The organism is Ciceribacter sichuanensis, from assembly GCF_024055605.1.
Classification (GTDB): Bacteria; Pseudomonadota; Alphaproteobacteria; order Rhizobiales; family Rhizobiaceae; genus Allorhizobium; species Allorhizobium sichuanense.
The window spans coordinates 1-57,671 of sequence record NZ_JAMXLX010000006.1 but is presented as its reverse complement, the minus strand read 5'-3'; the positions used below and the strand labels follow the sequence as shown (position 1 = coordinate 57,671).

Annotated in this window: 47 protein-coding genes and 4 pseudogenes (1 of these 51 running past the window's edge); 34 read left to right on the top strand and 17 right to left on the bottom strand. The window is 60.8% G+C overall.

The window, feature by feature from the left end; all coding sequences use genetic code 11:
- The 5 genes from NBH21_RS17630 to NBH21_RS17610 form a co-directional block, all read left to right on the top strand.
- Positions 1–1,184 carry the 3' portion of an aldehyde dehydrogenase family protein gene (locus NBH21_RS17630; protein WP_250911893.1) on the top strand. 295 nt of this gene lie to the left of the window's left edge, so 1,184 of the gene's 1,479 nt are visible here — the last part of the coding sequence; its start codon lies beyond the left edge, outside the window; its stop codon occupies positions 1,182–1,184.
- 16 nt (positions 1,185–1,200) lie between these two features.
- Positions 1,201–2,889, top strand: coding sequence for a GMC family oxidoreductase (locus NBH21_RS17625; RefSeq protein ID WP_250911894.1), 1,689 nt, complete (start codon positions 1,201–1,203; stop codon positions 2,887–2,889).
- An 18-nt stretch (positions 2,890–2,907) separates the two neighbouring features.
- Complete coding sequence (locus NBH21_RS17620; RefSeq protein ID WP_250911895.1) at positions 2,908–3,690, top strand: HpcH/HpaI aldolase family protein; 783 nt, start codon at positions 2,908–2,910, stop codon at positions 3,688–3,690.
- A gap of 17 nt (positions 3,691–3,707) precedes the next feature.
- On the top strand, positions 3,708–4,991 hold the full coding sequence (locus NBH21_RS17615; RefSeq protein ID WP_250911896.1) for an NAD(P)/FAD-dependent oxidoreductase: 1,284 nt from the start codon (positions 3,708–3,710) through the stop codon (positions 4,989–4,991).
- Between the two features lie 280 nt (positions 4,992–5,271).
- Entirely contained in the window at positions 5,272–6,696 is a 1,425-nt protein-coding gene (locus tag NBH21_RS17610; protein WP_250911897.1) for an NAD(P)-dependent oxidoreductase, read from the top strand.
- A gap of 153 nt (positions 6,697–6,849) precedes the next feature.
- On the opposite strand, the gene NBH21_RS17605 is transcribed toward NBH21_RS17610, so the two are convergent.
- The 3 genes from NBH21_RS17605 to NBH21_RS17595 all read right to left on the bottom strand — a co-directional run bounded on the left by NBH21_RS17605 (position 6,850) and on the right by NBH21_RS17595 (position 9,348).
- Entirely contained in the window at positions 6,850–7,371 is a 522-nt protein-coding gene (locus tag NBH21_RS17605; protein ID WP_250911898.1) for a GNAT family N-acetyltransferase, read from the bottom strand.
- Positions 7,372–7,600: 229 nt separating this feature from the next.
- Positions 7,601–8,662: an ATP-binding protein gene (locus NBH21_RS17600; protein ID WP_250911899.1), complete on the bottom strand. Its 1,062-nt coding sequence runs from the start codon at positions 8,660–8,662 to the stop codon at positions 7,601–7,603.
- Positions 8,659–9,348, bottom strand: a complete 690-nt coding sequence (locus NBH21_RS17595) for a response regulator (RefSeq protein ID WP_250911900.1) — start codon at positions 9,346–9,348, stop codon at positions 8,659–8,661. Before NBH21_RS17595 ends, NBH21_RS17600 begins: the two co-directional genes overlap by 4 nt.
- 162 nt (positions 9,349–9,510) lie before the next feature.
- Here NBH21_RS17595 and NBH21_RS17590 point away from each other — a divergent pair, with 162 nt between their 5' ends.
- From NBH21_RS17590 to NBH21_RS17575, 4 genes are all read left to right on the top strand, one after another.
- Complete coding sequence (locus NBH21_RS17590) at positions 9,511–10,674, top strand: efflux RND transporter periplasmic adaptor subunit (protein ID WP_250911901.1); 1,164 nt, start codon at positions 9,511–9,513, stop codon at positions 10,672–10,674.
- Between the two features lie 10 nt (positions 10,675–10,684).
- Positions 10,685–13,819 (top strand): multidrug efflux RND transporter permease subunit, encoded by a 3,135-nt coding sequence (locus tag NBH21_RS17585; RefSeq protein ID WP_250911926.1) that lies wholly within the window; start codon positions 10,685–10,687, stop codon positions 13,817–13,819.
- Between the two features lie 126 nt (positions 13,820–13,945).
- Entirely contained in the window at positions 13,946–14,578 is a 633-nt protein-coding gene (locus tag NBH21_RS17580; RefSeq protein WP_250911902.1) for a tyrosine-type recombinase/integrase, read from the top strand.
- Between the two features lie 350 nt (positions 14,579–14,928).
- Complete coding sequence (locus NBH21_RS17575) at positions 14,929–16,482, top strand: EF-hand domain-containing protein (protein ID WP_250911903.1); 1,554 nt, start codon at positions 14,929–14,931, stop codon at positions 16,480–16,482.
- Between the two features lie 408 nt (positions 16,483–16,890).
- Here the strand turns inward: NBH21_RS17575 and NBH21_RS17570 are convergent, their stop codons facing one another.
- A complete protein-coding gene (locus NBH21_RS17570; protein ID WP_250911904.1) occupies positions 16,891–17,703 on the bottom strand; it encodes an AraC family transcriptional regulator in 813 nt (270 codons plus the stop codon).
- A 77-nt stretch (positions 17,704–17,780) separates the two neighbouring features.
- Here NBH21_RS17570 and NBH21_RS17565 point away from each other — a divergent pair, with 77 nt between their 5' ends.
- The 3 genes from NBH21_RS17565 to NBH21_RS17555 are packed head-to-tail and all read left to right on the top strand — an operon-like array spanning position 17,781 to position 20,981.
- The gene (locus NBH21_RS17565; RefSeq protein ID WP_250911905.1) at positions 17,781–19,895 is read left to right on the top strand and encodes an FUSC family protein; all 2,115 of its coding nucleotides are present in this window, start codon (positions 17,781–17,783) and stop codon (positions 19,893–19,895) included.
- Positions 19,885–20,097: a DUF1656 domain-containing protein gene (locus NBH21_RS17560; RefSeq protein WP_250911906.1), complete on the top strand. Its 213-nt coding sequence runs from the start codon at positions 19,885–19,887 to the stop codon at positions 20,095–20,097. The genes NBH21_RS17565 and NBH21_RS17560 overlap by 11 nt, the downstream gene beginning before the upstream one ends.
- Positions 20,094–20,981 (top strand): efflux RND transporter periplasmic adaptor subunit, encoded by an 888-nt coding sequence (locus tag NBH21_RS17555; protein WP_250911907.1) that lies wholly within the window; start codon positions 20,094–20,096, stop codon positions 20,979–20,981. The genes NBH21_RS17560 and NBH21_RS17555 overlap by 4 nt, the downstream gene beginning before the upstream one ends.
- A gap of 78 nt (positions 20,982–21,059) precedes the next feature.
- On the opposite strand, the gene NBH21_RS17550 is transcribed toward NBH21_RS17555, so the two are convergent.
- Complete coding sequence (locus NBH21_RS17550; RefSeq protein ID WP_250911908.1) at positions 21,060–22,229, bottom strand: MFS transporter; 1,170 nt, start codon at positions 22,227–22,229, stop codon at positions 21,060–21,062.
- A complete protein-coding gene (locus NBH21_RS17545) occupies positions 22,226–22,564 on the bottom strand; it encodes an antibiotic biosynthesis monooxygenase (RefSeq protein WP_250911909.1) in 339 nt (112 codons plus the stop codon). Before NBH21_RS17545 ends, NBH21_RS17550 begins: the two co-directional genes overlap by 4 nt.
- Positions 22,565–22,673: 109 nt before the next feature.
- Here NBH21_RS17545 and NBH21_RS17540 point away from each other — a divergent pair, with 109 nt between their 5' ends.
- Positions 22,674–23,561: a LysR family transcriptional regulator gene (locus tag NBH21_RS17540; RefSeq protein ID WP_250911910.1), complete on the top strand. Its 888-nt coding sequence runs from the start codon at positions 22,674–22,676 to the stop codon at positions 23,559–23,561.
- A gap of 304 nt (positions 23,562–23,865) precedes the next feature.
- On the opposite strand, the gene NBH21_RS17535 is transcribed toward NBH21_RS17540, so the two are convergent.
- On the bottom strand, positions 23,866–24,789 hold the full coding sequence (locus NBH21_RS17535) for a LysR family transcriptional regulator (protein ID WP_250911911.1): 924 nt from the start codon (positions 24,787–24,789) through the stop codon (positions 23,866–23,868).
- Between the two features lie 100 nt (positions 24,790–24,889).
- Here NBH21_RS17535 and NBH21_RS17530 point away from each other — a divergent pair, with 100 nt between their 5' ends.
- Both NBH21_RS17530 and NBH21_RS17525 read left to right on the top strand, forming a co-directional pair.
- Positions 24,890–25,933, top strand: a complete 1,044-nt coding sequence (locus NBH21_RS17530; RefSeq protein ID WP_250911912.1) for a zinc-dependent alcohol dehydrogenase family protein — start codon at positions 24,890–24,892, stop codon at positions 25,931–25,933.
- A gap of 205 nt (positions 25,934–26,138) precedes the next feature.
- A pseudogene (locus tag NBH21_RS17525) lies at positions 26,139–27,488 on the top strand (IS3 family transposase).
- Positions 27,489–27,539: 51 nt separating this feature from the next.
- Here NBH21_RS17525 and NBH21_RS17520 read toward each other — a convergent pair.
- The 8 genes from NBH21_RS17520 to NBH21_RS17485 all read right to left on the bottom strand — a co-directional run bounded on the left by NBH21_RS17520 (position 27,540) and on the right by NBH21_RS17485 (position 35,254).
- Entirely contained in the window at positions 27,540–27,899 is a 360-nt protein-coding gene (locus NBH21_RS17520) for a LysR substrate-binding domain-containing protein (protein WP_250911913.1), read from the bottom strand.
- A 72-nt stretch (positions 27,900–27,971) separates the two neighbouring features.
- A complete protein-coding gene (locus NBH21_RS17515) occupies positions 27,972–28,430 on the bottom strand; it encodes a type 2 periplasmic-binding domain-containing protein (RefSeq protein WP_250911914.1) in 459 nt (152 codons plus the stop codon).
- A 422-nt stretch (positions 28,431–28,852) separates the two neighbouring features.
- The gene (locus NBH21_RS17510) at positions 28,853–29,050 is read right to left on the bottom strand and encodes an SDR family oxidoreductase (RefSeq protein ID WP_250911915.1); all 198 of its coding nucleotides are present in this window, start codon (positions 29,048–29,050) and stop codon (positions 28,853–28,855) included.
- A 188-nt stretch (positions 29,051–29,238) separates the two neighbouring features.
- Positions 29,239–31,077, bottom strand: coding sequence for a mechanosensitive ion channel family protein (locus NBH21_RS17505; protein ID WP_252759580.1), 1,839 nt, complete (start codon positions 31,075–31,077; stop codon positions 29,239–29,241).
- A gap of 53 nt (positions 31,078–31,130) precedes the next feature.
- Positions 31,131–32,498, bottom strand: a complete 1,368-nt coding sequence (locus NBH21_RS17500; RefSeq protein ID WP_250912860.1) for a DUF1254 domain-containing protein — start codon at positions 32,496–32,498, stop codon at positions 31,131–31,133.
- A complete protein-coding gene (locus NBH21_RS17495; RefSeq protein ID WP_250912861.1) occupies positions 32,495–33,517 on the bottom strand; it encodes a DUF1214 domain-containing protein in 1,023 nt (340 codons plus the stop codon). The genes NBH21_RS17500 and NBH21_RS17495 overlap by 4 nt, the downstream gene beginning before the upstream one ends.
- A 51-nt stretch (positions 33,518–33,568) precedes the next feature.
- A complete protein-coding gene (locus NBH21_RS17490; protein WP_250912862.1) occupies positions 33,569–34,357 on the bottom strand; it encodes a hypothetical protein in 789 nt (262 codons plus the stop codon).
- A 48-nt stretch (positions 34,358–34,405) separates the two neighbouring features.
- Positions 34,406–35,254 carry a transporter gene (locus tag NBH21_RS17485; RefSeq protein ID WP_250912863.1) on the bottom strand — a complete coding sequence of 283 codons (849 nt, stop codon included), beginning with the start codon at positions 35,252–35,254 and terminating at the stop codon, positions 34,406–34,408.
- 552 nt (positions 35,255–35,806) lie between these two features.
- Between NBH21_RS17485 and NBH21_RS17480 the strand changes: the two genes are divergently transcribed.
- Positions 35,807–36,496: a Crp/Fnr family transcriptional regulator gene (locus NBH21_RS17480; protein ID WP_250912864.1), complete on the top strand. Its 690-nt coding sequence runs from the start codon at positions 35,807–35,809 to the stop codon at positions 36,494–36,496.
- 251 nt (positions 36,497–36,747) lie between these two features.
- Here NBH21_RS17480 and NBH21_RS17475 read toward each other — a convergent pair whose 3' ends face one another.
- Positions 36,748–37,650, bottom strand: a complete 903-nt coding sequence (locus NBH21_RS17475; protein WP_250912865.1) for a M20/M25/M40 family metallo-hydrolase — start codon at positions 37,648–37,650, stop codon at positions 36,748–36,750.
- 348 nt (positions 37,651–37,998) lie between these two features.
- On the opposite strand from NBH21_RS17475, the gene NBH21_RS17470 reads away from it, so the two are divergent.
- The 11 genes and pseudogenes from NBH21_RS17470 (at position 37,999) to NBH21_RS17420 (ending at position 49,201) form a co-directional block, all read left to right on the top strand.
- Positions 37,999–39,654 carry an ABC transporter substrate-binding protein gene (locus NBH21_RS17470; protein ID WP_425340441.1) on the top strand — a complete coding sequence of 552 codons (1,656 nt, stop codon included), beginning with the start codon at positions 37,999–38,001 and terminating at the stop codon, positions 39,652–39,654.
- 77 nt (positions 39,655–39,731) lie between these two features.
- Complete coding sequence (locus NBH21_RS17465; RefSeq protein ID WP_250912866.1) at positions 39,732–40,685, top strand: ABC transporter permease; 954 nt, start codon at positions 39,732–39,734, stop codon at positions 40,683–40,685.
- Between the two features lie 5 nt (positions 40,686–40,690).
- A complete protein-coding gene (locus tag NBH21_RS17460) occupies positions 40,691–41,581 on the top strand; it encodes an ABC transporter permease (protein WP_250912867.1) in 891 nt (296 codons plus the stop codon).
- Positions 41,578–42,639 carry an ABC transporter ATP-binding protein gene (locus NBH21_RS17455; protein ID WP_250912868.1) on the top strand — a complete coding sequence of 354 codons (1,062 nt, stop codon included), beginning with the start codon at positions 41,578–41,580 and terminating at the stop codon, positions 42,637–42,639. Before NBH21_RS17460 ends, NBH21_RS17455 begins: the two co-directional genes overlap by 4 nt.
- Positions 42,636–43,607 (top strand): ABC transporter ATP-binding protein, encoded by a 972-nt coding sequence (locus NBH21_RS17450; RefSeq protein WP_250912869.1) that lies wholly within the window; start codon positions 42,636–42,638, stop codon positions 43,605–43,607. The genes NBH21_RS17455 and NBH21_RS17450 overlap by 4 nt, the downstream gene beginning before the upstream one ends.
- Positions 43,608–43,678: 71 nt before the next feature.
- The gene (locus tag NBH21_RS17445; protein ID WP_250912870.1) at positions 43,679–44,356 is read left to right on the top strand and encodes an aspartate/glutamate racemase family protein; all 678 of its coding nucleotides are present in this window, start codon (positions 43,679–43,681) and stop codon (positions 44,354–44,356) included.
- A gap of 35 nt (positions 44,357–44,391) precedes the next feature.
- On the top strand, positions 44,392–45,276 hold the full coding sequence (locus NBH21_RS17440) for a MurR/RpiR family transcriptional regulator (protein ID WP_250912871.1): 885 nt from the start codon (positions 44,392–44,394) through the stop codon (positions 45,274–45,276).
- A 295-nt stretch (positions 45,277–45,571) separates the two neighbouring features.
- Positions 45,572–45,787: pseudogene (locus NBH21_RS26270) on the top strand (IS5/IS1182 family transposase); the annotation flags it as partial.
- Between the two features lie 127 nt (positions 45,788–45,914).
- The gene (locus NBH21_RS17430) at positions 45,915–47,183 is read left to right on the top strand and encodes an NAD(P)/FAD-dependent oxidoreductase (protein ID WP_250912872.1); all 1,269 of its coding nucleotides are present in this window, start codon (positions 45,915–45,917) and stop codon (positions 47,181–47,183) included.
- A gap of 430 nt (positions 47,184–47,613) precedes the next feature.
- Positions 47,614–48,121, top strand: a pseudogene (locus NBH21_RS17425) (IS6 family transposase); the annotation flags it as partial.
- Positions 48,122–48,412: 291 nt separating this feature from the next.
- A complete protein-coding gene (locus tag NBH21_RS17420; protein WP_250912873.1) occupies positions 48,413–49,201 on the top strand; it encodes an IclR family transcriptional regulator in 789 nt (262 codons plus the stop codon).
- A 187-nt stretch (positions 49,202–49,388) separates the two neighbouring features.
- Here NBH21_RS17420 and NBH21_RS17415 read toward each other — a convergent pair whose 3' ends face one another.
- Positions 49,389–50,786 carry an FAD-binding oxidoreductase gene (locus tag NBH21_RS17415; protein ID WP_250912874.1) on the bottom strand — a complete coding sequence of 466 codons (1,398 nt, stop codon included), beginning with the start codon at positions 50,784–50,786 and terminating at the stop codon, positions 49,389–49,391.
- A gap of 215 nt (positions 50,787–51,001) precedes the next feature.
- Between NBH21_RS17415 and NBH21_RS17410 the strand changes: the two genes are divergently transcribed.
- From NBH21_RS17410 to NBH21_RS17380, 7 genes and pseudogenes are all read left to right on the top strand, one after another.
- Positions 51,002–52,009, top strand: coding sequence for a TRAP transporter substrate-binding protein (locus NBH21_RS17410; RefSeq protein ID WP_250912875.1), 1,008 nt, complete (start codon positions 51,002–51,004; stop codon positions 52,007–52,009).
- Between the two features lie 125 nt (positions 52,010–52,134).
- On the top strand, positions 52,135–52,617 hold the full coding sequence (locus tag NBH21_RS17405) for a TRAP transporter small permease (protein WP_250912876.1): 483 nt from the start codon (positions 52,135–52,137) through the stop codon (positions 52,615–52,617).
- The gene (locus NBH21_RS17400; RefSeq protein ID WP_250912877.1) at positions 52,614–53,897 is read left to right on the top strand and encodes a TRAP transporter large permease; all 1,284 of its coding nucleotides are present in this window, start codon (positions 52,614–52,616) and stop codon (positions 53,895–53,897) included. Before NBH21_RS17405 ends, NBH21_RS17400 begins: the two co-directional genes overlap by 4 nt.
- A gap of 17 nt (positions 53,898–53,914) precedes the next feature.
- Positions 53,915–54,826 carry an acetaldehyde dehydrogenase (acetylating) gene (locus tag NBH21_RS17395; RefSeq protein WP_250912878.1) on the top strand — a complete coding sequence of 304 codons (912 nt, stop codon included), beginning with the start codon at positions 53,915–53,917 and terminating at the stop codon, positions 54,824–54,826.
- A 10-nt stretch (positions 54,827–54,836) separates the two neighbouring features.
- On the top strand, positions 54,837–55,862 hold the full coding sequence (gene dmpG, locus NBH21_RS17390) for a 4-hydroxy-2-oxovalerate aldolase (protein WP_250912879.1): 1,026 nt from the start codon (positions 54,837–54,839) through the stop codon (positions 55,860–55,862).
- A gap of 165 nt (positions 55,863–56,027) precedes the next feature.
- Positions 56,028–57,284: a putative Na+/H+ antiporter gene (locus NBH21_RS17385; RefSeq protein WP_250912880.1), complete on the top strand. Its 1,257-nt coding sequence runs from the start codon at positions 56,028–56,030 to the stop codon at positions 57,282–57,284.
- 78 nt (positions 57,285–57,362) lie between these two features.
- A pseudogene (locus NBH21_RS17380) lies at positions 57,363–57,671 on the top strand (DDE-type integrase/transposase/recombinase); the annotation flags it as partial.

Sequence of the window (57,671 nt, the reverse complement as noted above, 5' to 3'; positions counted from 1 at the left end):
CGCTCGGCTCCAGCCGCCTCGTTTCCATGACGGTCACGGGTGACGCCGTACGCACCGCCGGCGTGGTCCGCTACTTCGCCGAATATTGCGACAAGATCGAAGGCATCGTCACCGCGACGGAAGCCGACACGCTGAGCTTCGTCCGGCAGGAGCCCTACGGCATCGTCGGCGCGATCGTTCCGTGGAACTTCCCGATGATCACCGCCGCATGGAAGTTCGCTCCCGCGCTCGCCGCCGGCAACGCCATCGTGATGAAGACGTCGGAGCTGACGCCGCACAGCCTGCTGGCGCTGGCCGATCTCGCCGCCAAGGCGGGTGTTCCGGGCGGTCTTCTCAACGTCGTCAACGGCTACGGCCACACCACCGGCGCTGAAATCGTCCGTCATCCGGCCATCGGCATGGTCTCCTTCACCGGCTCGACCCAGACCGGTGCTGCGATCATGAGCCTTGCCGCGCAGTCCGGCATCAAACCGGTCACGCTGGAACTCGGCGGCAAGAGCCCGCAGCTCGTCTTCGCCGACGCCGGCGATCTCGACACCGTCGCCACCCGCGTCGCCAATGCCTTCATCGGCAATGCCGGCCAAGTCTGCACCGCCGGTTCGCGCCTCATCGTCGAGGACAAGATCGCCGATCAGCTGGTGGAAAAGCTCATCGCCCGCACCAAGGCGATCAAGGCCGGCCCGACCTGGGACGAAACCACCACGTTTGCCCCTGTGATCAACCGCAAGCAGGCCGACCGCATCGACGGCATGGTGCGCAGCTCGATCTCGCAGGGCGCCCGCGTCATCACCGGTGGCGGCATGCTGGAAACCCGCAACGAAGGCAACTTCTTCGCGCCGACCATCCTCGACAACGTTGCCGACGACAACATCGGCTTCACCGACGAGTTCTTCGGCCCGGTCCTGACGGTGCGTTCCTTCTCCGACATCGAGGAAGGCATCGCGCTTTCGGCCCATCCGACCTACGGCCTCTCGGCCAGCGTCCACACCATCGACGTGAAGAAGGCGCTGAAGGCGGCCGACGCCATCGAGGCAGGCATGGTTTGGGTCAACCAGCACGGCCGCAGCGCGGAATTCTCCTACACCGCCGGCGGCTTCAAGGGTTCCGGCTTCGGCAAGGACATGGGCCGCGCCGGCATCGAAGCCTACCTTCGCCAGAAGGCCGTCTGGGTCAATTACCTCTAGGATTGGGCGCCACGCCATGAAATACGATTTCATCATCGTCGGCGGCGGATCCGCCGGTGCCGCCCTTGCGGGCCGGCTGTCGGAAAACGGCCGCCGGCAGGTCGCCCTCTTCGAGGCCGGCCCGGACACGCCTCCGGACGACGTTCCGGATGTGATTTCCGACAGCTATCCCGGCCTGTCGTATTTCGACCCGCGGTTCCACTGGACGAAGCTGCGCGTCTATAACCGCTCTCCGCGCCTCAGCAACCAGCCGGTCAAGACGGCCAAGCTGGAACAGGCCAAGGTCATGGGCGGCGGCTCGGCCATCAACGGCCAGTTCGCCGTTCGCGGCCTGCCGCACGATTACGACGAATGGGCCTCGCTCGGCCTTCGCGGCTGGAGCTGGGACGACATGCTTCCCTTCTTCAAGAAGCTCGAGCGCGATCTCGATTTCGACGGCGAACTGCACGGCAAACACGGCCCGATGCCGATCCGCCGCGTCTTCCCGGAGGACTGGGCAGGCTTCACCCGTTCCGTGCTGAAGGTGGTCGAGAAGGACTACCCCTTGCGGCTCGACTATAATGGCAGCTTCGAGGACGGTTCCTTCCCCCTGCCGCTGACCAACGAGAACGACCACCGCGTCTCCACCGCGATGGGGTATCTCACCCGCGAGGTGCGGGCGCGCAAGAACCTCCATATCTTCGCCAACGCCTTCGTCGAGAACCTGCTTCATGAGGGCAACCGCTTCACCGGCGTCCGCGTCAACATTGATGGCCAGACCACCGATTACGAGGGGGGCGAGATCATCGTCTGCGCCGGCGCGCTGCATTCGCCGGCCATCCTCATGCGGGCGGGCATCGGCCCGGCCGATCAGCTGAAGCGGCTCGGCATCGATGTCGTGGCGGATCGCCGTGGCGTGGGTGAAAACCTCACCGACCATCCGCATCTGGCCGTCGGCGCTCACTTCAAGAAATCGGCGCGGCTTCGGCCGGGCCAGCGGCGGCACATCTTCCTCGGCGTGCGCTACACCTCCGGTTACGCGGATTGTCATCCCAGCGACATGCTGCTGATGCCGGTCAACCGCGCCGGCTGGCATCCGCTCGGCAAGGCGATGGGCGCGCTGAACGTCTGTGTCAACAAGTCCTACTCGCGCGGCAATGTCACGCTGAAGACGGCGTCCGCCATCGACGAGCCGATCGTCGATCTCAACCTCGCCTCCGACGAGCGCGACCTGATGCGTCTCGTCGACGGCTTCAAGCGCATCTACAACATCATGACCAGCCCCGAGGTGCAGCAGCACGTCAACACCTGGTTCCTCGCCGGCTACAGCGACGAGGCGAGGGCGCTCAGCATTCGCAAGCCGTCGAACTGGATCAAGACGGCATCGGCCGCCTACCTGTTCGACTATGCGCCGCTCTTCCGCGAGACGCTGCTGAAGCACAAGTTCGGCACGACCGAGCGGATGCACAGGATGATGCAGAACGAGGACCTCATCGTCGACTGGGTCAAGCAGTCGGTGTGGTCCGGCTGGCATGTCTCCGGCACCTGCAAGATGGGCACGAAGGGCGATCCGCTGTCTGTTCTCGACGAGAAGTGCCGCGTGCGCGGCGTCGAGGGACTGCGCGTCGTCGACGCCTCGATCATGCCGACCATGATTGCCGCCAACACCAACATCACGACGATCGCCATGGCCGAAAAGGCCGCCGATCTCATTCTCAACGACTGACCTTCGAAAGGAACTGACATGCGCAAGAGCAAAGTGAAGGAAATCTGGGCAAACGGCGGTGAAGTCGTCACCGGCTGGCTCGGCATTCCTTCGTCCATCTCCGCCGAACTGATGGCCCAGCAGGGTTGGGACGCCGTCACCATCGACCTGCAGCACGGCGCAACCGATTATGTCGACGCCGTTCCGATGCTCCAGGCGATCTCCACCACCGACGCCACCCCCTTCGTGCGCGTTCCGTGGAACGATCCGGCAATCATCGGCAAGGTGCTCGATGCCGGCGCTTACGGCGTCATTTGCCCGATGGTCAACACGGCGGAAGAAGCCGACGCCTTCGTCAGGGCCTGCCGCTACTTCCCCAAGGGCGGCCGCAGCGTCGGTCCGCTGCGCGCCTCGCTCTATGCCGGCTCTGATTACTTCCAGCACGCGAACGACACCGTCGTCACCATGGCGATGATCGAAAGCGAGCAGGCGGTGAAGAACCTCGACGAGATCCTGAAGACGCCGAACCTCGACGCCATCTTCGTCGGCCCGTCCGACCTTGCCGTCACCATGGGTGAGGCTCCCGGCTTCGATCCGCGCTACCCGGCCGTCTACGAGGCGATCGAATACATCGCCGCCAAGTGCAAGGAAGCCGGCGTCATTCCGGGCATCCATTGCGGTTCGGTCGCCTATGGCCGCGACATGCGCGCGATGGGCTACCGCTTCATGGCCTACCTGTCGGATTTCCGCATGCTGCAGATGGCCGTGTCGCGTTCGCTCGGAGCCTTCCGCAGCGGCACCGTCAGCGAGGTCACCCCGTAACAGCCGGACACAGTGCCATGACAATGCAACAATCTGGGCAAGCAAAAGGCTCCTCCAAGCCAAAGGTCACCGTCATCGGTTCGGGGATCATCGGGGTCTGCTCCGCAAACTACCTGCTCAAGGCGGGCTTTGCGGTGGACGTCGTCGATCCCGTGGTACCGGGATCTCCCGATCAGTGCTCCTACGGCAATGCCGGGGGCATCTGCCCGGGCTCCTGCATCCCGAATTCGATGCCGGGCGTTCTGAAGAACGTGCCGAAGTGGCTGATGGACCCGGAGGGACCGCTCTATGTGCGGCTCGCCTATCTGCCGCATGCATTGCCATGGCTGTTGCGCTTCCTCGCCGCGAGCCGCAAGCCTCGCGTCGAGGAGATCTCGGCGGCAATGCGCTCGCTGCACCGCTTCACCTTCGATTGCTATGAGCCGCTGATCAAGGAAGCCGGCTGCGAGGAACTCCTGCAGAAGCGCGGACAGCTCTTCGTCTATGAAAACGATGACGCCGGCTCCTCCAGCGCCTACTCGATCGGCCTGCGCCGCCATCACGGCGTGCGCGTCGAGGTGCTGAACGCCGACGAGATCCGCCAGCTCGAACCGGCGCTCGCGCCGATCTTCAAGAGCGCGGTCTACCTGCCCGAACAGGGCCAGTGCCCCAATCCCGGTCGCCTGGTCGCAAGCCTTGCCGAGCTTGCCACCCGCAACGGCGCGCGCTTCATCCGTGGCCGTGTTGCCCGCTTCGAGCAGGGTCCCTCCGGCCCGACAGCGCTGATGATGGAAGACGGCTCGCGCCTGCCGGTCGAAACCGTCGTGCTTGCCGCCGGCGCATGGTCGGCCCGGCTTGCCGCCGATCTCGGCGACCGCATTCCCTTCGAGACCGAGCGCGGCTATCACGTCATGGTCAAGGGCGCCGATACCGGCCTCAGGATCCAGACGATCTCCAACGACCGCAAGTTCGTGGCCTCGCCCATGGAAGAGGGCCTGCGGATTGCCGGCAATGTCGAGTTTTCCGGCCTCGAAGCCCCGCCAAACATGCACCGCGCCGACGCGCTGCTGAAGCAGGCGCGGCCGATGTTCCGCAATCTGCCGGAAGGCGAGGTCTCCCGCTGGATGGGCCATCGCCCCGGCACGCCGGACAGCATTCCCGTCATCGACCGGGCACGCAAGGCCCGCAACGTCATCTACGCCTTCGGGCATGGTCATCAGGGCTTGATCGCCGGCGCCGTGACCGGCAAGCTCGTCTCGGAGATGGCGCGGGGCGAAACCCCGTCCGTCGACCTGACGCCCTTCCGCGTCAACCGTTTCTGACCTGAAGGCACAAAGACAACGGGCGGCGAGCGACCGTCCGCCCTGAAGCATTTCCAGCCGAAGCGATCACGCTTCGGCGTCGGACAATGCGGTAAAAACAAAAAGATAGAGCATTCTTGGCGATCCCGTGTTCGCCGGAAATGCTCTAAAGCATGTCGCGCAAAAGTGTGCCGCGGTTTTGCGGCAACGACATGCGATAAAACAAAGACTTAAAGCGTACGGAGCGAATCTGAAAGATCGCGACACGCTTTAGAAGAAGAAAACCGGAGGATTCCCCCCAATGCCTACCAAGACCACGAACGGCGCCAACATCCTGATCTGCGATCTGGTGGGCCTGAAACTGCTGGCCGACGGCAAGCCGGATCACAGCGAGATCGCGCGTTACGTGACAGAAAAGGGCGGTGTCTTCCATGAAGGCAAGATGAGCCCTCCGGCCGCCGTCACCGATGGCCGCCTGCATTTCCATTACCTGCCCGACCTCAGCACCCGCGAAGAGCTTCTCGCGGTCGCCGGAAACGGCCAGTATGAAGCGGTGATCGCGGCCGCCACCTTCCTGCCGGCGGAAACCGTGTTTCCGCTCGGCGGTGTCAGGATCGGCGCCGGCACCGGCAATATGGGCTCGGTCTCCTGGGGCGGCGGCAGCGGCGCGGGCGGAACGGCCCCGCTGATGAACACACCCGGCACCAACAGCCGCGCCACCGCACAGATGGTGCTGAAGGCGCTGCTGAAGGTCGTGCCCGACCTGCCGGTGGACGAACTGCATGCGCTCGTCGCCGCAGGCAATTTCGATACCGGCCGCCAGCTTCGCGACTATCCGACCGAAAAGCTGGAAGGCAAGCGCCTCGCGGTGATCGGCTATGGCAATATCGGCCGCGAAGTGGCCAAGCTCGGCCATGCCTTCGGCATGGATGTCGTGGTCCACGCCCGCGCCCGCCACCGGCAATGGATCGAGGCGGAAGGTTTCATCTATGCCGAAGACCCGATTCAGGCGGCCCGCGGCGCGGATGCGCTGAGCGTCCATGTCGGCCTCGGCCAGCCCGTTGCGGAAACCGGCGGCTGGAGCAATTCCGGCCTGATCGGCGACGCCGTGCTCTCGGAACTGAATGACGGCGCGGTCCTCATCAACTACGACCGCGGCGAGCTGGTCGACGTGACCGCACTCGGCCGCGCTCTCGCCTCGGGCAAGGTGCGCCATGCGGCCATCGATGCCGACCTCTTCCGCAATCTCGAGACCGGCGCGCTTTCCGGGCCGATGCTGCCCTATCTGGCACTCATCGAAACCCATGGCGACCGGCTGGAGCTTCTGCCCCATGCGGCCGCCGACACCGATCACCCCTCCCGCGTCGCGGGCGCGAAGCAGGCGGTCGACCAGATCTTTGTCGCCATCGTCGAAAAGCGTGTCATCAACCTCAAGGGCACGCTTCCCGAGGGCTATACCGACGCCGGCCCGCAGGTGCCCACCGGCATCGGCGGCCTCTCGGCCAGCGGCCTTGCCCGCTTCGCCGGCAACGAAACCGCGCTGAAATCCCTCGAAACCGCCGCCCGCGAAATCGCCGACCTCTCGGCATCACTCGCCAAAGCCCGCGCCGAAGGCCGCCTCGACGAAGCCGCAACCGCCACCCTCGAAGACCTGCTGCGCAACACCAACACCCTCGCCACCCTCATCCGCGAGAATGGATTGCAGGGACCGCCGGCGAGGGCTTGAGGGGTGGGCGCGGGAGGAGGAGGCTGGGCAGGTCGGAGCGGACGCAGAGGTTCGATCTCCTGAGAGCGGCGCGCCTCTATGTCGGCCAATTTCCCGGCATTCGGGGCTTCCCGTAAGCAGCCGTTCGCCAGCAAGGGTAAGATCTCCTCCATCTTATCGCATCACCTTCTCGAACAGAAATCCTTCGTCGTCCGGCAGATCACTCGGAGCCGGTTGTTGCAAGTCAGGGTATTTGGCGTGGTGAAATGCGATGATCTTGAAGCCGCATTTGTTGACGTAGAAGTGGATGTTCCTCTTCTCGAAATAGGGCGTGTGGGTTTGCCAGGTGATCGTTTGCGGGTAGCGCGCTTCAATTGCAAGCCAGGCTTTATGACCCAGACCCTGCCCATGCTCGCCGACCTTCAGGAAAAACAGGTCCAGCGTGTTGTGATGCGTCTCTGCGTCGATAGTCACTACCGCGCCGCCGATCTTCTTGCCGTCTGACAGAATGCGCAGCGCTACAGCTCCAGGCGCGTTGATAGAGTTGTCGAGGTCCTTGTTGGAAGGAATGGGCCCATCGGGCAAGGCTCCGTATTCATCGATGACGGAGACAGAAAACGCCTCCTGTAGTTCCCTCTTGAAGTCCAGGAGATCATCCGGATCTGCAATGGTCAGGCTGACAGTTTGATTGGTCATAACGTCTCTCCAACGGACAATCGAACGCGGGACCGGATTTGGCGCCTAAAGGCGCGCTTTCCGTCATTCCAAGCACAGCGTCTTGATTGGGCCTGGGATGAATTCGCCACGATAGAAGCTAGCAAGCCCGGTTTGCGGGTTTGTGGAGGGCATGTGGAGACTGTGTGGAGGCGAACGGCTGATTGAACCAGCCGCAGACGTCCGTGGTTTATCTAAAGTCAACTGCGGGTCAGGAGACTGCCTTGCCGAGGAGGATCTCGAACATCGCGCCGCCTTTGTCGGACGGAGCATAGCGAACTCTACCGCCGTGAGCCTCAACAATCGCACGAACTACGGACAGACCCAGACCATTCCCGCCCTTTTCCAGCGATCCGGACTCTCCTCCTCTTCGGAAGGGTTCGAAAGCGGAAGCGGCGATATCGGGGGCAAGGCCCGGGCCTTCGTCGGTGACACGCAGGATCACCTGATCCCTCTCCACGCCAAGGCTGATTTCGATAAGGCCTCGATGCGCGTATCGACGCGCATTGGTGACGAGCGCGAGCAGGGCCTGCCGTATCCGCATCGCATCCACTCGGACCACCACATCGCAAAGGTCAAGCTTCAGCTCGAAGCCGTCCTGTTGCAGTTCCTCATCCAGCACCGCCGCAAGTCGCAGGATCTCGTCCTTGAGCCGAACCGACTGCAGGCGAAGGTCAAGGTGACCACTGTCAGCGAGAGTCACCGTTCGCAGGTCTTCCACCAGTCTTGCCAGTGAGTCGACCTGCAGGACCAGGGCATGAAGCGACTTTTCATCGGGCTCGAAGACCCCATCGATCATGCCCTGCAGGCGCCCCTTGAGAATGGTCAAGGGTGTGCGCAATTCATGGGCGATCGTCGCATTCCAGAGCGTCATGTCAGCGGCCATATCCTGCAAACGCTGCGCCATGGCGTTGAAGTCTTCGACAAGAAGCGCCGTCTCCCCCAGAGAATGGTCGCCGGGGATGGCGCGGGCCGAAAGATCGCCGTCCTTGATCTGCCTGGCGCTTATCGCCAACGATTCCAACGGTTCGAGGATGCGGCGCGCCAATCGGATCGATGCGATCGCCGCAACGATCAGCGCGATCAAGATAAGAATGGTCAAAATGATGAAATCGAAGCCCGTCAGCCAATTGTCGGTGTCTTCGGGCCAGGGGGAAAAATAGAAGAGGACGGCGAAGGCGAGGTAGGTGCCAAAGAAGACCAGCAGGCCGGCCACCACGGTGACCGAGGCCATCCCGAGCAATATCTGCCGACTAAGACCTTTCACGATCATGGATGTGCCCCAAGGCGGTAGCCGACGCCCCGAGTGCTGATCAACAAGCTTTCGCCTCCAGCTTGTTCAAGCTTTTTGCGCAGCTTGCTCAGATGGCTGTCGATCGTTCGATCCAGGGCATCGGAACCGGGCAGGCAGGCGTCAACGAGTTCAGCACGCGAGAACACCTTGGTAGGTGTCCGGGCGAGATGGGCCAGAAGCCTGAATTCCGTCAGCGTGAGGGGAACTGCGACTGGACCGCCCTCCTTCTCGATCTTGACCTGATAACCGTCGAGATCGATGGTCAGGTTTCCCACGCGGATCACTGCGCCCGCCTGGCTGAGGCCCGCGCGACGCAACACCGCCTTGGCCCGCGCGACGACTTCGATTGGATTGAACGGCTTGACGATATAGTCATCCGCGCCGATGCGTAGGCCCTGCAGGCGATCGACGTCTTCATCAAGCGCGGTAATCATGATGACGGGTGTGCGGCCTCGTCTCTGGATCTCGGCGAGAAGCTCCCAGCCATCCAGGCGCGGCATGGTGATATCAGCCAGGACGATGTCGGGTTTCAACGACCGGTGCAGATCGAGCGCTACCTGTCCGTCGCGCGCATGCACCGTACGAAATCCTTCGCGGGTAAAATAGGCCTCAAGGATGCCGGCGATCTCCGCATCGTCCTCAGCTATCAAAACAAGTTCTGCCATGATTATCGCACTCCTTGCGATTTGCATGACACCGAACCATCCGTCGGTCGAGTGGCCATGCATCGCCTCCATACGATCGCAACAAAACCTCCACAATTCGCCAATGGAAAGCTTCTAGAGCATCGCCATCGACTAATCCCTCATGAGACGACGGTGACCTTGATGCGAAACATCGCGCGGTTTTGGATTTTCTGCATTCTATGCGTGCCGTTATTATCTCTACTTGCTTGCAGTGAGCAGCAGGATGCTGATGCGAATTCAGCGGTCGAACCGCAGGCAGTTCGCGTGAGTGTAATGACGGTCCGGCCGCAAGCCGTCACGATCTATGACGAGTTACCTGGACGGGTCAGTGCCTTGCGCACGGCCGAGATCCGGCCGCAGGTCAGCGGCATCATTCAAAAGAAGCTCTTCCAAGAGGGCTCGTTCGTAAACGCTGATGCGCCGCTCTTCCAGATCGATCCAGAACCCTTTGTGGCCGATGTTGACGCGGCTTCCGCCGTGCTAGCGCGTGCCGAAGCCGAATTCGTCAATGCCAAGGTGAAGTTCGAGCGCGCTGAGCTTCTCTCGGCACAGAAGATCACCAGTGACGAGGCTTTCAACAATGCGACCGCGACACTTGCTCAGGCTAAGGCGAGCGTGGCCGAGGCCACGGCCAATCTGGCACGACGAAAACTCGAATTGTCGAATGCTACGATCCGCAGCCCGATCAGTGGGACGATCGGTCAATCCTTCATGACAGAAGGTGGCCTCGCCTCCTCTTCCGGGAGCGCGCCGCTTGCTGTGATCCAGCAGATCGACCAGGTCTATGTGGATGTCCGTCAATCCTCGATGAGCCTTGAAAGCCTCCGCGAGACGGCATTGGGTTCCGACGCCAACGACCCGGAAAAACTGCCGGTCAAGATCAGGACCATCACGGACAAGCCCTACGCCCATACGGGCACCATCGTGTTCTCCGACATCTCCGTCGATAACGCTACAGGGAGTCTGGGGATCCGCATCCTCGTCCCGAACCCCGAAAACCAGTTGCTGCCGGGCATGTTCGTGCGTGCGCTTGTGCCGCGTAAGGTCTATTCCTCAGCACTGCTTGTGCCTCAAGAGGCCGTGATGCGCGACCCGACTGGAAAGCCGCAACTCGTCATCGTCACCGCCAACAAGACGGGCGAAAAACGCCCGGTCGAACTGGGGCCGCTTATCAATCGCCACTACCTCGTAAAGCGCGGTCTCGCGGCTGGTGAATCCGTTGTCGTGCAGGGGCAGGAGAGGGTTCAAACTGGCCAGATTCTGGAGATCACACCGGTCCAACCCGCCCCCGATACGCAGAGCTGAGACACCCACCATGCCGCAATTTTTCATCGAACGGCCCGTCTTCGCATGGGTCATCGCGATCATGATCGTACTCGCCGGTCTGATCACCATCCCGCAACTGCCCGTGTCGCGCTACCCGGCGATTGCTCCACCGAGCGTGTCGATTTTCGCGAGCTATCCGGGCGCGACCCCGCAGGTGATCAACGACAGTGTCACGAGCCTGATTGAACGTGAGATCTCCGGCGCAAAGAATGTGCTTTACTTCGACTCGTCCGCCGACTCCTCTGGGTCGACGACCGTCACCGTCACCTTCAAGCCGGGCACGGACCCCGAACTGGCACAGGTGGACGTTCAGAACAGGCTGAAGGCTGTCGAAACGCGCTTGCCGGAGGCAGTACGCCGGGCTGGGCTGTCGGTGGAGTCGGCCTCGTCAGGCTTCCTGATGATCGTCTCCTTGAAGTCGAAAGACGGCGCCATCGACGCATTGGCGCTCGATGATTATCTCGTGCGCAACATCGCTCCTGAACTCAAGCGGGTATCAGGTGTCGGCCGCGTCCAGTCCTTCGGGTCCGAGGCTGCCATGCGGATCTGGGTCGACCCCACGCGCCTGCTTGCGCACTCCATTTCGATGGCCGAGGTCACACAGGCAATCCAGTCACAGAACCTTCAGGTGACGCCTGGGCGGCTTGGAGATGCGCCGACTGTTCCAGGGCAAAAGGTCAGCGTACCGCTCAATGTCAGAGGCCAACTCCAGACCGTTGACGAATTCTCGGACATCATCCTTCGCTCTAATTCAGACGGCTCTCGCCTGACACTGGGTGAGGTCGCGCGCATCGAGATTGGGTCCCAGTCGTCGGGCTTTGCCATTCTCGACGGCGGCAAGCCTGCCACCGCAGCCGCCATCCAGGTGACCCCCGGGACAAATGCGGTCAGCACCTCTAGCGGTGTTCGTGCGCGGCTGGCAGAGCTTTCGCTAACCATGCCGGCGGGAATCGAGTATGCGATCTCTTACGATACGGCACCCTTCGTGAAGGTCTCTATCCAGAAAGTGGCGCAGACACTGGCCGAGGCAATGGTACTCGTCTTTCTGATCATGCTGCTCTTTCTGCAAAATATCCGATACACGCTCATTCCGGCCATCGTCGCACCGATCGCACTGCTTGGCACCTTCGCCGTCATGCTGGCTTTAGGGTATTCCATCAATGTGCTGACGATGTTCGGCATGGTCCTTGCGATCGGCATTATCGTGGACGACGCGATCGTGGTCGTCGAGAACGTCGAGCGCCTGATGGCAACGGAAGGTCTGTCGCCGCGTGATGCGACGCGCAAGGCCATGGGCGAGATCACGGGCGCGGTGATCGGGATCACGCTTGTGCTAACGGCTGTCCTTCTTCCAATGGGAATGGCCTCCGGCTCGGTTGGTGCAATCTATCGTCAGTTCACGGTGTCGATGGGCGTGTCGATCGTTTTCTCTGCGTTTCTGGCTCTCAGCCTCACCCCCGCTCTATGCGCGAGCTTGTTGAAGCCGATCGACCACGCGCACCATCAGCGGAAAGGTCTTTTCGGCTGGTTCAACCGGGGATTTGATAGCTTGAGCGAGGGCTACTCGGACTGGGTCACACGGCTCGTGCAGCAGACCGGTCGGACAATGTTTGTCTATGTCGCGATTGTGGGCGCAGTCGCCTATGGTTACGGCACGCTGGCCACAGCATTCGTGCCGGAGGAGGACCAGGGTTCGTTCATGACCTCCATCACGCTGCCGGCAGAGGCAACGGCTGAACGCACCCGCGACGTCGTCGACCTCTTCGAGAAGCATGTCCAGACGCGACCGGATATCGTCAACAACCTGACGATCATGGGCTTCGGTTTCTCGGGCTCGGGCACCAATACCGCGATGGCCTTCACCAGCCTGAGGGATTGGGACAAGCGCTCAGGCAGCGTTGACGATGAGGTAAATGCGGCGACAGTCGCTATGGCTGCCGCGCCGGAGGGCGAGGTTTTCAGCATGAAGCCGCCAGCCATTGATGAGCTCGGTACAACCTCGGGATTTGCGCTGAGGCTTCAAGACCGCGCCAACCACGGGGAGAAAGCCCTTGCTGCGGCTGCAGCCCAACTCACGCAGCTTGCATCTGAGAACAAGCTGCTGAGCGACGTGCGCGTGGACGGGCTGCCAAACGGCCCGAGCGTTACCCTTGTGGTCGATCGCCAGAAGGCCAGTGCACTGGGGGTCGCCTACACGACGATCAGTGACACGCTCAGTGGTTCCGTTGGTTCGACCTATGTGAACGATTTTCCCCGCAACGGCCGCCTCCAACAGGTCCTCGTCCAGGCCGAACCGAAAAGCCGCATGCAGGTTGATGATATCCTCAACCTGCATGTCCGCAGTGATGCCGGCAAGATGGTTCAGCTTTCCGAAATCGTGACTGCAGAATGGTCCACCATTCCGCTGCAGGTGACACGCTACAACGGATATCCGTCCCTCAGCCTGTCGGGTTCCGCAGCAAAGGGTGTTTCGAGCGGTAGAGCCATGGATGAAATGGAGCAACTGGCACTGACGCTTCCCAAGGGCTTTACCGTCGAATGGACGGGGCAGTCACTGCAGGAGCGGCAATCGGGGGCTCAGGCGCCGATGCTGATGGCCTTCTCGTTCCTGATTGTCTTTTTGGTGCTCGCAGCGCTGTACGAAAGCTGGACCATTCCGCTCTCAGTCATGCTGGTGGTCCCGCTCGGGATCATCGGGGCGGTGATCGCTGTTCATCTGCGTGGCCTGGAAAACGATGTCTTCTTCAAGGTCGGCTTGATCACCCTGATCGGCCTTTCCGCCAAGAATGCGGTGTTGATTGTCGAGTTCGCGCGCAATCGCAAGAAGGACGGACTAGGACTTGTCGAAGCCGTCGTCGACGCAGCACGCTTGCGTCTCCGGCCGATCGTCATGACCTCACTCGCCTTTACGCTGGGCGTCGTGCCGCTGGTCATTGCATCAGGTGCAAGCTCGGAGACACAGAACGCGATTGGAACCGGCCTCTTTGGCGGAATGATCTCGGGAACCGTTCTTGCAGTACTATTTGTCCCGGTCTTTTATGTGGTCGTCACGCGATTTACGCGCCGGCGTGAAAGTCCAAGCTCGCTTCTCGGCAACGACTATCCCGCAGGACTGATGCAGTAATTCCCTACGAGGTTGTCCGCTTCTTTCGTCCACGAGACAGAAGCGGACAGTCCGCTCCCGGCCCCGTCATCTAACTGTAAGGTGCGCGTTCTCCCTGTGGCCAATGGTGGCCATAGGAGAACTGAAATGGGTATCTCGCAATATGATCCTAGCGCAATGGGTCGACCGGCTTGGAACGCGGGTAAACAAGTTGGCGTCAAGAAGCCCCTGAAGCAACGCCAGATCTGGGCAGTCCGCTTCTTCCTCGACCGTGAAGGAAGGATGCGAGATCGGGCGCTTTTCGATCTTGCCATCGACAGCAAACTCCGCGGCTGCGATCTGGTAAAGTTGAAAATCGGGACACTCGTCACGGGCAACGATATTCGAACTCGGGCGATGGTCGTCCAGCAGAAGACTGGACGACCCGTGCAGTTCGAAACTACGACCGAGGTCAGAGCTAGTCTGCTTGCCTGGCTTCAACGAAGGGGAGGAACAATCGATGACTATGTCTTTCCCAGTCGCGTCGACCACGCTGATCATCTCAGCACTCGGCAATACGCCCGGCTGGTCGATGAGTGGGTGACGGCGATCGGGCTTCGCCGGGAGGATTACGGTACGCATTCCCTGCGGCGAACGAAGGCTGCCATGATCGACAAGGCCACCGGCAACCTTCGAGCGATCCAGATCCTGCTTGGCCATACCAAGATCGAGAACACAGTCAGATATCTCGGCGTCGACATTGAGGACGCACTAGAACTAGCCGAGCGGACTGAAATCTGAATGCGGACGGCCCCGCACGTCGTGGGGCCGCTGCTTTCCCCGGAGAGCCTTCACAAGGTTTCAATCTGCTTTGCGCCTCCATTTCGGTCGTAGAGGCATGAATCGGCCGAACCCCGGTAGGAGACATCAGAACATGGGACACGACGCAATTTCAGCGCCAACTGCGACCAATGTGACTGCGCCGAATTGACTACTTCGAGCCGATTTGCATCGTCGCGGCAACGTCCAAGAAGCCGACCAGGCCTGTTTCGCGCTGAACCTTTCCCGTCGAATCTGGCCAGATTTAGCTATCTCCTGTGCAATCTCTTTACTTGTTGCAACTACTGATGGTGGCCGAAAGGGAGAGGTTCATGAGTCAGTCCTTCGTCGTCTCGATCGCTGCGCTGGCCATAGCATCGACATGCTATGGCCATGCGCTCGCTGAAAGTAGCCCGGGCGGTCCTGCTAGTCTTCTTTTCGTAGGGACGCCAAAGTACCTGGAGGCGTACCTGTTTCAGCTGATGCAGCCCTTCCGGATCGCGGCCGGCGAAGACCAGATCCTTACGCAAGAGGACATTGATGAGGCAGACCGCACCGCCCAAGCACAGCAGCGAAGCCAAGTCATGAATATGTTCTTCGCCGCTGATCTGAACGGCGATCTCAACGTGACGGTCGCTGAGTGGCAGAAGGCCCGGGCGGCAGCACCCGGCAATGGCCTTCGCGACCTTTTCGAGAAATGGGATGCCAACAATGACGACGTCGTGACGGTCGAGGACGTCTATAGCTTCGCGAAGACATCCTCGCGCCCCTCATCGCTGCAGAGAAAACTGGATCTCTCGACTTTCATGGCATTGGAGGCCGCACAGGACGGAAAACTCACCGCCTCTGAACTTGAGCAGGCGGGTCGCGCGACCTTTAGGCAGTATGACGTGGACAACGACGGCATGCTGGCCCCCTCTGAACTTAAGCGTTTCTCCGAAGATCAGCGCAAACACCAGCAGGGCCAAGTACGACAAGTGGGCGCGGCAGCGTGCGGTCTTCCGAAAGCCAGGACCGACGAAAAAGTCCTGTTCGTGTCAGGCTACGAAGCGGCAGCCCTATCAACGGTAACCGTGGCGGGGCAGGACAAAGAAACGAACACGGCGGAGCTCAATATCGAGCCGGGAAAAGATCCCCTTTTTATCATCGCCACATCCTACACGCCCATGATCTGGCGCGTGACCGGTGCGGCGGAGCGAGTGTCGCGTTTCGTAACCGGCGCGGGAAGCGCAGGCGTCGTCGGATTGGGCAAGGATCGCGTTACATTTGCTGATCTGTACAGATGTCTTCCGGGCTGGATAAAGCCCGAGCAGGCCAGCGCGGGCATACTCGACGCCATCAATATGTTGACCGGTAGCTCGGCACCAGGCGTGTTCTCTTCGTACACCCTATCGAAGGTCACGCTCCCCTCAGAAGCCCGCCCACCAGCAATGCTTCAGAAACACGCTGTCCCTCCCTCCGTGCAATTCTCATGGGGTCCGCTGCGTCCTACAGAAAATGGGGCAGTCGCTTCGTTGAAAAGGTTTAGCCCCGGCGGGATAGTATCCGTCGATGCCGGGTCGGTCGTATCGAGCGCCGGCGCGGCACCCTACGAGGTGCTCCCCCAGGAAGCGGGACTGGCGCAGTTGATGCAGGACGGCAAGCTCGAGTTCGACCCCAAGCTTGGCTACATCATCCGACGGGCGATTCCGCGCTTCCCGGCGGGGCTGGCGGGAGCGCATGCGGTGGTGTTTGTATTAGCGGACGGCGTGCCCAGACCTGTGGGGAGGCCCGGCCATTCGGCGGTGCTCACCCTGGAGCAGGCGAAAAGCAAGCTGGTGAGAAGAGGAGGCGTTCAGCTCAGTCCTGGCGTTCCGGAGGAGCGGATCAAACGGTTGCATCCCTGAAGGCGCGGACATTCCGCTCTCGGCCCCTGTGCTGCCGGACGGCAAAGCGCCTTCATTTCGGTCATTCAAATTCGAACTGGGAACTCCCAAAAGCAGACGCAGATCATACAGTTATCTTAATAGCCAGGAGAAAGTTCGAATCCTGTCGGGTGCGCCAAATTTGCCATTTCCAAGACGTCAACACCGAAAATTGCCACCCATTGCCGCTAGACTATGTCCGCGAGAGGAGCGTCAAATAGCCGAGAGGCGAAAAGCGTAATAACGGCGGTGATCGGCGGTGAAAAGTTCGAATCGTTTGCGGCCGAGCGACGTATTTTGGCCGAAGGGAAAGTGCGCATATTCGTCGGCTTTGCGCCCATCATCGGCCATCGGGGAGCATCGACCGACAATACAAAAATCAGTTACTCTTTAAGCGCCGGTTTCGGAGCTGTGAGCAGCCCTGCGTTGCGTGAAATACTGTGCCGGCGTGCTGCCCAACGCCTTCTTGAACATCGTGATGAACGCATTGACCGACTCGTATCCCAGTTCGGCGGCAACATTTTGCACCGTCTCGCCGCTGGCCAGTTCACGAAGCGCGACGACAAGGTGGAGTTGCTGCCGCCAGCGCCCGAACGTCAGTCCCGTCTCGCGGATCAACAGTCGCGCCAGCGACCGCTCGCTCATTGCGACCCGCTTCGCCCAATCGCTCAGTGTACTGCGGTCCGAAGGCTCGATCGTCAGAGCATCAGCCATCGCCCGGATCTTCGGATGGGTGGAGATCGGCAGGTTGAACCGCTCATGCGGCATCTGCGCAAGTTCGTCGAGGATCACCCGCGCGATCCGGGCGGCATGGCTGTCGGCCAGATAGTCCGCGCGCTCGCGGGCAAGCCGGTCGACCATCTCGCGGATCATCGGGGAGACCGAGAGGGTGCAGCTGTTCTGTGGCAGCTTCGCAGACCCCGGCTCGACGAACAGATAGTTGAGCCGTGCATTGGCAGTTGCGCGCGCGCTATGGGGCATACCGCCTGGAATCCACACACCGCAATTGGGGGGCACGATCCAGATTTCGTTGCCCGCAGTGCAGGTGACGGCTCCGTGTAGAGCGAGGATCAACTGCCCCTTGCGATGTACGTGCAGAGGCACTTCCGCCTCGTGTTCCGCGAAATCAAGCTTGTGGGCGACCGCAGGCAGAAGGGTGAGGTCGGGATCGAAAACGGAAACAGCAGATCGCAATAGAGACATGAGAATGTCCGATTTTAGGTATTTTATGTCAAAATACTGAATTTATTTGCTTTTGCAAATCGATCACAACACGCGGCATGAACACCGCGCAGCCCATAAACACCCCCTCAAGCAAGACCGTTGCAGCCATGTTTAAAGCTGGAACGAGCTTCCTTCGCACGCCGGCCCTGAAGGCGGATGCGGATGCGATCCTGTTTTCGGCGAAGAGTTTCGCCGCGGCGATGCTGGCCTACTACATTTCGCTGCGGATCGGGCTTCCCAAGCCGTTCTGGGCCATCGTCACCGTCTACATCGTCTCGCAGACCTCCGCCGGAGCGTCATTAAGTCGTGGCGTGTATCGTTTTGCAGGGACGCTTCTCGGCGCGACCGCGACGGTCGCGATCGTCCCGAACTTCGTGAACGATCCGATGGTGTGCAGCGTCGTGCTTGCGGGCTGGATCGGCCTGTGCCTGTTTTTCTCGCTGCTCGATCGCACGCCGCGCGCCTATGCCTTCGTTCTCGCCGGCTATACCGCGAGCCTGATCGGGTTCCCGAGCGTGCTCGATCCGGGCGCGGTTTTCGAGACTGCGTCAGTGCGCGTCCAGGAAATCTCGATTGGAATTCTGTGCGCGGTCCTGATCCATCGTTACGTCCTGCCGAAACGCATGACCGGCCAATTCACCGGCAAGCTGTGGGCCACGCTGCGGGACGCCCGTCGGCTGGCGAGCGACGCGCTCAATGGAACATCAGGACAAAACCGTCGCGACCGCCACCAGCTCGCAGCGGACCTGCTTGCCATCCAGGGGCTTGCGACGCATCTGCCCTATGATCCAGCCCCCACGCCACGACGCCAGACGCTGCAACTCATTCATGACCGGCTCGCACGCTTGCTCCCGCTCGCGGCCGAGATCGAAGACCGGATTGAGGCCTTTGGCACAGGCGACGACGATGCGCCCGACGAACTGATCGCATTGGTCGGCGACGTCGGGGCCTGGATCGCAAATGTCGTGACGGAGAAACGGGAGGTTGGCGCAGCCCAACTGATCGCGCGCGCGCAATCAGTCCAGAAGCGCTTTGGCTCAGACGCCGCGACGCCCGGCGACAGGCTTGCCGCCAATCTCGCCGGTCACCTGGCCGAGATGATTGGTCTGCTTCAGGACTGCGACAGACTGGGGCGGAACATCGCGGCGACCGGGCGATTGCGAGATGCCGCGTCGCTTCATGGGCCGAAGTGGGCGAGGGGCTACGTCTATCACCGCGATCCGTGGATGGCGGCTCGCACCACGGTCGGCGCTGTCGTCGGCATCCTCATCGGCTGCGCCTTCTGGATCTGGCCGGTCTGGCCGGAGGGCGGAATGGCCGTCTCCATTCTCGGCGTGTGCTGCACCCTATTCGGCAATTTTGATGCGCCCGTGCCATTTGTCGTCAAATATATCGTCGGTTCGATCTACGGGGTGGCGATCAGCCTCATCTACAGCTTCGTCATCCTGCCTCAGGTCACGGACTTTTGGGTTCTTGTCGCCGTGCTCGCCCCGGCGTTCCTGTTCGCTGGCTCTCTCCAGGCGCGCCTGCCAACGACTTTCATGGCGCTCGGTATCACGCTGACCATTCCGATCCTCTCGGGTCTGGGCACCCATTACACCGGCGACTTCGCTGCCTCCCTCAACAGTGTGATCGCGCTCTTTGCGGCGGTGGGATTCGGGGCGGTGAGCATGTCCCTGTTCCAGACCGTGCCGGTCGATGCGGCGATCAACCGCTTGCTTCGGTTGAGCCGCCGGGACGTTGGCCGGCGCGCGCTCGGCGCTGCGCCCAACGAAGCGCGCTGGGCGAGCCTGATGATCGATCGGACAGCCCTGCTGCTGCCAAGGCTGCGGGTGTCCGGAAAAGCCTATTCGAATGTACTCGACAATACGCTGCACCACCTTCGCATCGGTCATGTTGCCGGACAGCTTCGCAAGACGATCCCGCAGATCAAGGGCGAGGCCGGCGTCGAACTGAGCGAACTTCTATCCGTGATCGCCGGGCGCTTCAGTGGCAGGAAGTCGTCAACACCTGCCGACCTCCTCGACCTCGATCGACGCATCCAGACCTTGATCGTGACGATGGCGAGCAGCACGCTCAGAAACCGCCTGCGGATTGTCGACCTGCTCATTGACCTGCGGTTCGCGCTCAGCTCCCCAGCAGACGGGAGGGCCACAACTCATGATCGTTGATCTCAATGTCGGGGGTGTTCTCATCCCCGGTCTGGTGGTGCTCGCGTTCATCGCGCTGGTCGCCACAATGGCGACGCTCCGCCTGTTTGCCGCCGGCCTCCATCGCTGGTTCGCTTATCGGCCGCTCGTCGAGCTCGCCACCTTCGTCATCATCTACGGTCTGCTCGTGCAGTACCTGCCATCGATCGGACTCTTGCCTTGAAGCCTTTTCTATCCGTGCTTGGCCGCTATGCCCTGACCCTTTGCCTCGTCGCCGTATCCACTTTTATCGCGCTGAAGACGTGGAGCCATTACGAGCGGACGCCCTGGACCCGCGACGGACGGGTTGGTGTCGATGTCGTGCAGATCGTGCCGGAGGTCTCCGGCACGGTCAGCGCTGTTCCCGTGGTTGACAATCAATATGTGCGCCGGGGCAACATTCTTTACGAGATCGACCCCGAGCGGCTGCGGCTCGCAGTGGCATTGGCTGAGGCTGAGGTCGAAGCCAAACGCCAGGATATGATCGTTCGTCAGGCGACAGCGCGGCGGCACAGCCAGCTCAAGGATGTCGTCTCCCAGGAAGCCGTCCAGCAATCGGGCGGAGCGGCCGCTGTCGCCAGCGCCGCCTATCAGTCAGCGGTGGCGGCGCTCGATCTGGCCAAGCTCAACCTTGCCCGCTCGACGGTCCGCTCACCGGTCGATGGCTATGTCACCAATCTAAGGCTTCGGCCAGGCGACTACGCGACAGCCGGCGTGACGAAGGTCGCCGTCCTTGACGCCGCCAGTTTCTGGATCACCGGCTATTTCGAGGAGACGAAGATCCGGCAGATCCGCGTTGGCGATCCAGTGCGGATCATGCTGATGGGCTTTGATCAGCCAGTCTCTGGCCATGTCGAAAGCCTCGGTCGCGGGATCGAGAACAGCAACGACGTGCCCGGTCATCTCGGCCTGCCCAATGTGGCGGCGACATTTTCCTGGGTGCGTCTTGCCCAGCGCATTCCGGTGCGCATCCATATCGATCGGGTGCCGTCTGGCGTCGAACTCGCGGCGGGCATGACCGCGACCGTCGAGATCATCCCCGCGACCGCCAAGCCCGGACGAAGATGATCACTATGTCTACGCTCACATGGGCGCCCTAACGGCGCACAAGGCGACAATCCGGACCAAACCTTGCATCGCGCTTTGTCACATCATGCGTCCTGCGCCAGCGGGGCGCCCCATGCACAGCGATGATCCGGCAGCCCCGACAAGCAGGGCGATACCCGCCCACGACAACCCGCCTGCTCCTGCGGTTTCCAGAATGACACCGCCCATGACGGCTCCGCCAAAAATGGCGATGTTCCATGCCGTGACGATTATCGCCTGGGCCACGTCGGCCGCAGGACCGGCAGCACGCGCTGATGCGGTCTGAAAAAGCGTCGCCGACCCGCCAAAAGCCAGTCCCCAGATAAGTGCGGCCCCGTAGATCGCCAACGGTGCTCCGGTCGTCACCGCAAGTATCAAGACGGCCACAAGAAACAGGCCTATGCCGGTGAAGGTCAATGGTCGCAGCCATTTGTCGATCAACGCGCCCGTCAGACCGATACTGACAAGTGCGGAACCCCCGAAAACAAGAAGGACACTGTCGATCTGGCCCGTCATGCGATGGCCGACCAGAAGTGGCGCGATGTAGGTGTAGAGGAGGTTATGGGCCAGGACGAAGCAGAGCGTCACCGCCAGCACCGGGCGTACGCCCGGAACCACAAAGACCTGGGCCAAGGAGGGGCGTTGCGCTTCAGGCTCACCAGAGAAATCCGGCACCTTCGCGATGGTCCAGCCAGCCAGCAGCAACGCGATCACGCTGAGCAATCCGAAGGTCAGTCGCCAACCGGCGAGGTTGCCGATAAATGTGCCGGCCGGGATGCCGATGGAGAGCGCCAACGGCGTCCCCGCCATCGCAATGGCCATGGCCCGGCCAGCGAGGCCGGGCGGTGCCATGCGAACAGCATAGCCGGCCAGCAACGCCCACAGCAGGCCGGCCGATACACCGCCGACGAAACGTGCCGTCATCGCGACGATAAAACTCGCCGTCAGGGCCGTAATCAGATTGGCGATAGCGAAACCGATGATGGCGCCGAGCAGGAGCGGTCGCCTGCGCCAGCTTCGCGTTGCTGCCGTCAGCGGGATCGCTGCGAGCAGCGATCCCAGCGCATAGATACTGATCCATTGTCCCGCCATGGCCTCGCTCACCCCCAGCGCCCCCCCGATCTGCGGAAGCAGACCGGCCGGGAGGGCCTCCGTCAGGATGGTGACGAAACCGGCAACCGCCAGTGCGCATAGCCCCGCTAGCGGCATCCGTTCGACCTGCGTCGTCACGCTGAGGCCTTCGGCAGCACCAGGTCGCCAACGGTGTAGGTGTGAAACTCGCTGGACGAGACGGTGTCGAGCTTGCGGAATTTTTCGAGGAATACCGGATCGGAAAAGAAAATCTCGACGTCGCCGGGGTCTGAGATCGCCTCGATATTCACGACCGTCAGCCCATCCGTACTCTTGGCGAGGTTACTCCACAGAAAGCCCGGCTTCCGCTCGGCGACATAGTGGACAACATCCTGGATGAGGCGAAAGGCTTCCTCCTGCTTGCCAGGATTAACGTGGATCACGTTGACGATGAAGGCCGTCGGGGTGGGCTGGATCGCAAAGGCGGGGAACATGCTCGTCTCCTTGGTTTTTGGAAGGCCAAGGGATAGCGGTCGGCTTGTCCCGGAAAAATAGGCCATTGTTCCGATGACTACGGAATAAGATTCCTGTAATGATCAAGGCATGGACAAACTCACGGCGTTCGACTCCTTCGTGCAATCGGCTGAAACCGGCAGCTTCGTAGCGGCTGGCCGCAAGCTCGGCCTTTCCGCCTCTGCGGTTGGCAAGGCGGTGGTCCGACTGGAACAACGGCTGGATGTGCGCCTGTTCCATCGCAACACGCGCAACATGACCCTGACCGAAGAGGGGCGGCTGTTCCTCGAACGCTGCCGCCGCATCTTCGATGAGGTCGAGGCAGCGGAAGCCGAGCTTGCCCGATCCAATCGTACGCCGAGAGGGCGGCTGCGGGTCAGTCTGCCGCTGGTCGGCATGCTGCTGACCCCGGTGATGGCAAAGTTCATGCGCGCCTGGCCAGAGGTGCAACTCGACCTCGATTTCAGCGATCGGCTGGTGGACGTCGTGGAGGAAGGGTTCGATGCCGTCATTCGCACCGGGCAACCATCGGACAGCCGGTTGATGAGCCGGAATGTCGGCCGGTTCAAACTCAAGATCGTCGCCTCACCCCGCTATCTGGCGCAATGCGGAGTGCCGGAAACCCCCGACGATCTGGCGCAGCATCAGTGTCTTCACCAACGGTCGCCCAGCACCGGCAAGATCCGACCCTGGCCGTTTGCTCGCGGGGAACGGCAGGCGAAGATTGTCCTGCCCGAACGGATGAGCGCGACGGCGGTCGATCCTCTGATCGAGTTGGCGATCAAGGGGCTGGGCATTGCCTGTCTACCGCCCTTTGCGATCCGTGACGAGATCGCTGACGGCCGTCTCGTGTCGATTTTGGACGAGTGGGTGGAAGAGGCTGATCAGTTCAACGTGCTCTGGCCGGCCAGCCGCCAGATCACGCCCAAACTGAGGGCGTTCGTCGACTTCATGGCCGAGCATCTGCAGCCGCAATAGGCATCGCATATCGCGCCGGTTCGTCCCGTTTTCGCTGTCATGGTGGCGGGCGGAGCGGCGGCGGCTTGACGCGAGGTGCGGAAATCGGTGGCGTTTGCCTAGCGCATCGGCCCGAAAATCGGAATCGATTTTCGGAAAGCTCGATGCGTAGATTCAAGATGTTAGAGCGTCCTGTGTGCGTCCAAATGGACGCACGGCGCTCTAGCTATCGCGCTGGGTATCGCGTCATAGCGTAGAATCGACGGGTCACGTCCGATGATGATGAGCACTACGTCTACGCTATAGCACTCTAAAGCCGCCTTTCTCACGAGCCGATCAGGTGGGTAGGCTTGAACGCCTCTATGAGCGCATCCACCACCACCCGTACTTTGGGCGCCAGGTCCCGCGAGCGCGGCCAGAGCGCGGTTATCGGAACATCCTCCGCGGGGGTGAAAATCGGCACCGCTTCAAGCCGTCCGCCGCGGAGGTCGTCGGCTGCCAGCCAGGTCGAAAGGTAGGCCAGCCCCAACCCGTTCACAGCCGCGTCCCGCAGGGCTTCGCCATGGCTGATGGTGTGGCGTGGCTGGATGACGAACCGCCTGACCGTTCCGCCCGGGCCACAAACCGCCCAGGGCAGCGGACGACCATCCTTGGCGAAGGCGAGGCAGTCGTGATTGACGAGTTCTTCTACGGAAGCCGGACGTCCGTGGCGGTCCAGATAGGCCGGCGCGGCGCAGATGATCGACCGTTGCGTACCAATGCGCCGCCCGATCAGGCTCGCATGATTTCCGGGATCGCCAAGCCGCACCACAAGGTCGATGCCTTCCTCGACCAGATCGACCTGGCGGTCCGCGAATGAGATATCGAGATCGAGATCGGGATTCCCGTCCGCGACCTCCTTGAGCACGGGCATGACGCACAACCGGCCGAACGAGATCGGCAAGTTGATCCTCAGGGTTCCCGATACGACGCGCCTCTGCGAGGCCAGCAGCGTCTCTGCTGCGTTCAGTTCTTCGAGGACCTTGAGGCAGCTCCAGTAATAGGCCTGCCCTTCGGCCGTCAAGTTGAGGCTACGCGTCGTGCGGTCCAGCAACCGGATGCCGAGACGCTCTTCGAGGCGAGCGACGCTCTTACCGGTCGCGGATTTTGACACACCCATGCGTGCGGCTGCGGCCGTGAAGCTGCCTGTTTCCACCGCGTGGACGAAGGCGGATATGCCTTGAAGGTGGGAATGAATGTTCAGGCTCATCAATTGGAGACCAAATGGAGGAAATGTTCGAAAAATACATCGCAACCACATCCATGTGATTGTCAATAAGGTCCTCGCTCAACGCCTGAAAGGACCGGCCATGAGCGAGACAATGAAACGGTGGCAGTTGCCGTCATTCGGACTGAAGAACTTGGAACTGGCAGAGGCGCCATTGCCCACGCTGGCCAGCAACGAGGTGCTGGTCCGGGTCGCGGCGGTCTCCCTCAACTATCGTGACAAGCTGGTGGTAGAAGGTGAGTTACTACCCGACAGGCCAACCATGCCGTTCGTTCCGGTATCGGACATGGCGGGCGAGGTCGCGGCAACCGGCGCGGACGTGTCGCGATTCAAGGTCGGCGACCGGGTGCTCGGAAATTTCTGGACCCAATGGATCGATGGCGAGCCTCCACGGGAGATGGCCCGGCATGGCCTGTCGCTGGGCGGACCGCTCCCCGGTGCGCTGGCCGAATTCGTGACGCTACACGAGGGCGTCGCCGTCAAGGCGCCCGCGTCGCTGACGGACGAGGAAGCCTCCACCTTGCCGGTTGCGGCGCTGACGGCATGGTCCGCCCTGATCGAGACAGGTCGTCTGAAAGCGGGCCAAACCGTTCTGGTGCAGGGTACCGGCGGCGTCGCCCTGTTCGGGCTCCAGTTTGCACAGGCTTTCGGAGCCCGCGTGATCGTCACCTCGCGGAGCGCGGAAAAGCTTGAACGCGCGAAGGCGCTCGGCGCTTTCGGCGTGATCGACACGCGTGCCAAACCAGACTGGTCTGCTTCTGCGCTGGACCTGACCGACGGACACGGCATTGATCACGTGCTCGAACTGGTCGGCGGCGACAATATCAGCCGGTCGGCGGCCGCCCTGGCGAGCGGCGGGCGTATCGCCCAGATCGGTTTCATGAAGGGATCGGAGATCGTGCTGTCGGCGGTTCCCATGATGCTGAAGAGGGCCATCATCCAGGGCATCTCGGTCGGGCACCGACAGGCATTCGAAGACATGAACCGCGCCATTGACGAACACGGCATCAAGCCGGTGATCGACAAGGTCTACGCCTTTGAGGATGTGCGTGCAGCCTTCGATCATCTCGAACGAGGGCCCTTCGGTAAGGTGGTCGTTCGGTTCAAGAGTGAAGTTGGAAGCTGATTCTCAAATCCGCCCTGTCGTGGCTTGCGGTGTTCGGCGGACTTTACGGGCTGGCCAATCGCGGACGAGACCTTGTTCCGGTCGATGCGGTGAGCGCCGGAAGCGACTACCAGGATTGTCCGACATCAGCGCCCTTGAGACAGATCGTGTTTAATTGAGAGGAGAAGATTTCTGGTTCATCGTAGCTCGAACAAAGGAAGCGAAGATGAGACAGAAAGCCGGGCCGCAGAAACCTGCCGTTGAACACGTCATCAAGGATATCCGCCGTGCGACGCGCAAGCATCACTCGGCGGACGATAAAATCCGCATTGTGCTGGAAGTCCTGCGTGGCGAGGAGAGCATTGCCGCTCTTTGCCGTCGTGAAGGTGTTGCCGAGAGCCTTTATTACAGTTGGTCGAAGGAATTTCTGGAAGCGGGCAAGAAGCGGCTGGCCGGGGATACGGCGTGCGCAGCTACCTCCGATGAGGTGAAAGTCCTGCGCCGTGAAACGCGCGATCTGAAGGAAGTTGTCGCCGAACAGGCACTCGAATTGCGGCTGATCAAAAAAAGCATGACCGGGCATGGGGGGACGAGGAATGAGATACCCTGCCTCCGAGAAACTGGAAATTATCCGGATCGTCGAGCAGTCGCACCTGCCGGTGAAACAAACCCTCGACAAGCTGGGCATTCCACGGCCGACCTTCTACCGGTGGTATGATCGGCTCCAGACCCAGGGCGTCGATGGACTTGAGGATCGGCATTCCGTTCCGTCGCGGGCGTGGAATTGCATCCCGGATGACGTCCGCAGCCAGATCATCGATATGGCGCTGAATCAAACTGCGCTGTCGCCGCGCGAGCTGGCCGTTCGCTGTACCGACACGGAAAGTTATTTCGTGTCAGAGGCTTCGGTCTACCGCCTGCTCAAGGCCCACGACCTCATCACGTCGCCAGCCTTCATCGTCATCAAGGCTGGCGACGAGTTCAGGGATAAGACGAGCAGGCCGAACGAGATGTGGCAGACCGACTTCACCTATCTGAAAGTCATCGGCTGGGGGTGGTTCTACCTGTCCACAGTGCTCGACGACTTCTCACGCTACATCGTCGCCTGAAAGCTTTGCACGACCATGAACGTCGATGATGTCACCGACATGCTGAACCTGGCGCTCACGGCATCCGGTTGCGACACGGCAAGGGTGGAACATAAACCCCGCCTGCTATCCGACAATGGCCCGTGCTACATCGCCTCGGACCTCGGCGATGGTTAGAAGAGCGGTCCATAAAACAGGTCCACGGTGCGCCGGGCCATCCGCAGACCCAAGGCAAGATCGAGCGCTGGCACCAGACTTTGAAGAACCGCATCCTGCTCGAAAACTACTTCTTCTCCGAAGACCTTGAAGCCCAGATCGCCGCCTTCGTCGAGCACTACAATCACCAGCGATACCATGAAAGCATCGGAAATCTGACACCCGCCGACGTCTACTTCGGGCGCGGTCATACTATCCTGCTGGAGCGAGAAAGGATCAAACGCGACACAACCAGGCAGCGCCGATTGCAACATCGGCAACAAGCAGCTTAAATCAACCAACAGACGGACCAGAAACTCCAATCCTTCCAAAGCCGGTCTGTCTCATATCATTCGCTGACGGACAGGTAAGGGTACCTGGGTGCGCAAGAGTGCCTCTGCGCTCCTCCAGAAGTTCTTCACGAGTTTGCTCTGGCTCCCCAGATGACGGTAGAGGTGGATCTCCAGATCCATCGTCCAGTCTGTCGTGGTTGATGCGTTCACAAGAAGACCTGCGTTCAATTCCGCTTGAATAAGGCTCTGCGGCAGCCAGCATAAACCTGCTCCCGTCAGGGCTAGGGTCTTCAAACCCGCGCCGATCGCATTTTCATGAACATGCCGTCTAAGAAATTGCGGACGCTCTGCAAAAAGGCGGCCAAGCGCGGCGCCGAAGAACGAACTGAAGCCGTAGCTGAGATAGGGCACTGGCACCCCTTCGCTTACGGCCCGGTCGAGCAGGCCCGCCCCTGGTACCCAACGATCGCGCGGCAACCTGACCTAGGGAGCCACAACGGGTACAAGGCGATCGCTGCCGACCGACAGATAGTCAAAACGCTCCCTGTCCAGATGAAACGGCACACGAGCATGTGCGTAGGTCAGGAAGAAATCCGCTTCGCCATCGACCAACGTCGCAAGATTGGCCTCGATGCCCCCTCGATCGGGAATGAGACTGATGCGGATATCGGGCATTTCCTGTTCCAGGAGTTGCAGCCATGCCGGCACAAGCGTCACGGTCAGGGTGTGAAGCGGCAAATCGGGCCATGCCGGACTCCGAGGTTGATCGAGACAGCCACCGGCGATGTAAGATGGAAGCAATTCCTCCATCGCTCCGAAGTCATGGTCGACGCGCTCTATCGGCGCATGAGCCCGTACCCAATGAGGGACATGCGCCTGGCCACCGAAGCCGGCCGCTTCAAGGTTACCGATACTGCCCTCATTTGGCGCCTGACCTCGCATGCGATCGTTGGCTTTGCCCTCGACATCACCAAGAACGGATTGCCCCCAGCTCGATTGACGAGGCGATCATCCGGCTGTTGTGCATGACAGGCATCGCAATCGAGGATGCAACCGAACTCGCCGCGAGACCATGCCCGCCGTTGTCACCTCAACCCGCTCCACGCAAGAATAGAATCCATACCTAGATATAGGTGCGGATCCTGTCAGACGGGGCGTTCTGCCAAGACGATCCCATGGCTTCTCTATTTTCCAGAGGTTTAGGCAATCCTACGGCATCGTCGATAGTTCGGCTTTCCTCAAGACCATCCAAGCTGCGGAGGCTTCAGCCGCTTTGCGCCTTCCTGTCGGCGCGCGCTTTTCTGCCCCTCGCGTCTTCTGGTCAGGCGCCAAACGCGCCATCGATCGTATATGCATCGCTCCTGTTACGAAGCCGGCCTCCGGGCCCGCAAAAGCCAGGTGGCCATTTCCGCAGCCTCTTCCGGTCTCCTGTGTCGTTTGATGGCCATGAAGCTATGCATCAGGTCTTTCATCGGTCCGTTCTCCGGGTTTGCGTCGGCATCGATCGGTCCCGGCTGGACGATGTTGATCGTGATTCCGCAGGGCCCGAAATCACGCGCCAACCCTCAGGCCAAACCTTGCAAGGCGGACTTGCTCACGGCATAGGAGGTCGTGCCCGGGACGGGCATCCGGTCGCCATTGACCGAGCCGCTTCCCCGTATTGTGATGAACGCATCACCACTCTGGCACACTACGATGCCGGGGGGAGGAGCATATCTAACCCATCAATGGAAATGAACCCGCATGGCGCTCATGCGTTCGGGTCGACCTCGCCGGTGAACGGCTTGGGAACGGCCCGGATGCCGTTTTCGCGAAACGCCTGCAGTATGGCCTTCATGGCGGCCTTCCGGATGAGGAACTGCGTGCCGGGCTTTGCCATGAACTTCGCCTTGACGATAAGCGTGCCGTCCTCCACCTCCGTTGAGCCCTGGCTCTTGAAGGGTTCCAGAAGGTTCTGGTTCAGCTCGGGGTCCGCGGAGATCTGCTCTCCAATCTTCTTGAAGATCTTGCGCACCAGTTCGACATCGGTGTCCATGGAGACACGCAGGGCGATCTTGTCGATGACCCAGTCTCGGCTGAAGTTCTGGACCTTGCCCATCTGGCCATATGGGACGGTCGCTATCGGACCGCGGGAGCCACGCAGCGAGACGGAGCGAAGCGAGATCTTCTCAACCGTTCCCTTGGCACCTGTCGTCTCGATATATTCACCATAACGAAAGGCATCGTCGATCAGGAAGAACATGCCCGAGACGACGTCCTTGACCAGTGCTTGCGTACCAAAGCTGATGGCCAGCCCGAAGAAGCTCAGGCCGGTGATCAGTGGCCACACGTTGACGCCGACGGTCACCAGAATGGAAAGGAATGCGAACACGACGATCAGCGACTTGCCGATCGAGCCAAACAGGGGAACAAGCGTGCCCAGTCTCGAGCTTGTCATGGTCGATCCGGCGGCGGCAGCTATCCTGTCCGCCCGTGACACGCGCTCGATCGAGGTGCCGATCAAATTCCAGCAGAACGCGGTGAACATCCCGATCAAGGCGACCTTGAAAGCGTCGAGCGCAACATGCCTGAGGTCGATGCCGAACCCCACGGCCAGCGGCGCTGCCCATAAGGCGCCCAGCGATGCGATTACGGCGATCAGGACGGTGAAGCGGGCCGTCTGCCGCCATGCGGCTGCCGCGGTCGAGATGTTCGGCGAGTTCAGGCCGCGCTGCGCCCAATCCCATATCATGGCATCGAGATGCGGCGTCGCGATCACGATGAGGGCTGTCATGGCTACGGCACCCCCCGGAAGCGCCACCCCCATCGTTCGGGCCACTTGCGCGTTGACCACAATGAAAAGAATGAAGCCGATCACGATAGCCGGCCAGCATCGCGCGAAGCTGCCGCGCCAGAAAGCGCGAGGACGGGGTCCGGCCACGGTTCCGGCAAGCGTTCGCCTGTGACGCCATATGGCGCCGGTGGACAGAAGCAACGTGGGCAAGGTTACCACCACCGTTCCCCACAGATCGATCATGCCGGCGCCGGCACCCCACAGCCGCAGTGAGGCAACAAGCGAAAGCCCGGCAACCGCCCATAGGATGGCAAGGGAGAGATCGCGAACGAATTTGGTCAAACGGCTCCGCCGAAGACGGGCTTCTGGAGGCTGCTGTTGCAGAAGCAGCCAATGCAGCGCGATGAGCACGACCCATCCCGCCACGGTGGACGTAACCCAAAGCTGGAGCGTTTGCACCGGCAATCCTTGGGATGCCAGCAGTCGCGCCGCCACGAAACCGATCGCCAGAGCTATCACCGCCACCATCGCCGATAAAAGCAGGCGGCTCCACGCAGTGCCCGTCCCTATGCGGATCCGCCGGCCTCCGACAACAAGCGGTACGGCAACGATCGCGACGATCAGAAGGATCTGCGAAGCCATTGCGAAACCGGAGGTGGAGACCTGCGCGAAAGACGCCCGGAACGTTTCAAATTCCGCGGGCGCCGCCAGCCAGGCAAGGTATCGGACGTGGAGCCCCTCAATGAACCGTTCTGCGAACTGCTGCAGACCTGCGGCGAGAAAGGTGAGACCCGCATCCGAAGTGTTCTCAGCCATTACCCATATTCCTCGCGCGATCTGGTGAGATGATCGACTTGAGCATCACCTAATCACGAAAGAGCTTCGATCGGCGGCGGCGCCCAGCGCCCGTCGAGCGCCTCCGCCCTCGGCAGATAGAGCCTCATGACCACATAGAAGATTTCGGCGGGGGCTGGCAGCCAGTTCGATTCCAGCTCCGGTCCTGGGCTTTCGTGTTGCAGGTGGAGGACAATCTCGCCTTTGTCGTTCTTCTTGAGGCCGGCAAGCATCGGCGAGTTGATCAGGTAACGGTCGACGGGGTTGTCGACAAGGAATTGTTTGGGTCTGTCATACATGGTCAGCGACCAGAAGGCATCAACCGGGGGAAGCGTTTCCGGGGTGAGGGTCAGAGTGTATTTTCCTGTCTTACCATCGAGTAGCGCCTTCTGTGCATCGAAGGCATAGATGACATAAAGTGCCTCCTGCACCGAGTTGCCGTAGATGCCGCCTTGTGCCGCGGCGGCGCGGACCATGAACCGGCCCTTCATGAATTCGGGCGTACCGAATATCTTGGACGAGTCCGTCAGCCGGGCAGCCTCGTCGCGAATTTCCTTTTCCGTTGCGATCGCAACCTCTTTCATCAGCGCCACAGTCTCGGGCGAGAGATCCGTCCCAGGCCACGTTGCTCTTTCCCGGACGCCGAGTTTGGCTAGGTTTTCTCGCTGTAGCTCATCACCCGGATAAGGTGGAGCGAATTGCAGCAGGAAGGCAGCAAGCGACCAGTAGTTCGTGACCATCAGGTCGTCAGAGATCGGTGGCCAGTCGGTCGGAGGCAGGACGTCGGGAGCTGGCGTACCGGCATAGGCGGAAAGCAGTTGCGCTTTGTAGCCGGATTGGATCTCCTTCACCTTAGCGAGATCGTCGGGCGAGAAGAGCTGTGTCCTGACGATGCCGATGGCGAGCGCGGTCGGCATCTCGATCACCCGCTTGATGCCCTTCGGTATATCGCCCTTCCAGCCGGGGCCGGTGACCAGGAAATCGCCGCCGCCATTGCCATCGACTCGCGTTCCCGGATAGTCGACATTGTTGGTGTAGAGGTCGATCAGTTGCAGCGAATAATAGCGGTTCTTCTCGATCGGCGGCATTGTCACAACGACGGGCTCTGCCCTCAGATCGAAGACGATGAAGGAATAGGGCGTGTCGGAATTCGGCGTGATGATTGCTGTATCTTCAGGCGTGTAGACCCTGGCGATGCTGACCAGAGTGTTGAGCGGCCCCTTATATTGGTTGCCACCCGGCTCCAGCGCGTATTGATACATCGTGAGGTAGTTCTTCACCATCGGATAGGTGTAGATATACGCCTCGCGTGCGACCGCCCTGAGATCGTCCTGCGCCAAAGCCGGAAGTGACGGCAACGCCATCAATGCGGTGGTGCCTGCAAGAAAAGTGCGACGCTTCATTTCACTTCCTCCAAAACGGGAAATTTCCAGCTTCCAGCGAGAATCTGCGTCTCGGGCCGATACAGGCGAACCATGTAGTTCCAGCCTTCAGGTGTCGGCAGGCAGTTGGCGATCTTGCCGTCGCAGCCTCCGAACTGAATCGCAATCGATCCATCCTCGCTCTTCTGTGCAGTCACATTGTTGAGCGAATACATATTGAGTTTGTTGGGTTCGAAGAAGCCGTCCTTGTTGTAGACGGTGACCGACCAGAAGTCCTTTACGGGAACATCCTTCACAGTCAGCCTATAGATGCCCTTGCCATCGTTCCTTTCCGGCGTCACGTTGAGATAAAGCGCTTCCTTGTCCGGGTTGCCCCCCCATCCAAGTGCTGCCCCAATTAGATGTCGGACCGGATCTACCTCATCGCGCGATCCGAACATCTTTGCGGTGTCCGGGAGCAGCGCGCCGAGATCCAAGAGCGCGCGCCGGGTCTTGTCCCGGCTCTTCGCGTCCCACTCGGGAACTTCGAAACTCCCTTTTGCAGCCTGCTTGACCGTGACCGCGTCCTGGAGCGCGTGAACCTGCTTCATGTCTTCGGCGTTGTTGGGATCGGCAAAAAAGCGGAAGGCGGCCACGACATAGCGGGTCCCTATGTCCTTGCGCGTCAAGGTATACGAACCAGCCCCGTAATATACACCATGGGCGTAGTGGTCCTCATCGATCACAAGGAGCGACACGAACCGGCTGCCGGTATCCGGCACGGTAATCGTCACCGGCCCCGCATCCAGATCGAAGACGGCAGAAGAGTAAAGAGTATCCCGGTTCAGCCGAATGACTGTCTGTTTGTCAAGCGGCGCCATCTCGCGCGTATGGTCGAACTTGCCGAAGCCACCGTTAGCGGCGATGCCGGAAAAATAAAGGTCGCTCTCTGCGCGGACGAAGTTGTCGCTATTGACGAGGATTGGATCGGCAGCAGCAGGCAAGGCAGCAAGCATCGCCGCTGCCGCAATTGTCGCGAAGTTTAATCTAGCAAGAAGCATGGCAGTCCTCCAAAGTTGAACATATAAAAGCGTAAGCTAGCCGACGAATGGTCAGAAGCGCAGGACCAGGCCAAGGATCGGCCCCTGCTGCACCACGTCGAAGACAAAGCCGCCGTTGCTGTAGTCGACGCCGAGTGCGCGATAACCGGCCACGGCCGAGATCCTGTCGTTGAACTCGTAGCCGACACCGGCGGCGAGATCCCAGTCGAGGTCGGCCTGCCCGGCTCCGATCAGTCCCCAAGCGCTGATATAGAGGCTGTCGGTCAGGAAATACCGTCCGCGGAAACCTGCCATGGCATCCACCCATGTGGCGCCGTCATGACCTGAAACCCCGTCCAGAAGGCCGCCGGAAAACGAGATCTCCGTGCTCGCGTGCCAGATGCGCGCCCCGACCACGACGTCGATATTGCTGCGGCCATCCTGGAATACGGCATACCCTGCGCCGACCAGTCCGGCGAATGTCTCCGACGTGGCATCGACGCGTTCCGCGGCAATGCCCAGCGGTGTGGTCGCCCCAGACGACACCTTGGTGTAGATGACGTCGCCGAAGACGCTGAACCGATCGTAACGCGCTTCGCCAACCACCATGAACCCGAAGTCGAGATCCTTCAAGATATCGCTGAAATCCGATTCCACATGAACCGCGGGCAAACCGAACTGCCCGACATCGCCTGAGATGCCGGCACCCCAGAAATAGGGGCTCGCCGCAAAGGTCCAGCCGTCACTCGCAACAGGTTTGGCTTCAGGGACAGTGAATGGCTGCTGAAGGTCCGCAGCGTTGACGGACGAGCCCACCGCAACACCGAATAACACCGCCGCTAATATTACATGGGTTTTCATCAAATGGTCCCTCTGCCATCAGGTATGAATCTCTGTCCGGTTTCGCATTCATTGCGGAAACAGGAGCGTGAGCGTGGTTCGCAGTCCCCATTCCGGGCCGCCCGCCGGCGCGTCGGCATAGTAGCGCCCTCCGATCTGGAAGCTCATGGCCTGATGTCCCACGGTAAAGACTTGGGAAACGCCGAAATTGATCGGAACAGTCCACTGTTCGTTGTACCAGTCGTAGTTGGCGTCGATACTCAGGGAAGCCGAGGTTCCGCCGCCGAAATTGTAGGATGCGAAGGGCTGCAACAGGCTGACACTGACATCGGATCGATCCTTCGGCCCCGCGACCGACCAGATATGATTGGCCAATGCTCCAGCCGTCCAAGGGCCCTGCTGAACGAGACCGACGGCCGTAGGCCCAAGGCCGAGTTTTCCCGATCCGAGAAAGTCGTCCGTGGCAGTCGGCAGCAGAAAGACAGGCCCTGCGCCCCAGATCAGTCCGCCAGGCCCGGAATTCTTGGGTGAAAGGAAGAAACTGGCATTGATGTCGCCCAGGCCGGCGACATCTCCGCCGGGCAGATAATCGCGATAGCCGACGGGAATGATGGTGCGGGTGATCAGGTTCCAGTCGTCGTTCAATTCGAAGGGAATAACAGGCTGGATATTCACCGTGTAGGCGAAACCATCGCCATTGGCGCCGGCCTCGAAATCGAAGTTGTTTTGGAATGGAACGCTGATCAGGCTGGCAAGTGGATTGGCCAGCTTTTGTGAAAGATCGTCAGCAGCCTCCTGAGCCAGCGCGTTGCCACAACTGAATGCGACGAAGAGAGAAACAGTCGAAATACGCGCGAACTCATCGCCGCCGTATTTGAGATTTGCGAAGGTCAAATGCCCCCGAATTGCAGAATTCATTGACCGTTCCCCAGTCGCTTTCTCAGATCTGGGTCGGAGACGATTGACAGGAAGGTCTCGCAAAACTCACTGAAGGCGCCCACAATTTCCTGGCTGGGACAATGAGGCGCATCCTTCTCGGTCACTCAACGCGTTTGCAGTCATCGCTTCCAATAATCACCGACGGGACCACTGTGCATATTCGCCAACGCCAGATTGTCCGAATTCGGACAATCTAAAAAAAATCGCCTGCTATCTCAGCAGCCCGATATCTTCGGTTGTTGTTCTTCATACCATCGGAGATTGTCGACGTTCCGACATCCGGTTCATTCCGCAGGCCGTTCGATGCTTCGAGGGAACGGCCCGCGGCGATAGCCTTGATGCCGGAAACATAGCGAACGGGAGGGAACTGATGGGAAACCACGTATCCGCCGCCAGTATTGCCCAAAGCTGCGGCGCCTCGATTAAGTACGGAGTCTTCGCCGCCTGACCGTCTGCCGAAACTTCGTTTGACGTAGTTATATTCGATTGGCGAAAGGCATTCTGTCCGGATTGGGACAATATGGAGAAGCGATGTTGGATTTGACGCGCGAAAAGGCAGAACAGGTCATGAGAAAGGGCGACTGGCTCGCGAATATGACCGAAAATTTCAGGACGGAACTGCTGCGCCACGCGCATTTGCAGAAGTTTTCTCCCAACCAGATCGTCTATCGGTATGGTGATCCGCCCGGGGGGATATATGGGCTTGTCGCCGGCTCTCTTACCATCAATTCGGCGCCGCCCGATGCGGCCCCCCGCTTGATCCATCTTGGCATGCCTGGAGCCTGGACGGGCGAAGGTCCTTTCCTGACCGGTCAGCCGCGCAGGGTCGAGATAAGGGCCCTCGGTGGCGCCTGGATGATGCATGTACCGCTCGATGCCCTCGAGCAGATGGCAGCACGCGATCCCGGCGTATCGCGTGCAATCGCAATGAACACCGTCTTCACTGTAGACGTTCTTATACGGATCGTTCACGATTTGCAGAAGCGCGACGTCGGACGAAGGGTCGCGTCGGTGCTTCAGAGGGCGGGCTGGCTCGGCGATGTGCCTATTCCATTGTCTCAAACGGACCTTGGAGTCATGGCGAACGCGTCACGACAGCAGGTCAACATGGCCATGCAGCGTTTCGTTGCTGCCGGTTGGGTGAACTACACCTACCGATCTATCACAGTCACCAACCCGCAGGCGTTGCGACGGTTCTCTGAAGGAGATGGTTCGGAATGACAAAGCAAGGAGAAGCGCTGCGGGGCGGCAAATCCTAGACATCACAATTGGCAATCCTTCCTTCTTGTAGTCCTGCCGTCGCTTGGTCAGCTCTGGGTTTCTCGGACCTCCATGTTGGCGGGCATACTCAGCCTATCATTCCTGCTGATTATGGGAACGCCTTCGGGGCGTCTGAAAACTTCGGTGTTTTCATCGGAACTCTCCTCTTTCCCCGCAGAGATCATACGTGGGAAATTCCAGCTCCAAATGACCTAATTTATTTGGAGCGCGTCATCGTTCATCAGATCGCCTGAGGCGGCACACCGTCGAGCAGAAGGCCAAGCCTTCATGCTGCGTTCGATGTCGCTCAGGCGGCAGAATTCGTCCACGCTGTGCATGTTTTCGTCCTGCAGGCCGAAGCCGAATATGAGGGTTTCGACACCGAGCGCGGCCGCCATTGCGCCGGAGATCGGGATGCTGCCGCCTGAGAAGGAATAGCGCGGCGGGCGCCCATCGACGGCTTCAAGCACGTCCGCCGCCAGTTTCTGGAATGGATGATCACGACCGATGCGGTAGGGCAGCGATCGTTCCGGCAGGACAGCGATATGCCGGCCGAAACGGGTGGGGATGGCATGATCGAGAAAATCATGAAGGAGGGGAGCGATCCTCTCGAGGTCCTGTCCGGGAACAAGACGGCAGGAAAGGCGCGCGCTGGCCTCTCGGGGAATGGTGTAGCGCATGCCGCCGGCATATCCACCGGCTTCCAGGGCATCGATCTCGATTGCAGGATAAAGGCCGGCCTTCTGGTCGGCAGCGAAATCCGCCGGAACGGCGGCATCAGCAAGTCCGGCGCGGTTCAGCCATGCGGCGCGGTCGAAGGGCGGATCGAGAAAGACGCGGCGCTCCTCCTGCGTCAGTGCCGTCGTTCCGCTCATGAAGCCTGGTACGGCGATTTCGCCATCCTTGTCGTAGAGAAGAGCCAGCGCGCGGGTCGATACCTGCGCGGGATTTGGAACCGCTCCGCCGAAAGTTCCGGAATGCAAGTCCTTCGAGGCGCCGATGACGGTGATTTCCAGCCCGCAAAAACCTCTCAGTCCGAGATGCGGGTCGCCGAGGTCGGGGGCCGCTTGCCTGTTGAGTTTCAGAAGGATTTGGCCCGCTTTTCCACAGCGCACTACCCCACATAAACCGACGCAATGCGCTGAAAATAAACAATTTTTTCGAGTTGATCCGGATCGCAGCGAAATGAAAAACTGGAGCAAGCTGACCTGATAATCAACAATCCGTCACAAACGCTGCCAGTTGGCCAGAAAGATCGGCCGTATTTTTCATCAACGTACTTCGCGAAAGCACGGCAATTCATCATGTGCCATTACCCTCAAGAAGGCGGGCTGCCATAAAAATATCATCATCCAATTGATTTGAAACATGAAACTATAATTTCTCACAAATTGGCATGAAATCTGCTCCTCCTCTCTCGACTGGGCAGAAGCTCAGCAGCATTTTACAAAAAGGGAACAGCAATGACGCAAACATCACGCAATGCCCGGATTGACAGTGGCGTTCTCCGCGCGGTCAGGCGGGCCATCCTGAGCGGCACGACAGCTTTGGTTCTCGCGGCTGTCGCAACGGGTTCAGCACTTGCTGGCGGCACCTTGCGTATCGGCATGACCGCTTCCGACATTCCCCTGACCACAGGCCAGACGGACCAGGGCGGCGAAGGTCAGCGTTTCATGGGCTACACCGTCTACAATTCGCTGGTCGAATGGGATCTCTCCAGCGCGGACAAGCCGTCGGCGCTCATTCCGAGCCTTGCGACCTCCTGGCAGGTCGATGACACGGACAAGACCAAGTGGATTTTCAAGCTGCGGGATGGCGTCAAATTCCACGATGGCAGCAGCTTCGACGCCGATGCCGTCGTGTGGAATCTCGACAAGCTGCTGAATCAGGAGGCTCCCCAGTTCGACAAGCGACAGGCGGCCCAAGGCAAGTCGCGCATTCCAGCGGTGGCTTCCTACAAGGTCATCGATCCGCTGACTGTCGAAATCACCACCAAGACGCCGGATGCGACGCTGCCTTATCAGCTCAGCTGGATTCTGCTTTCCTCGCCTGCAAACTGGGAAAAGCTGGGCAAGAACTGGGACGCCGTTGCCCAGAAGCCGTCAGGCACCGGTCCCTGGAAGCTGGAGAGCGGCTTTATCCCGCGCGAAAGGGCGGAACTGACCCCAAACAAGGAATACTGGGATCAGGCGCGTATCCCCAAGCTCGACAAGCTCGTTCTCATTCCGCTGCCGGAACCCAACACCCGCGTCGCGGCCCTGCGCTCCGGCCAGGTGGACTGGATCGAGGCTCCGGCTCCGGATTCCGTGGCGTCGCTGAAAGAGGCGGGCTTCAAGATCATCACCAATTCCTACCCGCATAACTGGACCTGGCACTTCTCTCGCATCGAGGGCTCCCCGTGGAACGATATCCGCGTTCGCAAGGCTGCGAACCTTGCCGTCGACCGCGAAGGCATTAACGAACTGCTCGGCGGCCTGTCCATTCCGGCACAGGGTTACATGCCGCCGGGACACCAGTGGTTCGGCAACCCGACCTTCAAGCTCAGCTACAATGTCGAGGAAGCCAAGAAGCTGATGGCGGAGGCCGGCTTTGGTCCCGACAAGCCCCTCAAGACCAAGGTGATCATCTCCTCGTCCGGTTCCGGCCAGATGCTGCCGCTGGCGATGAACGAATACATCCAGCAGACGCTCGCGGAAATCGGCATCGACGTCGAATACGAGGTGATGGACTGGAACACGGTCATTAACGTCTGGCGCGCGGGGGCGAAGGACCCCAGCGCCAAGGGTGCCACCGCGGTCAACTACAGCTACTTCATTCAGGACCCCTTCACCGCGATGATCCGCCAGTCGCAGTGCAGCCTCGCGCCGCCGACGGGCACCAACTGGGGCTATTATTGCGACAAGGACATGGATGCTCTCTTCGACAAGGTGCGCAATACCTTCGACGCGGCAGAGCAGGACAAGGTGATGCAGAAGATTCACGAGAAATACGTGGACGATGCCCTGTTCCTGATGGTGACACATGACGTCAACCCGCGCGCCATGACCAACAAGGTCAAGGGCTTCGTGCAGGCGCAGAACTGGTTCCAGGACTTCTCCCCGGTAACGGTAGAACCCTGACGCGAACAGGCGGCGGGCCATCCGACGGCCCGCCGCTCATTCATGATGCCCGATCACGCTCATTTCGAGAGGATGCCATGCTGCTCTACGCATTCAAACGACTTCTGCACGTCATTCCCGTCACGATCGGTGTGAGCATCGTCTGCTTCATGCTGATCCACATAGCGCCGGGCGATCCTCTGGCCGCAATCCTGCCGTCCGACGCATCCGCCGAGATGCAGGCGCAGATGCGCACCTTCTATGGTCTCGACCAGCCTCTTCCCGTCCAGTATGTCCTTTGGGCGTGGCATGCGCTGCATGGCGACCTCGGCACCTCGATCGCCACCGGCCGTCCCGTTCTGAGCGAAATCCTCGACGCTTCCGTGAATTCGATCATTCTGGCGCTGGTGGCCGCGCTCATCGGGTTCGTGCTCGGTGCGATGCTGGGATTTCTCGCCGGCATCTATCGTGGCACATGGGTGGACCGGTTCGCATCGACGATCTCGATGCTTGGCGTCAGCGTGCCGCACTATTGGCTCGGCATGGTTCTGGTCATCGCCTTTTCCGTGACGCTTGGCTGGCTGCCGGCCATGGGCGGTGGCTCCGAGGGATCGGCAAGCCGAAGCTTCAGCTGGGATTACATGCAGTTCCTCATCCTGCCGGCAGTCACCATGTCCGTCATCCCGATGGGCATTATCGCTCGCACCATCCGTTCGCTGGTCGCCGATATTCTTTCGCAGGACTTCACCCAGGCACTCGCCGCCAAGGGGTTGATGTCCCGGCAGGTGCTTCGCCATGTGGTTCGCAATGCCGCACCGACAGCGCTTTCCGTCATGGGCCTGCAGCTCGGTTATCTTCTCGGCGGCTCGATCCTCATCGAAACGGTCTTCTCCTGGCCCGGAACCGGCTTCCTGTTGAACGGTGCGATCTTCACCCGTGATCTCCCCATTCTGCAGGGAACGATCCTCGTGCTCGCAATGTTCTTCGTTCTTCTCAACCTCATGGTCGATGTCCTGCAAAGCACAATCGATCCTCGTATCCAGAGGAACTGACGCCAATGGCCGCCATCACATCCGAAATATCGCCTCCGGCGCAGAGCGTTACCAAATCACCCGGTTTCTGGAGCGGCGTACTGTACCGCCTCTGTCGCGACCCCGTGGCCATAACCGCACTCGCGATCCTGCTTGTCCTCGTTCTTGTCGCGATCTTCGCCCCCTATCTCGCGCCCTATGATCCCACCAAGGGAAGCGTCATCAGGCGTCTCAAGCCGGTCGGCACGCCGGGATACATTCTTGGCACCGACGAACTCGGCCGCGACATGCTCTCCCGCCTGATCTACGGCGCACGGCTATCGCTTCTCATGGGAGTTATTCCCGTACCGATCGCTTTCGTTGTCGGTTCAACGATCGGAATCGTCGCCGGCTATGCGGGTGGCCTCACGAACACGCTGATCATGCGAACCGTCGACGTGTTCTACGCTTTCCCCTCGGTACTTCTCGCAGTCGCGCTCTCCGGCGCTCTCGGATCGGGGCTCACCAACGCGCTGGTATCGCTGACGGTGGTCTTCATCCCGCAGATAGCCCGGGTTGCCGAAAGCGTGACGACCCAGGTCCGCAGGCTCGACTATGTCGATGCGGCGCGAGCCTCCGGCGCTCCGCCCCTGACCATCATCCGCGTCCATATTCTGGGCAACGTGCTCGGCCCCATCTTCGTCTTCGCGACAAGCCTGATTTCCGTCTCGATGATCCTCGCCTCCGGCCTCTCGTTCCTCGGGCTCGGAGTTCGCCCGCCGGATGCGGAATGGGGGCTGATGCTCAACACACTGAGAACGGCGATCTACAACAATCCCTTGGTTGCCGCCCTTCCCGGCGTGATGATCTTCATCACCTCAATCTGCTTCAACCTCTTCTCAGACGGGCTGCGCACAGCCATGGACGTGAAACAATGATCAGCATCGTTGAAGAACCCGCCTATGACCTGCCGATCGGTGAACGGGGCGGCCCCGCCCAGCCATTGATCTCCGCAAAGGGGCTGCTGAAACACTTCCCGGTGAAGGGCAGCGGTTTCATGAAGCCGAAGAAAGTCGTCCGCGCCGTCGACGGCGTGGATTTCGAAATCCTCCGGGGTGAAACGCTTGGTGTCGTCGGCGAAAGCGGTTGTGGCAAATCGACAACCGCGCGGCTGCTGATGCAGCTCATCACGCCGGATCAGGGCGAACTCCTGTTCGACGGCGAGACAGTGGGCGCCACGCTCCCCCTGTCGGACTATCGCCGGCAGGTGCAGATGGTTTTCCAGGACAGCTACGCTTCGCTCAATCCAAGGCTGACGATCGAGGAGAGCATTGCTTTTGCCCCCCGCGTTCACGGCGTTCCGATAGGAAAGGCGATCAGCCGCGCCCACGACCTCCTGCACCGTGTGGGGCTGGAGCCGTCGCGGTTTGCGGGCCGCTATCCTCACGAACTGTCCGGCGGCCAGCGGCAGCGTGTCAACATCGCCCGGGCTCTGGCGCTGGAACCCCGGCTCGTCATTCTCGACGAAGCGGTGTCGGCGCTCGACAAATCGGTCGAGGCGCAGGTCCTGAACCTGCTTCTCGATCTCAAGCGGGATTTCGGCCTGACCTACCTGTTTATATCCCACGATCTCAATGTCGTGCGCTTCATGTGCGACCGGGTCATGGTCATGTATCTCGGCAAGGTCGCGGAGATCGGCAGCCGCGAAGCGATCTTTGAAAATACCCGCCATCCCTATTCGGCGGCGCTGCTGGCTTCCATGCCGAAAATGGATCCTTCCGAACGCACGCTCGAACCTCCGCTGACAGGCGATCCGCCAAACCCGATCGATCCGCCTCCGGGCTGTCGCTTCCACACGCGCTGCACGTTTGCGGAAAGCGTGTGCAGCGAGAAATTGCCGCCGCTCGCGGGGGTTTCGGACGAACAGTCGGCCGCCTGCCTGATGTCCGTGCCCCGATCGGGCCATAGCCGCTCCCCCATCCTGATGGAGGCATGACCATGTCCGCAGACACCATGATCGATATCTGCAATCTCTCGGTGACGTTCAACCGCGGCCGCAAGCCGGTCAAGGCCGTCAACGGGGTCAGCCTGTCGGTGCGGCCTGGCGAAGTCGTCGCGCTGCTTGGCGAATCCGGTTCCGGCAAGAGCGTCACCATGCGCTCACTCCTGCGCCTGCACCCCAAGGGAACGAAGATCGAAGGCTCGATGACCGTTGCCGGCCGGGATGTGATGGGACTTTCGGCCGGGGAACTTGGCGCCCTGCGCGGTGCCGTGGTCTCGATGGTTTTTCAGGAGCCGCGACTGGCGCTCGATCCGGTCTATACGCTGGGTAGCCAGATCGAGGAAACCATCATGCGCCACGAGAAGATTTCCCGTAAGGCGGCGGCGGCCAGGGCCCTGGCGCTTTTCCAGAAGGTCCGCATTCCCTCTGCCGAACGCCGCCTTCGGAACTATCCGCATGAAATGTCGGGCGGCATGCTGCAACGATCGATGATCGCCATGGCATTGGCCTGCAATCCGAAAGTGCTGCTCGCCGACGAACCGACAACCGCGCTTGACGCCACCGTGCAGATCCAGATCCTGTTGCTGATCCGCGAATTGCAGAAGGAATACGGGCTTTCCGTCATCTTCGTGACGCACGACATCGGCGTTGCGGCCGAGGTGGCCGACCGCATCGCGGTGATGTATGCTGGACGGATCGTGGAGGAAGGCAGGGTGGCGGATATCATTCGCGACCCAAGGCACCCCTACACGAAAGGTTTGCTCGGCGCGCGCGTTGAGCTCGCGCATGGCCGTGATCGGCTTGTCACCATTCCCGGCGCTCCACCGGATCTCGCCGCGATGCCGCCGGGTTGCGCCTTTGCGCCGCGTTGCCCGCAGGCTTCCGAAGGCTGCCTGAGCGAGGTTCCCGCCCTGCTGGCTGCCGGCGAAGCGACAAGGGTTGCCTGCGTGCAATATGCCTGACCGATACATACCGTGACTGAAAACAATAGTTGAGAGGGAGGCGGACGTGCGGTGGCGCACGTCCGGAGACGATGAAACGCATTGTTCTGATCAACCCCAACACTTCGCGCGTAACGACCGCGATGATGACGGATATCGCCCGTAGATACCTCAACGAGCGGTTTTCCATTGAGGGCGTCACCGTTGCCCGGGGCGTTCCGATGATCCTTGACGACATCCAGCTTGCGGTCGCCGCAGACGGCGTGGTCGAACTGGGACAGGACGTGGCCGGGCAGGCCGACGGATTGATCGTCAGCGCCTTCGGGGACCCGGGGCTCGAGCGTCTGAGACAATCGATCAACATTCCCGCCGTCGGCATCTGCGAGGCGGGAATGCTGGAAGCGTCGGCCGGCAGCCGTCGTTTCGGAATCGCGACCGTCACGCCGGATCTTGTGAAAAGCTTCGCGGCAAAGGCTGATGGGCTGGGCGTCAGCCATCTCTTCACCGGTACGCGACTGACGGACGGCGATCCGATAAAGCTTGCCTCGGAACCGGAGCGACTGTTGGCAGCGCTTGAGATCGCGGCTCAGGAATGCTTCGAGCGCGATGGCGCCGAGGCCGTGATCATTGGCGGCGGGCCGCTCGGGGAGGCCGCCGCGCAGCTCCAGCAACATTTCTCCGCGCCCGTGATCGCGCCGATCCGCTCTGCGGTCGAGCTGCTGTTGTCAAAAATCGCTCACGCTCCTCAGCCGGGTGCGAAAGCAGGCTGATGAAGCGCGCCGCTTTTTCTGTTGCAAGTAGATCGATGCCGAAGGAGAGTCTCTCTGCTCAGATTCTGGCGGAGTTCCCGGTGCCCAAGGATAGATCGTTCCTGTATCGCGTAAGGCAGGCGTTGCCCGATCTTCACCCGGCAGAAAAACGCCTTGGCGAGTTCGTTTGCGATTTTCCCGGCGAGCTTGCCAGTTACTCCGCGCAGGAACTTGCCATCCTCGCCCATGTCTCGAAGGCGACGGTAACCCGCTTCATCCAGCGCCTGGGATATGAGAACTACGAAGAAGCGCGCCGCCACGCGCGAGCTGAGAAACAGACCGGCTCGCGGCTGTTTCTGACCAGCGCAGCGGATGTTTCCACCGCCCAGTCGGTACAAGCACATATCAGTCAGGGTGTCGCCAATCTCGAGGCGACATTCCTTTCCATCACCGACGGTCAGATCGAGGCCGTGGCGCAGGCTTTGCTCCAGGCACGCAAAGTTTGGGTACTCGGTTTCAGGAGCAGCCATCCCTTTGCCTCCTACCTGCAATGGCAGTTGACGCAGGTGGTCGAGGAGATCGTCGCAATTCCCGGAGCCGGGCAGACACTGGGAGAACATCTCGTCAGCGTCCAGGAAGACGACATGGTCATATTCTTCGCCATGCGCCGGCGGATCGCACAGATCGACACGATCATTTCGCTGATCCGAAAGTCCAAGGCGAAGCTTGTCTACATCACCGATGAAAGCGCACCCTTCGAGGGCGGCGCCAACTGGCATTTCAGCTGCCAGACCTTGGCGCCCGGCCCGTTGTTCAATCACACGGCCGTCATGGCGCTTTGCCATCTGCTGATCACCCGCTGCCTTGAAAAAGCAGGACCCGAAGGCCGCAAACGGCTTCGCACGATCGAAGCGCTCAACGAAGGTCTCGACGAACTATAGTCGTGCAATCCCGAAAGGTTGTTCTCGTACAAGGCGTTTGTGCACGGATCGTTTATTGTGGGTGAGATAAGCGGCCTGGATCGAACCAGACCAGCGCATTTGCTATGCCGTCCAAACACAATTCCGCCCGCCGCCATCATATCGGCGAGATGATGTTCAAGGCTATGAACTGGCCGGAATATAAAGCCGACCTTCGTCGGTGTGGCAGTCTGATGCTTTGGATGACAAAGGATGCTCGATCATCCTGGTAAACACCGAAGCGGACGACGCGGTGGAGCGGCCGGATAGCAATCTCCCGGCGACGCGACCGTCATATCGTGGCGACCAACGCGGATGGCAGAATGAAATGGCAGGCCGCCACCGGTAAGGCAGGCGCTCATTGGTCGAGACCGCGGTCGGTCGATACAAGTCGATCATCGGACACCGACTGCGGGCTCGTTGGTTCACAACACAACAGACGAAATTCGCCATCGGCCGCACCGTCCTCAATCGAACGCTGGCATGCGCGTAACGGCGTGCATTGATGATGCCTTTCCGGTAAATCTCGTTGCTGTCATTTGCATTCGGTAGCGGGTAGGGGCGTTCTTATTGACCACCCATAACCCCCCTCCCTCCAAGTTCGAAAGGCGCAGGCAATCATGCCCAGACATCGTGTCGTTATCGTCGGGGCCGGCTTTGCCGGCCTGAAACTCGCCAATGATCTCAAGGGCGGGTCGGTGGACATCACTATTATCGACCGGAGGAACCATCATCTCTTCCAGCCGCTTCTCTATCAGGTCGCTACGACCGTGTTGGCGACCTCGGAAATCGCCTGGCCGATCCGTAGTCTTTATCGGAACCGGCCGGAGGTGACCACGCTGCTTGGGGAGGTGGTCGGTGTCGACCTGTCGGAACATACCGTTTCCCTTCGGGACGGGCAGGGCATTTCTTATGACACGCTGGTTCTGGCGACAGGTGCGCGGCACGCCTATTTCGGTCATGACGAATGGGAGAAAGTGGCGCCGGGTCTGAAAACCCTCGAGGATGCGACGACGATCCGCAGGCGGGTGTTGCTGGCGTTCGAAAAGGCGGAAATGGAGCCAGATCCGGAAAGACGCAAGGCTCTGCTGACCTTCATGGTTGTCGGTGGCGGCGCAACCGGCGTGGAGCTTGCCGGCATGATTGCGGAACTAGCGCATCGCGCCCTTTATCGGGAATTTCGGCACATCGACACCAGGACCGCGAAAATCCTGCTGGTCGAGGCAGGCCCTCGCATTCTTCCGGTCTTCACGCCGGAGCTTTCCGAATACGGCAGGCAGGCGCTGGAGAAACTGGGGGTCGATGTACGCACCGGCAAGTCAGTGACGGACTGCAGTGCCGAGGGCGTCAAGATCGGGGATGAATTCATTGCCAGCCAGACGCTGATCTGGGCAGCGGGCGTGCGCGCATCGAAGGCGGCGGTGTGGCTGGGCGTCGAGGCGGACAGGGCGGGACGCGTTGTGGTCCGCTCCGACCTGACGGTGCCAGAAATGCCGGATGTCTTCGTCATCGGGGACACCGCCTCCGTCGTCAGCGAAAACGGCAGGCCGGTGCCAGGCATCGCCCCCGCTGCCAAACAGCAGGGCGCCTATGTGGCGAAGGTGATTGCCCGCAGACTTGCGGGAGCGGAGCCGCCCAGGCCGTTCGTTTATCATCATCAGGGAAACCTCGCCACGATCGGCCGCCGTGCGGCCGTCGTCGAATTCGGCAGGCTCAAGCTGAAGGGGAGTATCGCCTGGTGGATCTGGGGGTTGGCGCACATTTTCTTCCTGATCGGAACCCGTAGCCGCATCGCAGTCGCGGCAAGCTGGCTCTGGGTATTCCTACGCGGCCAGCATTCGGCCCGATTGATAACCCAAAGGGAAACGATACAGGACATGGACAGTTGAACACATTGAGTGTGGCCGCCATGGCTGGGTTATTCGCCAGCGGTTGGGCAGTAATGCCGACCATCGTTATGGAGTTGGGGATTCCTCCAAAGCCGACTGGTATGAGCGGGCAGGGCGATGTCAGCTTGTCTGCAGCTTAAGGGTTGGCGGATGATGGGGTTGAGATGAACAGGCCCATCATCCGCTACGCGGGCCTGCGTTTTCCATCGTGGATCATCGCTCATGCGGTCTGAACGCAGGGGGTTCGGCATGCCGGCGTCTTGCAGCGTTTAATCCCGTTCTTGCGGTCGATCCAGTAATACAGGTTGGCAAGGCCGGCCCAGGCGAGCGCATCAGCAAGACGCCCGTTTGAGCCGGTCCTCATCGATCATGAAGGCAAACCCGATGGGCGATGGCGTCAGGCCATGAACCAGGGCGGCGGCGATCAACGCATCCGCTTCGTCGACGGTCCCGCGGTAACTCTGCCGATAAGTGGCACCTTGATGAAATGGTCGTGGCGATCAAAGGGAAGAAATACCGGCTTTGGCGCGCGTCGATGCCGACGGGTGCGTTCTCGATGCTCTGCTGCAAAATAGCAGGAATATGAAGGTAGCTCTTCGGCTGATGCGCAAGCTACTGAAGGGCCAGAGGATGGCACCGCGCGTCATGGTGACCGACACGCTGCCGCCAAAGTTGAATTGATGCCGCGCGTCGAGCATCGCTCGCATAAGGGCGTCAACAACCGCGCAGAAAACTCTCATCTTCCTCTTCGACGACGAGAACGGCGCATGATGCGCTTCAAGTCGACACGGCAATGCCAACGCTTCGTCTCAAGCCATGGTCATATCGCAAATCTTTTTCATCTTCACCGCAAACATCTGACCGTCGCCGATCACCGCCAGCTCCGAGCTCATGCCATTTCGACCTGGCGCGAAATCGCCTTGTTGATCGCTGCCTAAAGCTTGGTACACGAATCCTCGCCGCGAATTGCTACCAGTTAAGACGGCGCCACCATTCAGCCTCGTGTTCCGTCACCATTCGAACGGCCCGAGCGCGGATTTCAGGAGAGAATTTGTTCGTCGTCTTGCTCGTCATAGACCCTACCTCTCACGACTCGGGGTCTCCGCCAAACCCGGCGCGGTTCAGGTCCTGGCTATCTCGTGCTATGGGCGCTGGATAGTAACCTACAAGTCCTCTGGAACCTTTCCGCATCGCCGGGTAGAAGGGTAAGGATTCGAGGGGCTTGAAAAATGGCAGAAAAGATCGACACGGTTGACGAAGAGAAGGATCAGAAAGCGCCTCGCAGCCAAACCCTGCTGCGCGGGCTCGATATCCTCGATGCCGTGGCTGACAAGTCCCGTACGATCCAGGATATCGCCGCCATCACCGGGCTGACGTACAGCACGGTGCACCGCATCGTTTCTGTTCTCCTCGAACGGCGTTTTCTGAAGGCCGACAATGCGCGCGAATTCGGGCTCGGACCCCGCCTCATCGAGCTTGGCTTTTCCGCCTATTCTCGGGTCGATCTCGTGCAGGTCGCGCGCCCATTCCTGGAGGAGCTGTCGCGGCTCACGCGCGACACTGTGCACCTGGCGCAGCGCGAGGGATGGGAAGTGGCCTATCTCGACAAGCTGCGCGGCACGCGTCCGGTCGAGATCAGCTCGCGCATCGGCGGGCGCAAGCCGGTGATTTCCACCGGCGTCGGCAAGGCGCTGATGCTGGACGAGCCCACAGCCGTTCTGTCGGAACTGTACCAGCGCGACCACCAGTTGCTGCCCGGCAACATGACCGAGGCCGACTGGCTGATCCAGATGGCGAACTATCGCTCGGGCGGCTATGCCTATGACCTCGGCGAGGACCAGTCCTCCATCCGCTGCGTCGCCGCTCCGCTGCGCGATGCGACAGGCCGCGTCATCGCTGCGATCTCCGTTTCCTCGACGCTCGAATTCATGCCGCCGTCGCGTATGCGGGACCTCGTGCCGGAGGTCCAGCGCGTGGCGCGCGCCATCTCCTCGGAACTCGGCGCACGGACAAGTTGAGGCTTTTGCGTGCGCGTTTTCTAACCAACAAACCCACGAGAACAAAAGGATAAATCACCGGCAGGGATCCCGCCATCGCCGGTGCGACCGGGTTCATCCCTGGGTAAATCCCGACTTGAACAGCAACAACCCGACGCGGGCTTGCGACGGGTTGTTGCTGCGGCGGGACCATCGGCTGAACTTTCGTTCAGAGCACCTTGCCGGGGTTGAGAATGCCCTTCGGATCGAGGCTTGCCTTCAGCTGGCGCAGCATGGCGAGTTCGTTTTCCGAACGGCTATAGACGAGCCAGGGCTTCTTGTGCAGGCCAATGCCGTGTTCGGCCGAGACGGAACCGCCATAGGTGCGGATGATCTCGTAGACAGTCCTCTCGATGCCGTGGCCGGTCGGGTCGATCTGCGAAATCGGGCCGGCAACGAGATGGATGTTGCTGTCGCCGGCATGGCCGAAGAAGATCACCTGCAGGGCGGGAAAGGCTGTCGTCAGCGCGGCGCGGATTTCTTCCACGCAGTCTCCGATGCGCGAGAGCGGAACCGAAACATCGAAATTGATGGTGGGGGCGCGGCGGGACAGGATCTCGGCGATACCGTCGCGCAAAGACCAGAAGGTCTCCACGTCGCGCTGCGACTGGGCAACGGCAGCATCCGATATCAGACCGGCCTCGAACGCCGCTTCGAGCATGGTCTCGAAAACAGGCCTTTCGGCATCCGGATCGGCGCCCTGCATTTCGACCAGCACATAGACGGGATGATCCGGATCGACCGGCGCCCGCAGACCCGTTTCCGCGAGAACCGCCCGGTAGTAATCGTTCCACATCAGTTCGAACGCGGTGACACGGCCCGAAAGAGTACGTTGGGCATGACGCAGCAGGCCGGCGGCCGCCGCGAAATCGGGCACTGCCACCAGCGCCGCATTGGCCCCGGCAACTCCCGGATGCAGCTTCAACACCGCCTTGGTGATGACGCCGAGCGTGCCCTCCGAACCGATGAAGAGATGCTTCAGGTCGAGTGCGGCATTGTTCTTCGGCATGCGGTTCATCATGGAAAGGATCGTGCCGTCCGCCAGCACGACCTCAAGACCGAGCACGAGATCGCGCGTCATGCCGTAGCGAATGACGCGGTTGCCGCCGGCATTGGTGGCGATATTGCCGCCGATCTGGCAGGAGCCGCGCGCGCCGAGATCGAGCGGAAAGGAAAAGCCCGCCTCCAGTGCCGCTTCCTGGATGCGCTGCAGAATACAGCCGGCACCAACCACCATCAGGCCCGAAGCCGCATCGATTTCCTCTATCCGGTCAAGGCCGGCCAGCGAAAGCAGCACCGCGCCCTCGCTCGGCACGGCACCGCCGGCAAGACCCGAACGGCCACCCTGCGGCACGACGGGGGTGGAAAAATCGTGGCAAAGCTTCAGCACGGCCGCAACAGCCGCTGTATCTCGCGGCGTGACCAGCGCCAGCGGGACGCCGCCGCGCTCGTCGCTCCAGTCGCGCAGCGCCGCTTCCGGCACCTCGCCGCCAGCCTTCAGGTTGCTCGCGCCGACGGCTTCCTGAAGGGCCGCTATAAGGGTCGCGCTCGGGTTTTCGGGTTGCATGATGTCCTCCCAGTCTGCTTTTCCACCGATTTACTGGCCAAAATTCTCACATATTGCAAATTGATTTTACTATTTGACAAAAAAATCCACGTCTGTTTAGTTCGTGGCGCTGGGGAGGAGCGGAGGCATCACCTCGCGTCCAGCTTCTATTTTGAAGTGCCCGGCTGAAAAACCGGAAACCGCTCTGGTTTTCCGCACTATTTGGGAGGATAGACATGTCACTTATGAATGCCGCGCAGGTTCTGCGCGCAGGTATCGTTGCTGCCTTTGCCGTAGCCGTTTCGTATGGCACCGCCGCACAGGCCGAGCCTGAAATTGTCTTTCGCGCCGCCCATGCCTCGGCGCCGACCTCGACGGGCCACAAGGCATTCGAATTCCTCGACAAGGAGCTGCGCGAAAAGTCCGGCGGCCGCATGGGCCTTGAGATTTTCCCGAATTCGCAGCTGGGAGGCGAACGTGAGCTGACCGAAAACATCCAGTTCGGCAATGTCGACCTGACCTTCGTTTCATCGGCTCCGGTCGCCTCGTTCGCCCCGCAGTTCTTCGCCTTCGACGTTCCCTTCCTGTTCAAGAACCGCGAGCAGGCCTACAAGGTGCTTGACGGAGAAGTCGGCCAGGAGATCCTGAAGTCGCTCGACGACAAGGGCATGGTTGGCCTCGCCTATTGGGAAAACGGCTTCCGCCAGCTGACCAATAACAAGAAGGAAATCCGCTCGCCGGCCGACTTGGCAGGCCTGAAGATGCGCACCATGGAAAACGAGGTGCATATCGCGGCATGGCGCGCCGAGGGTGCAAACCCGGCTCCGCTCGCCTTCAACGAGCTGTTCACCGCGCTTCAGCAGGGAACCTTCGATGCCCAGGAAGGCCCGATCAACCTGTTCTACGACATGAAGTTCAACGAGGTGCAGAAATACATCTCGAAGACCAACCACATCTATTCGCCATGGCCGCTGCTCGGTAATCCGGACAAGCTCGCCAGCCTGAGCGCGGAAGACCGCGCGATCTTCGACCAGGCCGTCAAGGATGCGACCGCCTACCAGCGCGGTCTCGCCAAGGATGCCGACGACAAGGCCGAAGCCGCGATGACCAACGTGAAGTTCGCGACGCTGACCCCGGAAGAGCTGAAGGCTTTCTCGGACAAGGCAGCCCCGATCGTAGAACTCGTCAAGCAGAAGGCCGGAGCCGATCTGGTGGACCGTCTGCTCGCCGCCGCTGCCCAGTAAAGCACCGCGCAATGAACGGCCCGGCGAACAAGCATCGCCGGGCAATCCCATTCGGACAAACGAACTGACCGTCAAAGCGGCAGACAGCGCCCGGGGCAGATCCCCGCGCGGCGCCGGAGAGACACATGCTCAAAATCATCGATGAGCATTTCGAGGAGGCGATCGTCGTAGCCCTCATGGCTTTGATGTCGATCCTTATCGGGGTGCAGATCTTCATGCGCTACGTGATGGGCGCTTCCCTTTCCTGGTCGGAAGAGCTGTCGCGCTACTTCTTCATCTGGGCGACCTATATCGGCATCGCCTATGCGGTGCGCAAGGACGCCCATATCCGCGTGACCATGGGCACCGACCTCCTGTCGCGTACCGGCCAGACTTACGTCCGGGTCCTGACTCATGTGGTCTTCGGCGCATTTGCCCTGTTCGTCATGTATCAGGGCTGGTTCATGGTCGAAAAGACCTTCCGCTTCGGCCAGAAATCCGCCTCGCTCGGCATTCCCATGGGCATCATCTATCTGGCGCCCTTCACTGGCTTCCTGCTGGTGGTACTTCGCCTGCTGCAGGCCATCGTGCTCGACCTGCGCGGCGCCCGGGAAGGAGCAGCCCAATGATCACGCTCATTCTTTTCGGTCTTCTTGCCGTCCTGCTGCTGTTTTCCGTTCCGATCGCCATCTCGCTGGGTATCGCCTCGACGCTGGCGCTTATCGTATCGGGCAAGGTTTCCGGCTCTTATGTCCCTCAGGGCCTCGTGACCTCGATCGACAGCTTTCCGTTGATGGCCGTCCCGTTCTTCATTCTCGCCGGCGACCTCATGGGGCAGGGCGGCCTGTCGCAGCGTCTGATCAATGTCGGGCGCATGTTCTTCGGTCGCTATACGGGCGGCATGGCGATCATCGCGGTCGTCACCTGCATCTTCTTCGCCGCAATCTCCGGCTCCGGCCCGGCGACCGTCGCCGCCGTCGGCACGATCCTGCTGCCGGCCATGGCGAAGGACGGCTACAAGCCGAGCTTCTCCTCGGGCCTCATTTCCTGCTCCGGTTCGCTCGGCGTCATCATCCCGCCGTCGATCCCCATGGTCATCTATGCCACCTCGGCCAATGTCTCGGTGTCCAAGATGTTCATGGGCGGCGTGGTGCCAGGCCTGCTGATCGGCTTTGCCCTCATCGCCTATGCCTGGTGGCAGTCGAAGCGCGACGGCCAGAAGCCCGGCGATTATCGTCCCTCGAGCCGTGAAATGCTGGCTGTCCTGAATGACGCCAAGTGGGCGCTCATGGTGCCGGTCATCATCCTCGGAGGCATCTATGGCGGTATTTTCACCCCCACGGAAGCTGCAGCCGTCGGCGTGATCTACGGCTTCGTGGTCGGCACCTTCGTCTACAAGGAGCTGAGCCTCAAGGATCTGTACAAGATCTTCGCCGGTTCCGGCCTGACCTCCGCCACCATCATGCTGATCGTCGGCACCGCCACCATCTTCGGCCGGGCGCTCGCCATCGAGGGTGTACCGGTGATGCTGGCGAACGCTATCACCTCGACTGTCGATCAAGCATGGCTCTTGCTGCTCGCCATTAACGTGATCCTGCTGATCGTCGGCACCTTCATGGAAACCATCGCCGCGATCATCATCCTGACGCCGATCCTTCTGCCGCTGGTAACGGCTCTCGGTGTCAGTGCGGAACACTTCGGCATCGTCATGATCGTCAATCTGGCGATCGGCATGGTGACGCCACCCGTCGGCGTCAACCTGTTCGTCGCCTCCCGCGTCTCCGGCCTTTCGCTCGAGACCGTGGTGAAGGGTGCGATCACCCCGATGATCGTGATGATCGCCGTGCTGATGATCATCACCTATGTGCCGGCGCTTTCGCTGGCGCTGCCTGCCCTCTTCGGAATGTAATGTAAAGGATACGCAAGATGAGCAAGAAACTCAGGGCGGTCATCATCGGGCCGGGCAATATCGGCACCGACCTGCTGATGAAGATGCAGCGCTCGCAATGGGTGGAGCCGGTCTGGATGGTCGGCATCGACCCCGCTTCGGAAGGCCTGAAGCGGGCGGCCGAAATGGGCATCAAGACCTGCGCCACCGGCGTCGATGGCGTGCTGGAGCATGTGCTGGCAGACGACATCCGCGTCGCCTTCGATGCTACCTCCGCCTATGCCCATGCGGAAAATTCCCGCAAGCTCAACGAGCTCGGCGTGATCATGGTCGATCTGACGCCTGCGGCCATCGGCCCGTTCTGCATTCCGCCGGTCAACCTGGCGGATCATGCCAAGCGTCTCGAGATGAACGTCAACATGGTCACCTGCGGCGGCCAGGCCACCATTCCGATGGTGGCTGCGGTCTCCCGCGTGCAGCCGGTGGAATATGGCGAGATCATCGCCGCCGTTTCCTCTCGTTCGGTCGGTCCGGGCACCCGCAAGAACATCGACGAGTTCACCCGCACCACGGCGCATGCCATCGAGAAGGTCGGCGGCGCAAAGCGCGGCAAGGCGATCATCATTGTCAATCCGGCAGAACCGCCCCTCCTCATGCGCGACACCGTGCATGTGCTGACGGAAGGCGAACCGGATCAGGCAGCGATCACCGAGAGCGTGAAGGCCATGGCCGCCGAAGTGCAGAAATACGTGCCCGGCTACAAGGTCGTGAACGGCCCGGTCTTCGACGGCAAGCGCGTATCGATCTACCTCGAGGTCGAAGGTCTCGGCGACTTCCTGCCGAAATATGCCGGCAACCTCGACATCATGACGGCGGCAGCCCTGCGCACCGCCGAACTTTTCGCGGAAGAGGCCGTCAAGGGCGTCTTCACCCTGCCGGCACGCGGCTGAGGAGATTGAAATGAGCATCGAAGGACGCAAGATCACCCTTCACGAGATGAGCCTGCGCGACGGCATGCATGCCAAGCGCCACCAGATTTCCATCGAGCAGATGGTCGAGATCGCCAAGGCCGCTGACGACGCCGGCATGCCGTGGATCGAGGTGACCCATGGCGACGGGCTGGGCGGCGCTTCCGTGAACTACGGCTTCTCGGCGGCAACCGACGAGGAATACCTTTCGGCCGTCATCCCGCACATGAAGAAGGTCAGGGTTTCGGCGCTTCTCCTGCCCGGCATCGGCACCGTGGACACGCTGAAGCGCGCCATGGATTGCGGCATCTCCGGCGTGCGCGTCGCCACCCACTGCACCGAGGCCGACTGCGCCGAACAACACATCACCTATGCCGCGAAGACGGGTCTCGACACCGTCGGCTTCCTGATGATGTCGCACCGTGCCAGCCCGGAAAAGCTGGTCGAGCAGGCGCTTCTGATGGAAAGCTATGGCGCCAACTGCGTCTATTGCACCGACTCGGCGGGCCACATGCTGCCTGATGACGTGACCGCCCGCGTCACCGCCATCCGCGCGGCGCTGAAGCCGGAAACCGAACTCGGCTTCCACGGCCACCATAATCTCGGCATGGGTATCGCCAATTCGGTGGCCGCCGTTGCCGCAGGCGCAAACCGCATCGACGGCGCGATCGCGGGCCTTGGCGCCGGCGCCGGCAATGCCGCGACCGAACTGCTGGTCGCGGTGTTCGAGCGCATGGGCACCATCACCGGCGTCGACCTCTTCAAGATCATGGACGCCGCCGAGGATCTGGTCGTGCCGATGATGGATCGTCCGATCCGCGTCGACCGCGGCTCCTTGGTTCTCGGATATGCCGGCGTCTATTCGTCCTTCCTGCTGTTTGCCGAGCGCGCGGAAAAGCGTTACGGCGTTCCTGCCCGCGATCTGCTCCTGGAACTCGGCCGCCGCGGTATGGTCGGCGGTCAGGAAGACATGATCGAGGACCTGGCGCTGACGATGTCGCGCGCTGCAAAGGCTTGACCCCCGGGCCATCTGGATAAACCCGGATATCGCACTTCGCAGCGGTGATGCCGTTGCGAAGTGCTGATCGAGGAATTAAGCGTTCCGTCTGCCGCATTCGTCGGCAATACACGAAGGCCCGAGAATATCGAGAGGCTTTCGACGTCAGGGAAATGGAGCAGGATATTGAACCCGACCACGATCCAGTTGATCGCTGCCCTTTTGTTCGCGGTCGCCATCCTGCACACGTTTTCGGTCAAGCTGTTCGAAAGGCTGGCCCATAGCGATCCTCGCCATGGCGGCGTCTGGCATCTGCTGGCAGAGGTCGAGGTCGTCTTCGGCTTCTGGGCGATGGTGATGATGCTCTTCATGTTCGCCATCGAAGGATCGCAAACCGCCACCCATTATCTCGACGGGCGAAACTTCGCCGAACCCATGTTCGTTTTCGCCATCATGGTGATTGCCGCGACGCGCCCGGTTCTGCAGTTCAGTCAGGCGGTGGTCAAGGCCATCGCTTCTATCCTGCCGGTGCGCCCGCAGATCGCCTCGTTCTTTACCGTGCTGTTCGTCGTGCCGCTTCTCGGCTCTTTCATCACCGAGCCGGCCGCGATGACCGTCGGCGCGATGATCCTTTCCGCCGGCACGTTTTCGCGCGGCATCTCGCCCCGGCTGAAATATGCGGCCCTTGCCGTCCTCTTCGTCAACGTTTCCATCGGCGGCACACTGACGCCGTTCGCCGCGCCCCCGATCCTGATGGTTGCCGGCAAATGGAGCTGGGGCATGCCGTTCATGCTGGAGACCTTCGGCTGGCGCTCGGTGCTGGCGACAGCCGTAAATGCCGGACTTCTCGCCTTCCTTTTCCGCAAGGAGCTTGCGGCCCTGCCGTCCGGCTCGGAAACGGTGGCCAACCGGGTGCCGGTGCCGCTGATCGCGGTGCATCTCGCCTTCCTCGCGCTGGTGGTGACCTTCTCCCATCATCCGGCGGTGTTCCTTGCGCTCTTCCTGTTTTTCCTCGGCGTCACCCAGGCCTACCGCGCCCATCAGGACCGCCTGATGCTACGCGAGGGCCTGCTGGTCGCCTTCTTCCTTGCGGGCCTCGTAGTGCTGGGCGGACAGCAGCAATGGTGGCTGCAGCCACTGTTGATGAGCATGAATTCCGACGCGATCTACTTCGGTGCGACGGCGTTGACAGCTGTCACCGACAATGCTGCGCTCACCTATCTCGGCTCGCTGGTCGATGGCCTGACGGACGAGTTCAAATATGCCCTCGTTGCAGGTGCGGTCACCGGTGGCGGCCTGACCGTGATCGCCAACGCGCCCAATCCGGCCGGCCTGAGCATCCTCAAAGGCCATTTCGAGGACGAGACAGTCAACCCGCTTGGTTTGCTGGCCGCGGCAATACCGCCGACGCTCGTCGCCATCGTTGTCTTCTGGTTTATGTGAAACGGAACCGGGATTGCTCCTTTTCTGGCGCTGTCACGGCCACGTGTTGTGAGGAGCGGCTGCGATAGACGCCCGCGCATGAATACTTCGCCAGTCAGCGACAAGCGCCATTGCTTCCCACCCCAGCTCATCGCCCATGCGGTCTGGCTCTATTTTCGGTTTCCGCTGAGCCTGCGCCTTGTTGAGGCGTTGTTGCTGGAGCGCGGCATTGCGGTCTCCTATGAAACGATCCGCCGCCGGGGAAAGACGTTCGGCCCGGATTATGCGCGTCGCCTTTGCCGCAAGATGCCCGGCAGGAACGATGTGTGGCCTCTGGACGAGGTCGTCATCACCATTGCCGGCAGGAAACACTGGCTATGGCGGGCCGTCGATCAGGACGGCTACGTG

What these genes read in the sequence shown, in the direction of transcription:
- NBH21_RS17625 (WP_250911894.1), top strand. Translation starts at nt 1,201, where the DNA reads ATGAAATACGATTTCATCATCGTCGGCGGCGGATCCGCCGGTGCCGCC.
- NBH21_RS17620 (WP_250911895.1), top strand. Translation starts at nt 2,908, where the DNA reads ATGCGCAAGAGCAAAGTGAAGGAAATCTGGGCAAACGGCGGTGAAGTC.
- NBH21_RS17615 (WP_250911896.1), top strand. Translation starts at nt 3,708, where the DNA reads ATGACAATGCAACAATCTGGGCAAGCAAAAGGCTCCTCCAAGCCAAAG.
- NBH21_RS17610 (WP_250911897.1), top strand. Translation starts at nt 5,272, where the DNA reads ATGCCTACCAAGACCACGAACGGCGCCAACATCCTGATCTGCGATCTG.
- NBH21_RS17605 (WP_250911898.1), bottom strand. Translation starts at nt 7,371, where the DNA reads ATGACCAATCAAACTGTCAGCCTGACCATTGCAGATCCGGATGATCTC.
- NBH21_RS17600 (WP_250911899.1), bottom strand. Translation starts at nt 8,662, where the DNA reads ATGATCGTGAAAGGTCTTAGTCGGCAGATATTGCTCGGGATGGCCTCG.
- NBH21_RS17595 (WP_250911900.1), bottom strand. Translation starts at nt 9,348, where the DNA reads ATGGCAGAACTTGTTTTGATAGCTGAGGACGATGCGGAGATCGCCGGC.
- NBH21_RS17590 (WP_250911901.1), top strand. Translation starts at nt 9,511, where the DNA reads ATGCGAAACATCGCGCGGTTTTGGATTTTCTGCATTCTATGCGTGCCG.
- NBH21_RS17585 (WP_250911926.1), top strand. Translation starts at nt 10,685, where the DNA reads ATGCCGCAATTTTTCATCGAACGGCCCGTCTTCGCATGGGTCATCGCG.
- NBH21_RS17580 (WP_250911902.1), top strand. Translation starts at nt 13,946, where the DNA reads ATGGGTATCTCGCAATATGATCCTAGCGCAATGGGTCGACCGGCTTGG.
- NBH21_RS17575 (WP_250911903.1), top strand. Translation starts at nt 14,929, where the DNA reads ATGAGTCAGTCCTTCGTCGTCTCGATCGCTGCGCTGGCCATAGCATCG.
- NBH21_RS17570 (WP_250911904.1), bottom strand. Translation starts at nt 17,703, where the DNA reads ATGTCTCTATTGCGATCTGCTGTTTCCGTTTTCGATCCCGACCTCACC.
- NBH21_RS17565 (WP_250911905.1), top strand. Translation starts at nt 17,781, where the DNA reads ATGAACACCGCGCAGCCCATAAACACCCCCTCAAGCAAGACCGTTGCA.
- NBH21_RS17560 (WP_250911906.1), top strand. Translation starts at nt 19,885, where the DNA reads ATGATCGTTGATCTCAATGTCGGGGGTGTTCTCATCCCCGGTCTGGTG.
- NBH21_RS17545 (WP_250911909.1), bottom strand. Translation starts at nt 22,564, where the DNA reads ATGTTCCCCGCCTTTGCGATCCAGCCCACCCCGACGGCCTTCATCGTC.
- NBH21_RS17540 (WP_250911910.1), top strand. Translation starts at nt 22,674, where the DNA reads ATGGACAAACTCACGGCGTTCGACTCCTTCGTGCAATCGGCTGAAACC.
- NBH21_RS17535 (WP_250911911.1), bottom strand. Translation starts at nt 24,789, where the DNA reads ATGAGCCTGAACATTCATTCCCACCTTCAAGGCATATCCGCCTTCGTC.
- NBH21_RS17530 (WP_250911912.1), top strand. Translation starts at nt 24,890, where the DNA reads ATGAGCGAGACAATGAAACGGTGGCAGTTGCCGTCATTCGGACTGAAG.
- NBH21_RS17515 (WP_250911914.1), bottom strand. Translation starts at nt 28,430, where the DNA reads ATGCGAGGTCAGGCGCCAAATGAGGGCAGTATCGGTAACCTTGAAGCG.
- NBH21_RS17505 (WP_252759580.1), bottom strand. Translation starts at nt 31,077, where the DNA reads ATGGCTGAGAACACTTCGGATGCGGGTCTCACCTTTCTCGCCGCAGGT.
- NBH21_RS17500 (WP_250912860.1), bottom strand. Translation starts at nt 32,498, where the DNA reads ATGAAGCGTCGCACTTTTCTTGCAGGCACCACCGCATTGATGGCGTTG.
- NBH21_RS17495 (WP_250912861.1), bottom strand. Translation starts at nt 33,517, where the DNA reads ATGCTTCTTGCTAGATTAAACTTCGCGACAATTGCGGCAGCGGCGATG.
- NBH21_RS17490 (WP_250912862.1), bottom strand. Translation starts at nt 34,357, where the DNA reads ATGAAAACCCATGTAATATTAGCGGCGGTGTTATTCGGTGTTGCGGTG.
- NBH21_RS17485 (WP_250912863.1), bottom strand. Translation starts at nt 35,254, where the DNA reads ATGAATTCTGCAATTCGGGGGCATTTGACCTTCGCAAATCTCAAATAC.
- NBH21_RS17480 (WP_250912864.1), top strand. Translation starts at nt 35,807, where the DNA reads ATGTTGGATTTGACGCGCGAAAAGGCAGAACAGGTCATGAGAAAGGGC.
- NBH21_RS17470 (WP_425340441.1), top strand. Translation starts at nt 37,999, where the DNA reads ATGACGCAAACATCACGCAATGCCCGGATTGACAGTGGCGTTCTCCGC.
- NBH21_RS17465 (WP_250912866.1), top strand. Translation starts at nt 39,732, where the DNA reads ATGCTGCTCTACGCATTCAAACGACTTCTGCACGTCATTCCCGTCACG.
- NBH21_RS17460 (WP_250912867.1), top strand. Translation starts at nt 40,691, where the DNA reads ATGGCCGCCATCACATCCGAAATATCGCCTCCGGCGCAGAGCGTTACC.
- NBH21_RS17455 (WP_250912868.1), top strand. Translation starts at nt 41,578, where the DNA reads ATGATCAGCATCGTTGAAGAACCCGCCTATGACCTGCCGATCGGTGAA.
- NBH21_RS17450 (WP_250912869.1), top strand. Translation starts at nt 42,636, where the DNA reads ATGACCATGTCCGCAGACACCATGATCGATATCTGCAATCTCTCGGTG.
- NBH21_RS17445 (WP_250912870.1), top strand. Translation starts at nt 43,679, where the DNA reads ATGAAACGCATTGTTCTGATCAACCCCAACACTTCGCGCGTAACGACC.
- NBH21_RS17440 (WP_250912871.1), top strand. Translation starts at nt 44,392, where the DNA reads ATGCCGAAGGAGAGTCTCTCTGCTCAGATTCTGGCGGAGTTCCCGGTG.
- NBH21_RS17430 (WP_250912872.1), top strand. Translation starts at nt 45,915, where the DNA reads ATGCCCAGACATCGTGTCGTTATCGTCGGGGCCGGCTTTGCCGGCCTG.
- NBH21_RS17420 (WP_250912873.1), top strand. Translation starts at nt 48,413, where the DNA reads ATGGCAGAAAAGATCGACACGGTTGACGAAGAGAAGGATCAGAAAGCG.
- NBH21_RS17415 (WP_250912874.1), bottom strand. Translation starts at nt 50,786, where the DNA reads ATGCAACCCGAAAACCCGAGCGCGACCCTTATAGCGGCCCTTCAGGAA.
- NBH21_RS17410 (WP_250912875.1), top strand. Translation starts at nt 51,002, where the DNA reads ATGTCACTTATGAATGCCGCGCAGGTTCTGCGCGCAGGTATCGTTGCT.
- NBH21_RS17405 (WP_250912876.1), top strand. Translation starts at nt 52,135, where the DNA reads ATGCTCAAAATCATCGATGAGCATTTCGAGGAGGCGATCGTCGTAGCC.
- NBH21_RS17400 (WP_250912877.1), top strand. Translation starts at nt 52,614, where the DNA reads ATGATCACGCTCATTCTTTTCGGTCTTCTTGCCGTCCTGCTGCTGTTT.
- NBH21_RS17395 (WP_250912878.1), top strand. Translation starts at nt 53,915, where the DNA reads ATGAGCAAGAAACTCAGGGCGGTCATCATCGGGCCGGGCAATATCGGC.
- dmpG (WP_250912879.1), top strand. Translation starts at nt 54,837, where the DNA reads ATGAGCATCGAAGGACGCAAGATCACCCTTCACGAGATGAGCCTGCGC.